We start from the raw sequence: 57,075 nt of genomic DNA on the forward strand, positions 1-57,075 counted from the left end.
GGTAGTGTGCGATTGATACACCAGAAACCCCCACTTCAACCAGAGTCTCAGCGATGGTAAGTGGCGGGAGTATTCATCAAAAACGACAAGAACAATCCCCTCCAAGGGAGGGGTTCGATGCTGCACTGCTCAGCTAACCTTTGCCGATTCCGTTATGGTACAATATAGGCAACCATTGATAGAAACAGCAAGGAGATTAGAAGACATGAAGCTGGTATCCTGGAATGTAAACGGCCTAAGGGCGTGTGTCAATAAAGGGTTTTACGACTACTTCAAGGAAACGAATGCAGATATATTCTGCATTCAGGAGACGAAACTTAAGGAAGGACAGATCAGCTTGGAGTTGGATGGTGAATATTTGCAGTTTTGGAATTACGCGGAGAAAAAGGGCTATTCCGGAACGGCAATTTTTACAAAGCTGAAGCCGCTTTCGGTCTGGTACGGGCTTGAAGAGGACTACGAGCCGGAGGGGCGGATGATTACGCTGGAGTTCGACTTCTTCTACCTCGTCACGGTATATACCCCGAATGCCAAGCGGGATCTGTCCAGACTGGATTACAGACTGGAATGGGAAGATCGCTTCCGGAACTATCTGCTGCAGTTGGACAGCCGCAAACCTGTTATTGTATGCGGAGATTTAAATGTGGCACACCGGGAGATTGACTTGAAGAACCCGAAATCGAATCAAAACAACTCAGGCTTCACCCCGGAGGAGCGGGAGAAGATGACCCGATTGCTGGATGCCGGGTTTATCGATTCGTTCAGGCATTTTTACCCCGACCAGACGGATGCCTATACCTGGTGGTCCTACATGCCCAAGGTGAGGGAGCGGAACATCGGCTGGCGAATTGATTACTTCCTGGTCTCTTCGAGGCTGGATTCGTCGCTCTTGGATGCCGGGATCGATTGCCATATTACCGGCAGCGATCATTGTCCTGTCTTTTTGAAGATCGCCGGGGGCAACGGCTAACTTGGCAATTCAATGTCGGAACTCGCTGCGATATTGCTCTGGCGTTATCCCGACAGTCTTGACGAAGGCACGGTAAAACTGGCTCGTGCTCGAAAAGCCAAGATGGAAACTGATCTCGGTCACCGTCTCAAAGGTTCGCCGCAGCCGCGTTTTGGCTTCCTCTATCCGCAGCGACAGCAGATACTGGTAAGGCGTTACGCCAACGATCGACTTGAACGAGCGGATAAAATGGAACCGGCTTTGCAGCGCGATCCCGGCCAGCGTATCAATGTTCAGTTTTTCGGTAAAATGTTCGTGCATATAGTCGAGAGCAAGCGCCATGTGCCGGTCGGATGCAGCTGTGCCGGCTAAGGCAGCATCGCGTTTGTGAAGCTGGTTGCCTTTCAGTACGCGGGATATGTAGTATAGCACTTGCATTTCTGTTTCCTGCACAGCCAGTGGTTCCAACTGATCCGGCAACAACAGCGCAGCAGTCCATTTGCGAAAGTGCCGGTGGATTTCCTCAGGGTCTATCCGTTGTCTCATCTCAAGTTCGAGCTCCTGATGCCCGTAAAACTGTGCCAGGCTGGTCCGGTCGACTTGAATAACGATAACACCGGCGCCCGGTCCGACCTGCAGCACGTGCGACTCCTCCGGATACTGGACAAACCCGTCTCCGACGGCCAGCTCATATGCTTCACTTTGCCGTGAAAAAAGGCATGAACCGTAAATGGGAACGGTAATCTGGTATTCCCGCTCATGTACATGCGGTACGGTATAATACTCCTCCCCGATTTTCCACAGCTTCATCTGCGGCGTATCCACTCTGATGTTCATCTATTTTCACCTGTAATCTAATTTTCAACAAAAGTATAGCAAAAGTTGCTCTCATTCGCCGCAATTTTCACGGCGAAATCTCCCATTTTATTCTTTAAGATGGTGGAAAAGACAAAAAAGGCGCGCTGCGCTTTGACCCAAGAATGATGAAGGTGGAAACGGAGTGAATGGGTATGAACTATGTCATTGAGATTGAAGGGGTGTCCTGGAGACGAGGAGAACTGCAGCTGCTCCGCGATGTGAACTGGCAGGTGCGGCAGGGCGAGCACTGGGCGCTGCTTGGCTTGAACGGCTCAGGCAAAACGACGCTGCTCAATATGATTAACGGCTACTATTGGCCGACGACAGGCAAGATAAGCGTGCTGAATCACCGGTTCGGCGAGGTCGATCTGCGAGAGCTGCGGCAGTCCATCGGCTGGGTCAGCTCGTCATTACAGGAAAAGCTATACGCAACCGACAAAACGCAACATGTGGTCATCAGTGGAAAATTTGCCACGATCGGGTTGTATGACAAACCGGCGGAAGAAGACTACTTTCGAGCACGTGCGTTTATGCGAACGCTCGGCTGTACCCACTTGTGGGACCGCGATTACCGGACGTGCTCGCAAGGAGAGAAACAGAAGCTTTTGATCGCCCGGGCGTTGATGGCGGATCCGCAAATATTGATCCTGGACGAGCCGTGCAACGGACTTGATCTCTTTTCCAGAGAAAGGCTGCTGGATAGCATTCATGACCTGACACTGCAGCCAAATACACCGACTTTGATCTATGTCACCCATCATACGGAAGAAATACTGACTGTATTCTCCCATACGCTGCTCTTAAGGCGTGGAGAGGTTTTCCGGCAGGGGGATACAGTACAGGTCATGAATTCTGCGACTTTAAGCTCCTTCTTTGAAGCGCCAGTCACGGTAGAGTGCCATGACCGACGCTACTACGTCCGTCTATCCGGAAAAGAGTGACAAAATTCCCGACCTGCTTGATGGACCGGAGGTAGTTGTCAGCAATATGAGCGCAACCTTTCAAAAGCTCTCCTGTGGTACAACTAGAGTAACCTAGGCAGGAGAGGAAAGAAGGAAAAGTTGCTCTCGTTACTGGTGCGAGCCGAGGTATTGGACGTGCTATTGCGGTACGCTTGGCACAAGAAGGTGCTTTAGATCAATGCTGTACAACCCGGGTTCGTTGCCGCAGACATGAATGCCAGGATGTTACAGGATCCTGCGGCACAAAAATTTGGCGCTGATTATTCAATCTTCGGAAGATGGGGAGAACCAATAGATATCGCAGATGTCGCAGCGTTTCTAGCCTCTTCGGATAGTCGTTGGATTACCGGCCAATGCATCGATACAAGTGGTGGGTCGCATCTTAAATATTCACATCGTAGAAGGGGCTGAACCGTCAGCAGAAATTTTTCTGCTGATGGGCAGCCCCCTTTTTTTCCATTTAGCCTCTTAGATTTACTCTTCTCCCGTCGCCACCGGATTTTCCGGATAAGAAGTCCAGTCACTCCAACTGCCGAGGTACAGCTTCGCGTCACTGCGCCCCGCTTCATTCAGCGCGAGGAGGTTGACACAAGCTGTCACGCCTGATCCGCAGTACACGATCAGCTCGTCAGACTCTGCCAGCGGAGCAAAGCGTTCCTGCAGTTCATGGGCCGGCCGCAGGGTGCCGTCGGCAGACAGGTTCTCCTTGTAAAAGTAGTGGAGCGCTCCGGGGATGTGTCCTGCTTTCGGATCAATCGTTTCCAGCTCGCCGCGGTAGCGTTCGCCTGCACGGGAGTCGAGCAGAGCCGTACGCTCGCTGCGGGAGGCCACCTCACGTGTGGTCACCAGCATGTGTGATTGGACATCGGGAACGAACGTGCGCCGGGAACGCTTGTCTACATCAGTGGTTACTGGCAGTCCTGCTTTTCGCCATGCCGCATATCCGCCGTTCAAGACGGCTGCCCGAGGGTGGCCCAGGTAGCGAAGCAGCCACCAGAGTCGGGAGGCCATTGCCATATCCTGATCGTCGTACGCCACGACGGTGACATCCCGGTCGATCCCGGCAGAAGAAAACAGCTCCACCAACGCGTCTGTGGCCGGCAGCGGGTGGCGTCCGCCGTGACCATTGGCCGCTTTCGGTGCCGACAAGTCCTGTTCCAGGTCAAAGTAAAGCGCACCGGGAATATGGTCCTGCAGATACTCGGCGAGTCCCGCCCCCGGCTTCCCCAGGGTAAAGCGGCAGTCGATGATCGCGACATTCGGGTCGTCTGTATGTTCGGCCAGCCAATCGATTGAGACAAGGTTTTCACTCACTGTCATCTCAGCTCCTGTTCTTTCTGAATATTCCCTTCCTCATCATAACAAACCATGTGTCCTCCCGTCTCGCGGAAATCGGACAAAACAGGCGTACATCACATGCTTGGGTGCCAACTTGGGACAAACGCCTTGAGTCTATCAACGAAAGCGGAGGTTTCTATGATAAGCGCGGATAAATAGAAGTCTATTTTTCTTTTACTAGGGAATTCGACTAGAGCGAAGGACTACTCCGCTCATATAGATGCAGTATAAATAAACCGTAAGGACGAAAGGGGATAGAAAGGATGGAGCATATTCAGGATATGAGTTTTCTTGATTCGATGGTGGGGAAAACACTACGCATCTACAAGGGAGGGCCGGAGGCAAAAGACGGGAGACTGCTCTCCGTTGCCGATGATTATCTGATGCTGGATACCCCCGAAGGAGATATCCTGTACTACAGCCTGGAACATATTAAAAGTATTTGCCGGGACCTCGGCAAACCTTCCATGCCGCTCAAGAACCGCCGGGAAATATTTGAAGAATACCTGGAGAACAGCGATCTGAAAGAAGTGCTGCATAGCTTTAAATACGGTATCATTCAGGTCGACCGCGGCGGTCCGGAATCCAGAATCGGCAAATTGATGGGCATTGGCGACGATTTTATCGCGCTGCAGACGAAAGAAGACGGAATGCTCTACTATCAAATTCGCCATATTAAGAGTATTAGCGAAGCTTCCGGCGAGTGCAAAAAAGGAGACTTCGAAGAGAAGTCCAGCTATGAACCGGTAAAGAACTTCCATTCCGTGTTAAAAGAGATGCTCCATTGCTGGGTGATGGTAAACCGCGGTGGTCCGGAGTCCGTCGAAGGTGTGCTAACCGAGGTAGACGATGATTACATCACAGTCGTCCACAATAAAGAAGTCTACAGGATTCTGGCATTCCACATCCGCAATATCAGCGAGGTTGACAAGAGCAAGGAAAACGACGGGGAAAATAAAAACGAGGGGGGCAATGAGAACAAACAGAACAAGAACAAGAACAAGAACAAGAGCAAGAATAAAAATAAGAATAAGAACGAGAATAAGAATAAGAGCGGTAAGAGCAAGAAGAGGAAATCGGTTCGGCAATGGTATCAGCGGCGTTCACGGAAATTCAAAAGAGTTTACTTCAGAAAAACCGTAACGCGATATCGTGAAAAAATGACAGCTCGCTTTCAAGCCGCAGTGCCCTATCGAAAAGCAGCTCAGGGCCGCAGAAGACGCAAGGGAGCATCCCGTCCCATAGTGGAGATCATCAAAGCGGTCTACAATTCGCGAGGAATGAAAGAAGTGAAGGTCAAGCAGCGGGCATAGGCAGCCAAAACGGTTGCCCCTTGCACCCGCAGCAGCGACATTTTATTGCAAAGGAGGGGAACAAATGTTTCCTTTCGATCAATATCTCACGAAACAGGTTGACGTCGAACTGTCGGGAAAAATCAAGCTGACAGGAATATTGATCGATTACGGGCTGGACATCTTCGTACTCTACAATGGCAGACAGTATTTGTACGTCCCCTTGGGGCAGCTTCATCACGTAAGGGAGAATAGGGACCCGGACTCCATGCTCGCCGATTCAGCCAGTGAAGCTCCGATGGCCGACGAGCCGAATGACAACATCTCCTATCGAAAGATTCTAAGCAATGCCAGAGGGAAGTTTATCGAGATATTTGTGACGGGAAACCAGACGCTGCACGGTTATGTCACCAGCATCCTGACTGATTATTTCGTCTTCTATTCACCCGTATACAAAACGATGTTCATCTCTCTCTACCATGTCAAATGGCTGTCGCCCTATCCAGCAAATGCTGCGCCGTACACGCTCGGCAGTCAACACCTGCCCGTTCAGCCAATCAGCCTGTCACTTCCCCGCACGTTTGCCGAGAATCTGAAAAAACTGGAAACCAATCTCGTTATCTTTGATATAGGCGACCATCCCCGCAAGATTGGCCTTCTGCAAAAGGTTGAAAACAACATGATTGAATTGGTGACCGGGGAAGGAGAAAAAAACTATTGGAACGAGAAACATTTAAAAACCGTTCATTTGCCTTGAACTCTGCCGTCTCCGGTTAACGGGGGCGGCAGAGCTCGCCTCGGCTGTCTCCTCCCAGTAGCGGCCGGGTTTCGAACCAGTTGATTTTCCCGCGCATACATTAGTTTGAGCCGATTGCGGTGCCGCATATAGAGCATAGAGACTGGAGGCTGATAACGAATGACATCCCCAGCACAAAACAGCGGGAGGCTGCCTTCCCATGTCTTCCGGGAGTACGACATACGAGGAAAAGCGGAAGCGGAGATCAGTCGAGACTTTGCCCGCCTGCTCGGCCTGGCGTTTGGCCGCAGGATACGATCGGCGGGAGAACAAAAGGCAATCGTCGGCAGAGATAACAGAACGTCTTCACCGCAGCTTCATGCTGCATTGATCACCGGGCTGATTCAATCGGGATGTCAGGTAGTCGATATCGGCGAGGTAACGACTCCGATGTTTTACTTTAGCCTGCACCATCTGGATATCTCCTCGGGGATCATGGTGACTGCCAGTCACAATCCCGGCGGGGACAATGGTTTTAAACTGGCGATGGACAAAACCACGCTTTACGGCGAAGCCATTTGCAGTCTGGGCGAACAGATGCAGCAGGTCCAGTATGAAAATGGAGATCGAGCGGAAGCCCAGTCAGGGGAGGCAAAGAAGATCGATATCGAACGGCCTTACCAGGAAGACCTGCAGGAAAAGATCAAGCTGGGGCAAAGGCGGCTGAAAGTGGTGGTTGACTGCGGCAACGGCACACCCTCTCCCTTTGTCCCGAAAGCGCTGAGCAGATGGGGCTGCGATGTCATCCCGATGTACTGCGAGTCTGACCCCAGTTTCCCCCACCACCACCCGGATCCCGCGGATCCGGAAAACCTCCGCGATCTGGTGGAGATGGTCAAACAAGAGAGAGCAGATGTCGGCCTTGCCTTTGACGGCGACGGAGACCGGCTGGGTGTCGTTGACGACCGCGGCCGCATCCTGTGGGGGGACCAGTTGATGATCCTCTTTTGGCGGGAAATCATGCCGAAGTACCCCGGGTGCCAGGCGCTCGTGGAAGTGAAGTGCTCCCAGGCGCTGGTGGAGGAGATCAAGCGTCTCGGCGGCAGGCCGGTTTTCCATCGTACGGGCCATTCGCACATCAAGGCGACGATGAAGAGATTAAATACCCCGTTCACCGGAGAAATGTCCGGGCACTTCTTCTTCAGGGATGAATTTTTGGGCTACGATGATGCGCTCTATGCAGCCGGCAGGCTGCTGCGGATCCTGTCACAGACCGATCAAAGACTGTCGGCCTTGTTTTCAGGCGTTCGGGAATACCCTTCGACCCCGGAGACCAGGGTGGCGTGTACGGAGGAGCAGAAGCAGACCATCATCGAGCAAGTCAGGAAGTACTTTCAGTCCAAATACGAGGTCATCGACGTGGACGGAGCGAGGGTGGTATTTCCGCACGGCTGGGGATTGATCAGAGCGTCCAATACGCAGCCCAGCTTGGTTTTGCGGGCGGAAGCCGACTCACAGAATGCTCTGGTTCAGATCAAGAACGAAATCGAAGAGGCTTTGGCAGGTATCTGTCCGGAATTGTCCATCCCTTGGTAACAGACAACTTTTCCTTGGACCGCAAAAAGTCAGCCCGTCGCACGACAGGTTGACTTTTTTTGGTTCATTCCTTGACCAGCGGCAAAAAATCCTTCAGCCGTCCGCTATTTGCCTTGTCACTGACCAGGATGCCGTTTTCGTTGACGACGACCACCGCATCGGGCAGCCCGACGACAATCACCGGAATATCCAGGTAGTTAAGAATCGACGTGTTCGTGGAATCGTCGCTCAGGATGCCTTTTCCGATGACGGGGGTCCCCATCTTCTCCGTCAGCGTATCCCAGGTGCCAAGATCGTTCCACATCCCGTTGTGAACCACGACCGCAGCAGACGTGATGCTCTCTGCCACTTCGTAATCAAAGCTGATCTTGGGCAGCTGCTCGAATGCATCCCGCAACGGCTCGTAGCGGACAGGCAGATCCCGTTCTGCCAGCAGCTGCAGCAAAAAGCGCAGGGGAAGGCAAAAGACACCGCTGTTCCACAGCGCCTGTCGGGCGATCAGCTGTTCAGCCTGTTCCCGTTTCGGCTTCTCTGTAAAACGCTTCACCCGGCGGTAGGCCTGTGTGCTGTCCGCCTCCATTTCCGGGACGATATAACCGTACTTCACCGCAGGGTAAGCGGGGGGGATCCCAACCATGGCCATGTCGCAGCCCGTCTCTTGCAAAGCCCGTTCTGCCTTCCGAATGGTCTGAAAAAACGCATCGTCTACATACAGATCGACCGGGCTGACGCAGATCACCTCGTCAGGGCTGACACCTGTGATGTCCCGAAGGTAGGCGCAAGCCAAGGCGACAGAAGGGAACGTATCTCTGCCCTCCGGTTCGACGATCAGCGGGATTCTGCCTTTCACCTGGGTGTTGATCAGTTCTGCCTGAGGCTGTACCGTCGCGATGAACGTGTGATCGAGCAAACCCGCCGCTTCGATCTGCCGTACCATCCGCTCCAGCAGGGACTCGTCTTCGCCCTGGCTGTTTTTCAGTACCCGCAAAAACTGCTTTGCCTGCACCCCGGTGGACAAGGGCCATAATCTGGTGCCGGAACCGCCGCACAACAGTACCAGTTTCATAATCCCAGACTTCCTTTGCGATTGTTTGCGACTTCACAGCTGACTCGCTTCATGTCCGCTTCCACCATCATCCCGATCAACTGCTCGAGGGTTGTTTTGGCTTCCCAACCCAGCTTTTCCTTTGCCTTGGCCGGGTTGCCCAGGAGGATGTCCACCTCTGCGGGACGGTATAACTGCGGATCGATGACGACATAATCTTCGTAGTTTAGCCCCGCGTAGCTAAACGCTATTTTGCACATCTCCCTGACAGTGGTTGAGCGTCCCGTGGCAATCACGTAATCGTCAGGCCTGGCTTGCTGCAGCATCAGCCAGATCGCTTCCACATAGTCGCCGGCGTACCCCCAATCCCGAGCGGCGTCGATGTTGCCCAAGCGTAGCTCATGCTTCTGTCCCGCTGCGATCCGGGCGACTCCATCGGTCACCTTGCGCGTGACAAATTCCAGCCCGCGCAGCGGGGATTCGTGGTTGTACAGAATGCCGCTGCAGGCGTACATCTGGTGGCTTTCCCGGTAATTCTTGGTCATCCAATGTCCAAACAGTTTGGAGACGCCGTATGGGCTCCGCGGGTAAAAGGGAGTCTCTTCCGTTTGAAAAGGCTGCTGCACCAGTCCGAACATTTCGCTTGAAGAAGCTTGGTAAAACTTGATCTCCGGATCCGTCGCCCGGATTGCTTCGAGCACGTGGAGGACGCCCATTCCAGTCACTTTCGCGGTGGTGACCGGCTGCTGCCACGACGTTCCGACAAAACTCTGCGCCGCCAGATTGTACACTTCGTCCGGCCGCGCTTGCTTGATCGTCCTGATGAGCGATGGAAGATCCAACAGGTCTCCGTCGATCAGCTCAATTTCATCTTCTATGCCCAGGTAAGCCAATCTCCATAGTGAGGCCGTACTGCGGCGCGGGAGCAGCCCGGTGACACGGTAGCCCTTCTCTAACAGAAATTTGGAAAGGTAGGCCCCGTCTTGTCCGGAGATGCCGGTGATGAATGCAGTTTTCACTTTCCAGATTCACTCCTTGTGTCATTCTCGACATAGTTTATGGCAGCGAATGGAAAGGAGTTCGCTTGCCCTGTTAGTTGGATGCGGATTTGTACGGGACAGCACCGCTTAAAAAAAACAAAACCGTCTGCGCGAGTAAGCCAAACGGTTCCCGGGTTATTTGTTTTTTGGTTTGTCTGCGGCTTTTTGCTGGGAATTCCCTTCGGCCCATGTGTTTTTCTGTTTCTTCAGGCTGCTGGCCCGAAGGAACATTTTTTGGTCAACGGATCGCAGGATTCGAATGTCCGGTTTCGTATCCAGCCCCATCAACCATAGTTTTTTATCCTGATCCAGTCCAAAATCGAACGCGTAGATCGGATTCCGGTATGTGGCGGCCAGCCCCTTGGCAGCGACCATGGAAAGAAAAGCGAGTTTTTTTCTGATTTCTTTTTGTTCCCGCATCTCCATGCCGATACCGCTCAGATACTCTTCGATCCGGACGGCTTTTCCTCCCCCCTTTGGATCAGTCACCATTGTGCCTCTTTGCGCCACTCTTGCGAACAACCCTGTTATCTCCCAATGTCCTTGCCAGTTGATCTGCAGGATCGTCCGCAGGTCGACCGGGCGTTCCTCCCATTCGATCCGGTCTATTGCCTGCTGAATGATGTACTGTTCTCCCTCGCGATAGAGATCGAGCCAAAAATCAAAACTGCGGATACTGGAAAAAGCAAGCTGCTGATCTTCATGCAGGACCAGCAAAGGCTTTATGGATTCATCAAGGTAGATGACTTTGCGCTCATCTGATTTTGTTACCCATTGCACCAGAAAAATCAGATGATTGGGGACTTTTTTTTCCGGTTTGATGAAAACGGAGTCGAATCGGTCGAGAAATTGGTGGAGCAGCAATGGCGAGTAAATACCGGTAAGTGGTTGATGTCCCCTTAATGCCTTGATTTTTCGGATGGCTTGCCACTGTCTCCATCTGTTCTGGCGTAAACGAGGTTTCTGCTGCACGACAACCACCCCCTGATCAAATTCCTCCGCATAACGTGTCCGAAAAAGTATGCAAGTGAATTCTACTCTATCCTATGTACCGCCGCCTTCCATTGTATGGACATCCATCATAGTCATCGGCGGACAAAGAGAAATCAAGGCTGGCGTTCGCGGGCAGCCGCCCGCTTTTCCCGGAAGAACTCCTTCTTTGTCTCACAAGATGAGGTCCCGCCATAAAATAAGGGAAATCCTCTATTTGCAAGGCTTTCAAGCTTCTATCATCCCGTGCAGTAGACCTTTCTACGAAAACAATGTTTAGAGGAAAGAAGGGGGGATTGCATGCCGGGCAGGAAGACCGTGTTTAAGATCGCCGCAAGGTTTGGCCTTCGTCCGCAGGAGATGGAGGAGATCAAATCAGGAGTGTACCGCCTCAAGTCTCCCAGCGGCACCGTGTACTGTTTGAAGCGAATGGCTTACCCGACAGATCAGATCCGCTGGATCGATTCCACATTGCTTGCGATTAAGCGCAAGGGCTTTGCATCCATCTGTTGGCGGGACCCGAACAGAAGCAAGGGAAAAGTGGCATTTGTCCGCCCGGGGGGCAAAGGACCAAAGTATATCCTGACTCCCTGGATATCGGGGAACAAACCTCGTGTTACTTCGAAAACAGACCTTTACCAATGCGGAAAAAGATTGGCCCAGTTTCACCGCTTTAGCCGTTTTGCGGGGAGGAAGAGCAAGGGAGCTCCTTATTATATCGGGCGCTGGCCAGAGATGTTAAGAAGCAAAAGGGATATAATGGAAAAAACGGTGGAGCGGGCAAAGGCGAAACAAGACCCCTCCAAATGGGAGGAGCTTATGCTCACATACGGCAGCGAGTGGAGCAAACGGGCCAAATCGGCACTCGAGCAGCTGAACAAAAGCAGCTACCGGGGCCTCTGTCAGAAGGCCAGAAAAACGGGAGCGCTTTGCCACGGGGACTCCGGTTATAAAAACTTTGTCCTGACCAAACAAGGGCCTGTCATCATCGATTTTGAAACCCTTCGTGTCGATTTGCCAGTGTACGATCTCTTTCGTTTCGTCCGTTCCATTGGCAAAAATTCAAGTTGGAATTTTTCTCTCACTCGCTCCATCCTCGATGGCTATCGCTCCGTCACGCCGCTGAAACCGGCCGATTATGAGCTTCTGGCCGTCTGGCTGCAATTCCCGTATAAGCCATGCAACCTGATCAGCCGGTATCGGCAAACCAGATCCAGCAGCGTCAGGAGAAAAATCGAGAAACAATTAGAAGAAGCAGCCAAAGACGAACAGCGCATTCCTTCCTTTCTCCAGCATCTTGCCGATTACGCGAAGGAAGTGGATTAGATGCGGATATGGGTGTTGACGAATGAATACGCGCCCTTCATCATCGGCGGGCTCGGGACAGTTGCGACTTATCTGAGCCAATCACTCGCCGCAGGGGGTGTAGATACGACCGTTTTCACGAGGGGGGGGCAGGAGACAAGGATTGTGCGTGGACAGTCGGTTCGGCATGTTCGGATTCCCCGAAAGTCTTATAAAGGGGACTTTCTTTGGGGATTGGCGAGGAGAAAGGGATGGAAAAAGCCGCATCTCATCCATATTCACAGTGTGCAAGGTAGCGAAGCAGCGTTGCACTGCAAGAAGAGGTGGGGGCTCCCTGTCGTGTATACCTGTCACTCGCTGGTCGTTCAGGAATCCCTTACTCCCCGTCGCCGGCAGATAGCCAAGCGGCAGGAGGCGCTGCTTCGCGCCGCCGATTGTGTCGTGGTGCCGAGCCATTGGCAAAAGGAGAGTCTGCACAAGTTCTACCCGTTCTGTCAGGGCAAGACAGTTGTGATCGAAAACGGCGTTCACATCAGAAAAAAACCGGGCAGTTCGCCAAATCATCGGCTGCTGTTCGTAGGGCGGTTTACGTATTCAAAGGGAATCGCGGAGCTGATCGAGGCCCTCGCCGCATTGGCCAGGGTTAATCCCAAAACACAACTTGGTGTCGTCGGCAAGGGGATCGGGAAGATTGAAGGAAAACTCAAGCAAAAAGCTGCCCGACTGAAGGTGGCGGCAAAAATACGCTGGCTGGGTTTTCGCCGGCCTGAAGAGGTGCAAAGGCTGTACGGCAGGTACGGAGCGGTCATCGTTCCAAGCCGTCGGGAATCGTTTGGACTGGTAGCGCTGGAGGCCCTTGCCAACGGTGTTCCGCTTGTCTCAACCACTTCCGGCGGTCTCGCCCAGTTCGTGAACAGCGAGGTGGCCGAAGTGATTCCTGCCGTGAACAAGGAGGCAATCGCCAAGGCGGTGCAAAATATGTGGGCGGAGAAAGAACGCACCAACGAGCGAGTCCAGGCCGGTCTGTCTGCCGCGGCATCATACAGTTGGAAGGCAATTGCCGCCCGTTATCGCAGTCTATTTGAATCCATCACCGCGGGAGAGGAGGAGGCTATCGATGTCTAGGCACAGATGGACGTTGAAGAAGGCCTGGAAAGCGAAGCGACAAGGGTCTGTCTGGATTGTGGAGGACCAAAAAGGCAGACGCGGATACTTCAAGTTTGCGACGAAGCGCCAATGGTTTTTCTCCGGGCCGATGATAGCCAATGAATTCATTGCTGCCGCCCTGGCTAGACGGCTCGGTTTTCCCGTCGCTTCCTTGGAAATAGCTGTCGTCCGGGGACCAGACGGAAAAAAAAGGAAGGGAATCGTATCCAAGGAGAAAAAGGCCGCGGAAGTGATTCAATGGAAGGATGCCGCTCCCGAAGTGAAAAGGGATCCGGAAAAGTACGTAAACCGTACCGGGCTGCTCAGCCAGTTGGTCGTCTTTGACGCCTGGATCGCCAATATTGACCGTTCAACAGGGAAAAACCTGATCCTCTACCGGGAGCATCCTGATGAAAAATACGATTGGTACCTGATCGATCACGGACTTGCCCTCTACGGTTCGCCCAACAAGTGGAGGTATTATGGGAAGTGGAACTCACCCGCCTGGAGACGGCTGTGGCGCCATTACCACGTTCCCAAAGGGCTGCTGCAGCTCCAGTCGTCTGCGCAAAAACTTGAACCGATGATTGCCAAAATCGAGTCCTTGTCGCGGCAGGAGATCGACGCTGCCATCCGCAGCGCCCCCAAGGAGTTTCTGCGGGAAAAGGAACGAAAGTTTATCCGCCGGCTGCTGGGATACCGGCAAAGGCAGTTGAGGAAGATCATCCAGAGATGGTTGAAATTCCAGGGAACAAAAGAGAACGCCGGCTGAGAAAAAACGAACTCCCCGTTGCCGCCAACAGGGAGTTTTGCGCCTTATCCTTTATGCAGAATACTTATGGCTCCGGTTCTGCCGCTCGTGGCCGCTCACGATGTCGCCGTTCTGCGTACTTCTGATAGACCTCTTCGTATCGGGCTGCAGCTATTCCCCAATCAAATTGGTTGTGAACGGTCAGTTGTGCCTCGGCAGCCAATGCATTGGCCAGGCTTGGGGCCAAGATCAGCTTTTCGATCGCCTTGGCAAATTCCAGGGGATTGGTATAATCCCGGACGAGGATGCCATTTTGCGGGTTGATAATTTCCGGGATGCCTCCCCGTTTGGACGCGACGACGGGCAGTCCGCTTGCCATCGCCTCCACATTGACCAGACCGAAAGCTTCCTTAAACTGAGTAGGACAGACAAAGCAATCTCCCAACCAGTAGATATGGTGCATGTCAGCAGGGCTTACCTTGCCCAGGAAGAGTATGTCGACTCCAGACTTTTGGGCTGTTTGCCTTAAAAATTCCTTGTAAGGTTTGCTGCATCGACCGGCGAGTATCAGCCGTACCGCAGGGACCTTCTGCTTTACAATCCCCGCCGCCTCAACCAGCACGTGAACTCCTTTTTTGGGAATGATCCTTCCCGTATAAAGGATGTTGCACGAATCAGTTAAAGAATAGCTGGCCAGCGCCATCTCCTTTTCATACAGGGTAGGCGCCCGAAAGCGGGATAAGTCAACCCCAAGGTGGATGCTGATGATCTTTTTGGCATAAAGGGGAAACGCTTTTGCGTAATGCTTTCGGATGAAGTCGCTGTTGCAGATCACGACCGTAGCCTTTTTGATCACGTCACGCCTCTCTTTTTTAGGCAGAGCCGTCATGAAGGTTAGAGAATGCAGCGCGAGAATAAGCGTCTGTCTGGGAAAAAAGCTGCGCAGAACAGGAATGTACTGGGGACGGTTTTCTACTTGGATACAATCAAATTTACGGGTTTTGATGTATTGTATGACACCCGACAGGTAGTCGGGCTCGCTCTCTATGCGTTTGATCGTCAGGTTCCCATCTTTGCTGCTCTTCGGGTAGTGTTTTGACTTTCGGCTGATGATGGTGACGTTATGCCGTTTGGCGACTCGTTTCGCCGTTTCGTAGATGCAAATCTCAACCGATCCGCCTGTTTTGGCAGAGACAGTATAAGCCGGCGGCGCAATAATCAAGATATTCATCAGATTTCCCCCCTTCATTCCCTGTGGGGTTTCTCATAAACATCTTATGTCTATTACGGATTCTCTGATTGTACGATAGTCACGCAAGCGAGCGGACACTAGAAAACCAAGGCTTTCTGCCATCGTCAGATGAGCAGCGCCTTGGTTTTGGGCTATGCCTTCAAGTATTTTTCATACGGGGCGTAATTGATCTGCTTCTCCTGCAGGTGAGCGATCAGCCACTTGTGATCCCGTTTCGGAGTGGCAACGATGTATCCCTTGATGACGTGATCGGGGCTGATGGTGGTCGCCTTCTCTTCCAGAGCGATTTGCCCGATTTTTGCGGCGATCGAGCGGCGGGCGACATCGCGAAACAACTGCGGCACCGGTTCTACCAATTCGTTTAGAAAGCGGCGGGTTTCGTCCGTCCACATCGAACGGGTCTGCTCAATGTAGTAATCCTGCCAATCCAGGTCAGACTTGCCGTCCATCTTTGGCATCGACTTGAGAAACTTGCGGAACATGAAGTAGCCGCCAATCGCAGCCAGGCTGACTAAAACAAATGTCCATCCAATGATAAAGATCGAAAATCCAGTGTTCATCTGACTCTCGTTCACACCTCAACTTTGCCGTATTTTCGTATGCTGGCCCTATCACGCAGCCGAAAGACTTCACTTTTCCAACGGCGCTGACAGGATATTGGTATAGTTGCCTTCCGCTTTTGAAAACACACGACGGATATACTTACTAATGTACCAAAAAAACAGCCGCTTTCATACAAAATCCATGAAAAAATATGGAACGAACGTTCTTCCGGCACAAGGCCCACCACGAAAAGACTTCCCGCTGGACTTAAGCGAGTGTTCAGATTTGCTTATTTCCCTCTTTCCAATACGGCTGACTACAGGTATCATATAAGAAAAGCGCTTGCGGCAGACAGACTGATTTACGGTCTTAGAGCGGGCGAGTAAAGGAGGTTGGCGCAAATGTTCAAGCTTGGACAACGCGTCATTATCGTTGCCGACTCCTTCGAGCAATCCCTGCCTATCGGAGAATACGCTTATATCATCGGGCGCGACCGGAACCCGGACAGCGCGTTTTCTTGGATTATCCGTATTCCTAAACTAGATAAACACGTTCCTGTCACGGAAGAAGACATCGCGTTGGAAGAACAGCTGTTGGAGCAGGAAGCGGAGAAGGTGCAGCGTGAGGCCTTGTTGGACTGGGCATTGGCTACACGAAATGAAACGCTGTTTCGACACCTGATGGGAATCTCCGATGAAGTCGAGGAAGAGAGCGAAAACTCGGTAAAAGAGTCCGCGGAGGAGTTTATACGAAAAGTGAATATAAAGGCCTGGATTTGACAGGGGGAAAGAGCGGTTCCGAATAGAGGAGAACCGCTTTTTTCTTTCAAAAAAAGGTGAAACGAGCAGCACATGTCACGGCCGCTCGTTTCGGGTGCTGCGATTTATTTGAACTGGGTGGTCAGCTTCCGTTCCAGATAGGCTACGGCTTGGTACATCAGCGTCGCGACGACGGCGACGACGACCAAACTGACCATGACCAGGGTAAAATTAAAGACTTGGAATCCGTAAACAATCAGGTAGCCCAAACCCTGTTTGGAGACGAGAAATTCTCCGACGATCACCCCGATCCAGGAGAGTCCGACATTCACCTTTAGCGTCGAAATGATCGTAGGCATGGTCGCCGGCAGGATCACCAGACTGAACATTTGCCGTTTGCTGGCTCCGAAGGTCCGGACGACCTTGATGTAGTTTTGATCCACTTCCTTAAAGCTCGTGTAGACGACGAGCGTCGTGATGATGATGGACACCGAGCAGGCCATTCCGATGATGGAGAGCAGCCCCGGGCCCAATCCGACGATGAACAGGGGACCCAGCGCTACCTTGGGCATGCTGTTGGCGATGACCAGGTACGGGTCCAATACCCGCGAGAGGAAAGGCGACCACCAGATCAATATCGCGATCAAGGTGCCCAAAATGGTTCCGAGAAGGAAGCCGACGATCGTCTCCAGGACAGTGGCGAAAACGTGGGGCAGCAGGCTGCCGTCCAAGAGCTTCTCCCAGAAAAGGTTCCAGACCTTCGAGGGGTAGCTGAAGATCAGAACGTTAATCCAGCCCATCCTTGCCGTCCATTCCCAGAGGGCTAAAAAAAGGGCGAAGAGACCTACCTGTGTGCCAAATACGTACCAGCGCTGGCGAGTTTGGGATCTGACATAGTCGCGATAAATTTGTTCGGTGTCAACTGTTTTCAACCGTGTCTCCCTCCATCTCTTTCCAGACTTCGCGGAACAGCTGGGTAAAACCGACTTCGTTGCGGGCGTGGAGAGGAAGTGCCTGACGGATCGGATCGGGGACGATCACTTCTTTGCGGACCCGGCCGGGATTGCGCTCCAGCACGAACAGGCGGTCTCCCATCGCCACGGCTTCCGACAGATCATGCGTCACCAGGATCGCCGTCTTCTTGTGTTTGCGCAGGGTGGCGATGATCAGGTCTTCCAACTTGAGTTTTGTCTGGTAGTCGAGGGCGGAAAAAGGTTCGTCAAGCAGCAGCACATCCGGCTGGCAGGCGAGAGTCCGCACCAGTGCGACCCGCTGCCGCATCCCGCCGGATAGCTGCCCCGGATAAGCCTTGCGAAATTCGCCGAGCCCCATTTCTTCCAGCAGATACAGCGCGTATTCCACGTTTTCTGCGTTTTTGATTCCTTGTATTTCCAGACCCAGCAGCACATTGTCTTCGATGTTGCGCCAGGAGAACAGATAGTCGTGCTGCAGCATGTAACCGACCTGGCGCGTGGTTCCCGACACTTCTTTTCCGTCGATGAGCACTTTCCCTGCGGTCGGACGCTCCAGTCCGGCAATCAGCGAGAGCAAAGTGGTTTTTCCGCAACCGCTCGGACCGACAAGACAGATAAATTCCCCTTCCTCTACTCGCAAGTCGATCCCTTTGACAGCCATAAAGGCGCTGGTTGGCGTAACATACAGGTGGGTCACGTGGCAAAGTTCGATCTTAGCAGGCGTAGAAGAAAGATGAATCATCTGTTACTTCCCCTCTTTCGCTGCCTGGGCGAAGGATGTGTCTACCAGCTTCGCGTAGTCGGCACGTTCTTGCAGGACGCCTGCTTCCTGCATGATATCCTGCAGGTTGTTCCATGCCTGTTCGCCCAGCGTCGGATCGGTCGCGTAGGAACCCTGCTCGAGGTAACGTTTTACCGAACTGGTTACAATCTCCGGTTTGACATCCTGGAAGTAGGGGGCGATCACTTGTGCCGTCTCTTCGGGAGAATGGGCAGCGACCCATTGCTGTGCCTTGTAGATGGCGCTGGTAAACCTCTGGATGACATCCTTGTGCTTGTCGATATAGCTCTTTTTTGCCATATAGGAGGTGTACGGCACTGTGCCGCTCTCTTTTCCAAACGACGCCACGACATGGCCGACGCCCTCCTGTTCGAACTGGGAGGCCTGCGGCTCGAACAGCTGGACGAAGTCTCCGGTGCCGGACGCGAACGCTCCCGGGATATTGGCGTAGTCAATGTTTTGCAGCATGTTTACGTCCTGTTTCGGATTGATGCCGTTTTTCTTCAAAACGAATTCGCCGACCATCTGCGGCATTCCGCCTGGACGCTGCCCCAGGTAGTCCTTGCCCTTTACCTGATCCCAGGTGAAGCCGTCGATCTGCTTGCGGGAGACCAGAAAGGTTCCGTCTGTCTGAGTCAATTGGGCAAAGTTGACAACCGGGTCGGTTGCCCCCTGCTGCTGTACGTAAATGCTGGTTTCGGAACCGACCAAAGCGATGTCCACCCCGTCAGACAAAAGCGCAGTCATCGTTTTGTCACCTCCCCAGAGGGTGGTCAGCTCCACCTCCAGTCCAGCATCTTTAAAGAATCCTTTTTCGATCGCAACATATTGCGGAGCATAAAATAGGGAGCGCGTTACTTCGCCGATTCGCACTTTTTCCGGACTGCCGCCAGAACAGCCGGAAAGGAAAGCCACAACCCCCAGGCTTATGGCAAATGCGAGTGAAAGCCATCGTTTCATGGGTATCCCTCCTAGGCGTATGTCTAGAATAGGGTATGCGGGCCGGAAAAAATGGTGAATGCCCAGCACCTTTCGTTCCGCGGCTGGGCATCCTTAGAGGAAAGAGGTTGTACGAAGGAGGCAGGGTGCCTGTGAACGTGACTTTTTTGGGAACCGGGTCGGGAGCTCCCACCACGAAACGGAATGTAAGTGCCATCGCGCTGTGGTTTATCCAGCGAGGCAAATGGTGGCTGTTTGACTGCGGCGAGGGGACCCAGCACCAGCTGCAGCATACACCGCTCAAACTGAGCGGACTGGAGAAAGTGTTTATTACCCATCTGCACGGAGACCACCTGTTTGGACTGATCGGACTTCTGGCCAGCAGGTCCCTTCGCGGCGGAGCGCTGCCGCCCATCCAGCTGTTCGGCCCGCCCGGGCTGGCTCAGTACGTCGAAGCGGTGATGTCGATCAGCCCGGTTCACTTGCAGTACCCCCTGTCCGTTCAGACGGTGGAAGCGGGCACCGTCTATCAGGATGATACGCTTGAAGTAAGCTGCGCCGCTGTTTCCCACCGCATTCCTGCATTTGCCTATGCGCTGACAGAGAAACCGGCAGCAGGCGTTTTTCGCAGTGCGTTGGCAAAGGAAGCGGGCATTCCGCCCGGGCCGCTCTACGGTCGCCTGAAGCGCGGCGAGACGATCCGGCTTGCCGATGGACGCGTATTTCGCGGTGAAGATTTTGTAGGTCCCGCCAGGCCGGGCCGAAAGATCGTCTACAGCGGCGATACGGAGCCGTGCGAAGCGCTCATCTCGCTGGCGCGGGGAGCGGATCTGCTCATCCATGAAGCTACCTACTCCCAGCAGCATCTGGAGCTGGCCAAACGGAGCGCCCACTCCACTGCCGCACAGGCCGCCGGCATCGCCCGCGAGGCACAGGTTGGACGGTTGATCCTGACCCATTTCAGCCCGCGCTATGACGATCCCGATGCAGAGGTTCGTTTGGAGACGCTGCTTGGCGAGGCCAGAGACGTATTTCCCAATACGTGGCTCGCAGCGGATTTTGCCCGCTTTGAGGTAAAGCGCCAGCGGCTTACAGAATCACCGGCAGATCAGGTATGGACGATATAGAACAGGTATGGTACAAGTAAAGGAGAAAGGGGGTGAGCATGGTGGAGTGGTCGTTTGATTTGACACCGCTTTTGCTGTTGACGGGAATTGTGAGCTGCCTGTTTGGTTTTGTCCTAACCAGACCGCTGGCACAGCCCCGCATGATCGCCGCGAGGAACCTGTTGACAACCGCAGTGCCAGTCCAACCGGAAATGTGGAAAGAGCTTCTTCCTGTACGCAGGTGGCTGACGAGGCGGCGACTTCCAGAGCGCCGTTCCAAATCTAGGGGAGAGGACGGTCTGCCATCCTTGGATTCGCGTTTAACCAAACCGATTACAAGGAGGAAGAAATCATATGTATGCTTGGCTGCAGCCCGTCGTATCCATCTTTTCACCCATGCTCACGCTTTGCTTCTGGCTCGTCCAGGACTGGGGTTTGGCGATCGTTTTATTTACGCTGATCGTTCGTTTTTTTCTGTCTCCGCTTAACCTGAAGATCGCCCGGCAGCAGATTTTGCAGCAGCGGATTCGACCCAAAATGCTGGAACTGCAAGAGCGGTACAAGAGCGATCCGCAGCAGCTTGCACAAGCGATGGTAAAGCTGTACCAACAGCACGGAATCAAACCGTTGATGACGTTTGCCGCCGTGTTTTTGCAAGCGCCGATTTTTATGGGAATGTATGCGCTGTTTCTCAGCCAGGGAGCGGCGATGTCGTCTATCTTGATTCCTTGGGTGAGCACGTTTGCCCAACCGGATGCATGGCATATCCTGCCCGCATTATCTATCAGCTTTACGTATCTAGTTCATTTGCTGCCGCTGACCGGTGACTTGCTGCCTGCCCTCCCGCTTGGCCAACGGGCGGGAACCGGGCTGCTGATGGTTCCTGTACTGCTGCTGTTCTTGTGGAAAGCACCTGTGGCAACGGCTTTATACTGGGTGGCCGGTTCGATCTTTGCACTCCTGGAGCGAGTCTTTTACCGGACCGCCTGGGGGAGACGAGTACTTAGCCGCGGCTTGATGGAAGCTGCCGAATGAATACCGCAAGCAGACATCCCTTCCAATGGGGCTGTCTGCTTGCTCTTTTTTTCCCCGGATGATTTTAGTGTATAGCCTATCCCACACAGCGTATTTTCACATACATTGGAATTACGAGGGAGGTGTTATGCCGTGGCTGAGAAGAGGAAAAAACGGAATCCGGCCGCTAAACCCGTCAATCTGAGAGATATTGCCCACTCAATTGCGACCATGGATTCGTCGCTGAAGCGGACTTCCGAGGTGCTGGGCCTGATCCAAAGCGATATTAATGATATCAAGCTGCATATGCAAAAGCGCAACAAGTCAGTCCTGTCGCTGTTTTCCAAAAACAGGAGGAGACGCGAAAGTCCCGAGAGACAGGATAGACCGGAAAGATCGGAAAAACCTGCGAACTCCAAAAGGCCCGTCATGGAAGCGCAAGTCCCTGCCCCGCCGCAAGTCAGGCCTGGAACTGGCGCCTCTCGCGCCCCGCAGAAACAACCGCGTGCCGATCATTCCAACCAACTTTCTGAACTGCTGCAAGGGGTTGATTTGACGCAGATCATGAAGAAACTGCAGGATCCAAAGACGAAGGCAGCGCTGAAAAAACACTCCAATCTGCTGAATGACAGTCAGCTAGATTTCTCGAAAATTATGAATATGATGAAGGATCCGGAAATACAAGATTTGTTAAAAAACATTTCTTGAGGGGACAAACATCCATTTTGATCAATTGGTGACAAGCATCTAAAGAACTTCGCTGCTCTCCTTCATACCTTGTATTGTCTATTGAATCTCTTTGAGAAGGGAGAGAGCGGGATATGGGTTTCTTCGACGATTTCCTCATCGTCTTGGTGCTGTTTATCCTTCTTGTCATTGTTGCAGAGTTCGAAAACTAAACTTGCTGACAGCGATGTCTCCTTCCGACGCTTAGACTGAGACGAAAAAAGAGCAGAAGCCGCTAAGTATGAGGCGACTGCTCTTTTTTATGAATCAATTTCTGCTCCCCGTTTAAACCAAGGGGACGATTGCTTTCAATTCTACCTAAATAGGCTCCCGCTTTGGTATGGATCATCGACCATTTTCCAATGCTTCCTGCCAAAGCCTGCTTAGGACGGGACATCCATATTCACTCCTTCCCCTTCTCTTTATGAAGCTTTTACTAGTATATGGGACAATTTCATTTCTGCTTCTGGTCGATCAACTATATTCGACTTCTAAACAATTTCAACTGCAGAAAGCGGATTCAGCCATTCAACCAATTTCGCAATGATGTGTGATTAACCCAAAGAACTCATCCTTCTTTCGTCATACGCTGTAACAGCAATGCTATCACCTATTGAAAAGAGGTGATCGATAGGCTGTTAAAAGTTCATCAGGCACCTCGTATTTGGCTCATGCTCAATTTTACAAATGGAGGGATTTAAGATGGGGCGTAAAAAGGATCTTCAAAATTTGGAAGTAGGAGAATTCAAAACGAGTAGTTTTAAAACTTCAGATACCAATAATGATGCTGATGAGGTTCTAGGATTCTGCCGAAGCTGCCGCCGTTGCAGAAGATGTCGCAGGTGCGGTGGCTGCTTCAGCTGCTTTGGCTGCTTTGGTTGTTTCTTCTGTTTCATTTAATTCTGGCAGACAGTGACCGTTTTATAGAAAAGTTATCATCCCTGCACAGCTCAGACTTGAGCTTTGCAGGTTTTTTTTCGGCGAAGAGACACCGGACAAATGGCTGTGCATAGGAATGCAGTGTAGTAACTGGTTTTGAAGGATGTACAGCTCACAGTAAAGGAGAAACAAAATGACAAATTTGAGCCCATCTTCACGCCTGAAAGTAAAGGGGGACACGTTTTTTCTCCCTGATCCCGACGGCGGTGTGTACTTTCGAAACAACACTGGTTCTGTTCGCATCGAAGGCAGAGCGATCGATCAGTGGATTGAAATACTGATGCCGATGTTCAACGGGGAGCACACGATGGAGGATCTGACAGACGGATTGTCGGATCAACACCGGGAGCGGGTGTATGAAATCGCAGAAATGTTATACGAAAACGGCTTTGCCCGGGATGTCAGCCAAGACCGCCCACATCAATTGGCGGCAGAAGTTCTAAGCAAGTATGCTTCTCAAATTGAGTTTTTGGACCACTTTGTCGGTTCCGGAGCATATCGGTTTCAAAACTACCGCCAAACAGAAGTTTTGGCAGTCGGCTCCGGGCCCTTTTTTACGTCATTGGTGGCGGCTCTGTTGGAATCCGGATTGCCCAAGCTCCACGTACTGATTACCGACTCGTTGCCAACCAATCGAGTGCGATTGGACGAATTGGCCGCCCACGCTCGCAAAACGGACCCTGAAGTATCGCTGGAGGAGGTCACCTTGTCAAATGGGGGAATGAGTGCCTGGCAGGAGGCTGTAGATCCGTTTGAGTCGATTTTGTATGTGTCCCAGCAGGGGGATGTCGAGGAACTGCGGATGCTTCAAGCTGTTTGCAGGGAGAAGGGGAAAGTGCTGCTCCCCGCCATGTTTCTAAAACAAGCGGGACTGGCGGGACCGCTGGTACATCCTGACTCTGAGAGGTGCTTTGAATCGGCATGGCGCCGGATACACCAGTCTGCGGTTTGCAAAGACCCGCAACTGCACGCCTATTCCCCCACAGCGGGAGCGATGCTGGCAAATGTCATCGTGTTTGAATTATTTAAAACGGTTGCGGGAGCAGCCGAATCGGAAGGGCAAAATCAATTCTTTCTGCTGGATCTGGAGACTTTGGAAGGAAGCTGGCATTCGTTCTTGCCGCATCCTCTTATAACCGGGCTCCCGACAGCAAAAAGGATAGAAAACCTTGAACAAAAGCTCAAAGAAGGTTGGGACAGCGAAGAGCCTGGCGAACTGCTTCCTTTTTTTAGCCGGTTGACATCGCCCATATCAGGGGTTTTCCATGTATGGGAACAAGGTGACTTGAAACAGCTTCCGCTGGCTCAGTGCCGTGTTCAGGCAGCCGACCCGCTGTCAGAAGGACCGGCTAAGCTGCTGCCGGACATGATCTGTACGGGTCTCACCCATGAGGAAGCGATGCGGGAAGCGGGACTGGCCGGCATTGAAATGTATTGGTCGCAAATGGCTGATCTGCTCGTTCCGGTACGGGGAGAATCGCGGGAATGTATCGGTATTGGAGCGGGGGAAACGATCGCGGAAGGCGTTTGCCGCGGGCTGCAATCTTGTTTGGCCGAGGAACTCAGAAAGCGAACGGCGGGGCAGAAGCCTTCTGTCTTTCGGGTGCACTTGGATGAAGTCGAAGATGAGCGCTGCCGTTTTTATTTACAGGCATTGAACACGCTGATAGGAGAGACGGCCATCTGCTTGGGTGAAGAAGTATCGGGCTTCCCCGTGGTGTGGGCCGGTGCAGGCGGCCGCTGGTGGGGCAGTGCAGGATTAAATGTAACAATCGCGCTGCGAAAGGCGTTGCAGCAGGGGCTGTTCTGGGGACAAAACCAGGTTGCGCCAGCGGAACTGCTCGAGGTCTCGGACGTGCTGCCGGACGAAAAGGGACCGCAATCCCTTGCGATCCCCGCGTATGATGCGGGGGACTATCGTGAGCTCCTGTACTCCTCCATGCAGGTGTTAAAACAAGTCCGCAGGCGGCTGGAAGTATTGGAACTGACACTCGAACCGTTTATGAAAGAGCAGCTTGCCGGCGTGTTTGGCGTGTTGCTGCGAGAGGAGGAGTCCCGGTGAGTGCTGTTGTGGCAATTGTCGGAGAAGGACTGTTGGCGGAATTTGCAGGTGGAGAGCTATCCGCCAAATACGAAGTCGTGCGTCAAATTGACCTAGAGGGGGGCGCGCCAGAAGGGGCGGATTTGGCGCTGGTGCTGCACGACGCTTGGCAGCCCTCCGCTCATCGCAAAGCGGAGGAGGTGTTTCAGTCTGCAGGCATCCCATGGCTGCGCGGCTTCGTTTCATTTGGCGATGGTGTAATCGGGCCTTTGGTTCGACCGGGAGTCCCTGGGTGTTCCCAATGTGCGGACGCAAGGCATCTCATGGAAGATAGCGAACGCCGGGAGAGGTGGGAGCTTCAACAGATGCTGGCGGAACAAGGAGGAAAGCCGAGTGATCCGTGGGTATCTCGCACGGGAATTTGGCAGGTCGGCCAACTGCTCATCGCAGAGGTAGACAGGATACTGGAAGGAAGCCGGGCTTTTACAGAAGGAGGAGTGATTTTTATCAATCTAAAAACGCTGAAGAGTTCACGTCACTCCTATTTGCCCAGCCCGCTGTGTCCGGTCTGCAGCCATTTGCCTGTTGATTCGGAGACAGCGGCCCGAATTTCACTGCGGCCGAGTCCGAAGGTCAGCGCAGGCAGTTTTCGCTGCCGTTCAATCGATGAACTGAAGCAATTTCTGTTTAGGGATTACCTGGATTACCGGATGGGCCTATTAAATGGGAAAATGCATGACCTGTTGTCGCCATTTGCCACTGCAAGCGTAAATCTGCCCTTGATGACGGAGAACGAAGCGACAGCCGGGCGGACTCACTCGTATGCGGAAAGCGAGTTGACTGCGATTTTGGAGGGCTTGGAGCGGTATTGCGGACTGCAGCCGCTGGGGAAATCGGCTGGGATTCGCGACAGCTTCCGCAATCTGAAAGACCAGGCTCTTGATCCTTTGAAAGTAGGCGTCCACACGAAGCAACAGTACGCGATGCCAGGCTTTCCTTTCAATCCGTTTCATCCCGATCACCCAATCGATTGGGTATGGGGCTATTCGTTTTTGCAGGAGCGTCCGATTTTGGTTCCGCAGCTGCTCGCATACTACAGCTTGGGCTGCGGCGATGGCTATGTCTTCGAAACATCCAACGGCTGCGCTTTGGGGGGGAGCCTGGAGGAAGCGATTTTCTACGGTATCATGGAAGTGGTGGAGCGTGATTCATTCCTGCTGACTTGGTACGCCAGGCTGCCGCTTCCCCGGCTTGATCTTAGTTCTGCCGACGATCGGGAACTGCAGCTGATGGTCGATCGCATACGAGCAGTAGCGGGATATGAACTGTATTTGTATAACGCGACGATGGAGAACGGTATTCCCAGCATTTGGGCGCTGGCGAAAAACAGAAAGCAAACGGGATTGAATCTCATCTGTGCCGCCGCAGCTCACCTGGACCCCATACGGGCGGCCAAGGGCGCCATACAAGAGTTGGCCGGTTTGATGCTGACGCTTGATGAGAAATGGGAGGAGAATCAGGAGGAGTATGAGCGAATGCTCCACGATCCGTACCTCGTACAAAGTATGGATGATCATGCCATGCTGTACGGTTTGCCGCAAGCCGAGGAACGCCTGCAATTTTTGCTGGATGAAAATCGGCCGCTGCGAACGTTTGCCGAAGAATTCAAGTGGAACACCAAACATGCGGACCTGACCGATGATCTGAAAGACATTCTTCAAGGATTCCGGAGATTAAATCTCGATGTGATCGTGGTTAACCAGACGTCTTCGGAATTGGAACGGAATGGACTTCATTGCGTGAAAGTGCTGATTCCGGGAATGCTGCCGATGACGTTCGGACATCACCTTACGCGTTTGGAAGGGTTGGAGAGGGTGCTGCGGGTGCCAGCCGAACTCGGATATGCGAGACAACAGCTGACACCGGAGCAGCTCAATCCACATCCGCATCCGTTTCCGTAAGCCAGGACGGGGAGAGAGAAGGATGAATCTGGAGGAATTTTTGTACAATCTGCAGTTTGACATTGAAAAGGTCAAACCGCCGGATGTAGACGTAGATTGGGATGATGCGCCGCTTCCGTATAAGATCTACCGGGGACTGCCGGTGTTTCCGCTGTCTTCCGAGGTACCGCTTTCGCTGGAAGGGGTAAGTGAACCGAAGGAACCTGATGTTCGCCAGATCGGCCATTTTCTCTGGTACGTATACGGGCTTACGCAATTGGCTCAATCGGCCGTTCCCTTGTATTCTCTGAAGCCGGCGTTGGGTATCATGCATACGCTTCGGCGTTTTGTTCCCTCCGGAGGGGCATTGTATCCCAGTGAATTGTACGTGTATCTGAAAGTGGAGGATTTGCCTTTTGGGATGTACCATTACGATGCTGCGCACCATCGCCTGGTTTTGGTGCGTGAAGGCAATTTCGATGCCTATCTGGCCCGGGCTCTGGGCAATCGCTGTGACGTGTCGGCTTGTTTTGGGGCTGTGTTTGTGTCGACCATGTTCTGGAAAAACTTCTTTAAGTACCATAACTTTGCCTATCGCCTGCAAGGACTGGATGCCGGGGTATTGATCGGACAGTTGTTGGAGGTGTCAAAGCGGTTTGGGTTTGAAACGGGCGTGTACTTCCGCTTTTTGGATCAGGCCGTCAACCATTTACTCGGGCTGTCCGAACAAGAGGAGAGCGTGTATGCAGTGATCCCGCTGTCGATAAAACCTCCCGCTGCCTGGTTTGCCAACCGTGATGGCGAAGCCGGGAAGCAGGTTGCTGCCGAGCAGTTGTGCCGGGAGCTGTCACCGATTGCTCCTCGTCACTACGTGCGGTCGCGAAGGGTCAAAGAGTATCCCATGCTCATCAAGCTAAACAAAGCCTCCTTTTTGGAGGCGATCGGGCCGGTTCAATGGACAGCAGAGAGAAGCGAGAATGACAGCGGCAGCCAGATGGCGCCTCTCCCTCGCGTAGATAGATTGACCTATGACCTTGCATCGGTCAGCCAAAAACGCTGTTCGCCAGGGGACGACTTCGTTTTCGGCCAGGTTGATCCATCTCAACTTGCCACACTGCTGCATGAAGCGACGGCCTCCTTCTCGTATCGAAGTGATTTGGATGAAGCCTCCAAGCAGCCTCGGCAGCGCGTTTCGCTTTATGGATGCCTATTTGGCGTTGAAGACATACCACATGGTGCCTACCAGTATGACAGTGCTGCTCACGCCTTGCGTCCATTGCTCCCCGGGGACCAGCGGGACCTGCTGCATGAGGGGATGTCGATGTTCGGTGTCAACCTGTTCCAGGTGCCTATGTGTCTGCATGTAGCGGGGAATCGGGATTTCCTGTTGCCGGCGCTGGGATACAGAGGGTACCGCATCCTGCAAATGGAAGCGGGGATGCTCGTGCAGCGCTTGCTGCTGGCAGCGTCTGCCATCGGGTTAGGAGGGCACCCGTTACTGGATTTTCATACCCAAACGTGCGATGAGATTTACAAGCTGGCTGCTTTTGAAAAAACAAGCCTGATCCAAATCCCGGTCGGTCACTACTGCCTTCGAACCCGGCTGCAGGGAGGCTTGCATAGTTAGCTCAAAAAAGGACACACGCAAGAAAACCACCTGTGGCGCTGTTTGGGCGCCGTCGGGTGGTCTTTTTGCTGGAGTGCACTTATTGGTGAGTCTGCCCGGGTTCAAAGTCCTGCTGAACCCGAAACCAGATGTTCAAATCGTTGATGACGCTGGCCAATTCCGCGATTTCTTTGATCAGCTCGCATGAACGCTGGAAATTTTCTTCGTCATGCAGCTGTTCCTGCTTCTGGTTGATGATTCTCTCCAACTGAAGAATCCGATCAGGAATTCGCGCGCGAATTTCTTCCCACTTCAGCAGCATGTCGGCCCGCTCCTGAGTGGAGTACATGTCCCACTCCCGATCCAGGGCGGGAAGGGGAATCCCCAGTCGATGATCCAAGACAAAATGGTCCAAAATCCTGCTTCACTCCTCTCTCGTCCTCTACATCATATCACAGAAGAGCGTGGTACAATGTAGAGAAAAAGCGAAGGGGTTGATTCCGTTGCCTCATCGGGTGCTCGTTGATGCCGATGCATGTCCCAGGTCGGCGCTTGCCATCGTCGAAACGGTCTGCAAAGAATACGGTTGGACATGCCTTACTTACGCCAGTTACAACCATCTGCGAACCGGTCCCAACCACACAGTCGTCGATGCCGAACCGCAAGCGGTCGACATCAAACTGACAAACGACACGCTGCCAGGCGATATCGTCGTCACACAGGATATCGGTCTGGCAGCGCTGATCCTGGCCAAACAGGCAAAGGCCCTCTCGCCCCACGGCGAAGTCTTTTCCCACGAGAATATCGCTTTTCAGCTGGAAAAGCGAAATGAACAGGCCAGGTACCGCCGCGGGGGAGGAAGGACTCGCGGACCCTCTGCCCGCACCGGCAAAGACGATCAGCGCTTTGCCGCCTCGCTGCGCCTCCTGCTCGCCGCAGCCGATGAGCGCGAGTGACCTAAACGGGGTAGCCGAATTCACGCATCAGGTTCAACCACTTTTCGACGCTTGACCGATGCTTTTTTTCCGGGGGCAGCACGATGTAGACGGAGCGCTTCGGCGGTGTGCTGCCGCTGATCGTAATTTGCCTGAGCGTCCCGTCAGCCAGCTCCGCTTTTACCGTCGAACGGGTGACGAGGCTGACACCCAGTCCTTCCTTGACGAAGTCGATGGCCAATTGCGGCTTGTCAAGCTGCAGCTTGGGCACGTAACTGGGCGGCAGGGACTGGTGAATCCATTCGTGAAAGGGCGGACCCCAGTTGACGTACAACAGCGGCAGCTGCGCCAGCTCCGATACATCGACAACCTGTTTTTGTGTCACCGGATGGGAAGGCGAGCCGACCAGCACAATCTCGTCCTCGTAGAACGGGATGACCTCGAAGTTGGGCAGGGACGGCGGAATGTAGACGATCCCCAGCTGGATGATGTGGTCGAGCAGATAACCGATGACGTCTGAGGAATGCCCGGTTTTGGTCCCGATGGCGATCTTTGGATAGCGCAGGTGGTATTCCTTCAAGATCGGTTCCAGCATGAAGGTCCAGATCGAGTCCAGGCTGCCGATCGTAAAGCGATCTTCGTACGGCTGCAGAGCGGCCACTTCGCTCAAACCTTCGTGGGCCAGCTTCAGGATCCGCTCGGCGTAAGGAAGGAGGGCGAGTCCCGCCTGTGTAATTTCCACACTCCTTTTGTCGCGGATAAACAGGGGTTTTCCCACCCGCTCTTCCAGCTGCTTGATCCGCATCGTAATGGTCGACTGTACGAGGTGGAGGCTTTCCGCCGCCTTGGTAAAATTTTTCGTTTGTGCCAGGGTATAAAAGGCCTTTAGCTGCTCGAAGTCCATCAAATGATTACCTCTTATGAAAAAGATTGATAACACTGAACGAAATTGTTCGTTTCTCAAATTATACAATTTTATGTAAGCTGGGGGTAGCTTCATTGAAATACGGTTGAAAGTGGGCAGGATTTACATGAATCGAGAAGTTTGGCGGCAAACTCCAGTTTCAGTCAAATGTTTGCTGGCCGTATCGTTTTTGATGAACATGGGCTTCTATGCGCTCATCCCCTATTTAACCCTGTATCTGACCGGAAGCTTTGCCTGGACGGTCGCGATGGCCGGACTGATGCTTGGCGTCCGGCAGTTTTCCCAACAGGGCTTTGCCTTTATCGGCGGGATGGCGGCCGACAAATTTGGCTACAAGGCCACAATGCTGCTGGGATTGATCGTGCGGGCCGCCGGTTTCACCATGTTTGCTTTTTGCACGGAGACCTGGCAGTTCTTTTTGGCGGCGTTTCTCTCCGGAATGGGCGGCTCCCTGTTTGATCCTGCCGTCTCCGCAGCGTACGTCATCCTGACACCCGGGTCCATTCGCCAGGAAGTCTTCGCCTTCAAGAACGTGCTGAACAACGTTGGCGTCGTCGGCTCGCAGCTGATCGGCACCGTGCTCGCAACAGTGGATTTTTTCTGGCTGTCGCTCTTTTCCGGAATGCTGTACGTCGGCTGTGCCACAGTCGCCTTTTTCTATTTGCCGCCAATCCAGGCTGGCAACAAAAAAGGGGGGATGGGCGCCGGCTTCCGGCATATTTTGCGGGACGGCTCGTTTCTCAGCTACACGGGGATCCTGATCGGATTCTACTATGTGAATATGCAGTTGTTCTTGTCTGTGCCGCAGATGGCGGAGCACGTGCTGGGCAGCAAGACTGGCGTCGGGGTTGTGCTTGCTACGGTTGCCGTATCCGTCATCCTGTTTCAAATGAAAATCTTGCATTGGGTTGAAGGCTTTCAGCAGCGTTTTACCCTGATCGGCATAGGAGCGCTGGTCATGGGAGCGGGGCTGTTTTTGCTTTCCTTCGCGGGCTCGCTTTGGGCGATGATGCTCGACGTATTTATTTTTGCGATCGGCACCATGATCTCTGCGCCTTTTCTGATCGACATGGTCCCGCGGTTTGCACCCAAAGAATACATCGGCGCCTACTACGGGTTCAACGGGTACTCGCTGGCGTTTGGCGGCTCCATCGGCACCTTTTTCGGCGGCTGGATGTACGATCTGGGAGTACAGCTCGATCTGCCGTGGCTCCCCTGGTCGATCTGCCTGGTCATCGGCATGCTGGTCGCTTGGGGATTGTATACATTGGAAGGGAAGCTGCACGTAAAAGTAAGAGGCCAGTCAGCCTAGATCAAGACAGATTTCTCCCATCGGCAAAAACAGCGAAGCTCTTCTGCAGGGGATACCGAAGCGGATTTTGGATACCCTGAGGGAAGAATTCATTCCAGTAACAAGCATGGGAGGATCGGAAACGATGATGCTGAAGTATGGGACTGTTGTACTATCGCTGCTCGCCACTCTGATTTTGCAACCGCTGCAGGTGACGGCGGAACAGCCGGCAGTCTCGGATGAAACGGCGCCACCCCTGCCGATGCGGGTCTCGCCTGTGACGATCCCGGCCCGCATTGCGCTTGTTTCCGGCAATGCGCTTTGGATCGTAGAGGGGAGCAAGCCGGAGGCCAAGCCCGTCAAGGTTCAGACCAAGGGATCTGTAGACGCCATCGGCTGGTCACACGATGGGGCGTGGCTGTTGTACCAGCAGCGAACCAAGGAATTTGGTCCAGCCTATCTGTGGGCAGCCAAGGCGGACGGCAGTGTCACCCGGCAGGTTGATTCCCAGCCGTTGTCTGATCAAGCCTCCTGGTCGCCCGTACAGAACATGATCGCTTACAGTACGCTGGATCCTGCTGGGCAGCTGCCCGAAGGAAATCTAAAGATCGCCACGGTGTACGCCGACGGTCAGATTTCTTCACGCGTGCTTTTGCCTGGCAAGAGCAGGGTCGGAGCGTTTGCCTGGGCACCTGACGGAAAGAGCCTCGCCGTCTCGCTGGAGCGGCTCAAAACTGAACCGCTGCTGATCGACCGGGTCACGCTTGCGGGAAAACGCACCCGTCTGATGGCCGAGGGAGGGCCGGTTGATCCGAATGTCGGAATCTACCCATACCTGGCTTCCGGCCTTACGTGGTCGCCGGATGGCAAGTATTTGGCCTTCCACGTTACGGTCAGTTCCGGATCGATGTCGGCGGACGGGGTGGCCATTCAATTGCTGGATACCACCAAACCCAACTGGATCGTGGAGTTGGGTGTCGGACTGAGATACCCGCAGTGGCTGGCCTGGTCGCCCGACAGCCGACAGTTGGCCTATATTCAAGGCGGGCGGCGGGAAGCGACGGACAACAAGCATTTGTTCATCGTCGATGTCAGCGCCGGATTTGCCATCGTGGACAGCGGAATGAAAGGCTACGTCGATACCCAGCCACGCTGGACAGCCAAGCAGCCTTACGCTGTTGTGTTTGCCCGGGGGAGGGAATCGTTCAAGATGGGCACGACAGAATCCGGCGGCGTTCTGGTGCCGGGACAGCGCATCTGGATACGCGGCCGGGACGGTCAGGAGCAGGCGATCACCGTAGGACCGGACAGCACGGCCGACTACGATCCGCAGGTGTCCCCGGACTGCAGGCAGCTGCTGTTTATGCGGCTGCATGAAGCTCACAAAGGCTCCCTTTACGTTCAGGAGTACCCCAATGGCCCTGCCGTTCCATGGCTGACGGGACTGTCGGGTGAGTTCGGATATTACGGCAACTACTATCCAAGCTGGATACAGGTCTTCTGGGAACGGCCGCGGCGCAGCGGATAAAAGCGAATCCCTCTTTTTTCTGCGAAAGATTTTCAGCGAAAGAACAGAGGAAAGGCGAGCGGAGAGAAACCTGACGTTTGATGGAGAAATTTGTTTCCTAAAAAATACCATAACGAATGTAACTTTTTCCGCCTTTATCTCGTATAATATAATAGAAACCTTTGGTTATAGATGAAAAGAGGGAGTGTTGCTATGGATGAGCGTAAAAAGTTAAGAAAAATGCTGTTTGTTACAGGATCGATCGGCTTCTTTGTGTTCGCAATGGTCGTCGTCACCGAGATCGTGCGTTTATCTGTTCATGTTATACGGTAATGAATAAACCGATTGTATAGAGGCAGTGCTTGCCAGAAAAAAGGAGCTTTTCCTCTGAGATTATGGGGAAAGCTCCTTTTTTTTCGACAAATATCGAGTTTCTGTGGATAAGAAGCAGAGTCAAATCCACATTGGTATTCTTCGTTTTGTAACAGTTTTACACAAGCTATTCACAGGTTACCAACAGTGATGTCCACAGAACCTGTGGATATCGGAACGGTTGTTCGAGCCTGGACGGACATGCTACAATGAAAAAAATGAGTGGAGGTGTAAGACGTGAAGTACCTAAGCGATGCTCTATTGCTGGAAGTGTATCAACGGGCTAAAGAACTCCAATTAGAGCAGGCGTTTATCGAGCTACTCTACTCTGAGATGCAAGACCGCAATTTAGTCCAATTTGAAGCTTCCACTCAAGACCAGGCAACAAGAACGGCGTAGCAATCGATCCGAACGTTGCCTCGAGCCTGTTGCCGCCCGCTTCTGCACGGGCGGCTTTTTCATAAAGTGGAGCTTACTCCGCCGCCAGTTCAAAGGCCGTTATGGAGTCAATCGGCTCCCCGTTTACCTGTTCCGGCAGATAGAACAGAACCGGTCCGCGTTCGCGAATCGGCTTCCCGTCCTTGGCGAACTGAAGAATTGCCCGCTTGGCCTGCTCCAACGTAAGGGTTATGGTTTCCATGTTTTCACGATGGATGCGCAGAAGAGTCGCCTCCGGCAGCGGTTCGGCGTTTTCCAGAAACGGCGCCAGCTTGATGGCGAAGTCGCCATCCAGTACTTTCCGCACTTGAAGCAGGCTGCGCTGTTCGGAAGGAGGAGTTGCTCCTTCCTCCAGTTCCTTGTCCCATTGTGCCCCCGTGCCTTGCAGGTAGGACTGCTCTTGGTCGGCATCTTCAACATCTGGCCGATACGTGCGAAGATCAAATTTCCGATCGTCAAAAATCCACACACTGGGGTCAAGCGTAATTCCAAAGCGTACGGCTCCTTTTATCACAATTACGTCAGCCATATCCATCTCTCCTTTGCTCACTTCTTTACATTACTTCATCACGGCGGATAAGTACAGACCCGCAGCGGTCCCTGTCCTTTGCCTGTCCGAAATCACTTCTTCGTTCCGTGTTCGAGAGGGTTAATTTTCCATGGAAACACAAACAGACCGCTTCTCCTCTTTTCAAATGGACGTAAATGGCGTACTATGTATGATAGATAGTGGCAAACGGAGGGATAGGTTTTGACACAGGTTAGGATTCCGGACATGGCAAATAAAGCACTCGCATTGCTGCGAGATGATGCGAACAAGATCTATAAATTGATTGACGTACAGATGGAAAACCTGACCATGCCGCAGTGCCCTCTCTATGAGGAAGTACTGGACACGCAAATGTTCGGGCTCTCCCGTGAAATCGAGTTTGCCGTTCGCCTGGGTCTGATCGAAGAAGAGGCCGGGCGAGAAATCATGGGGGATTTGGAACGCAAACTTGCACTGCTTCACGAAATGTTTAATAAAGACAAGTAAGCGAGGGATGAACTCATCCCTCGCTTTTTTTAGGTGATGTAGAAGGCGGTCCCGAGAATGAGGTAGACGGCGAGCAGCAGTACGCCTTCATACCAGTTTGTCGCCCCGTCTCGCGAAATGGAAATGGCAATGAATGCCCCTACGGCAATGGCGGTTAGTTCATAAGGGGTAAAGACGATATTCATCGGAGTGCCCAGCAAGAGACTGATGAGTATAAGCGTCGGGGCGACAAAGAGGGCGATCTGCAGACTGGAGCCGATAGCGATTTCCACCGCGCCGCCAATCCGGTTTTTCATCGCCAGCATGACAGCCGCACTGTGTTCAGCCGCATTGCCGATAATCGCGATGACAAAGGCGCCGACGAACAGCTCCGACCAGCCGAAGGTGACTACTACGGATTCGATGCTGTGGACCAGCCATTCCGAGACGACGGCGACAAAGAAGGTTGCGGCGATCATCATGATGATTGAGACGCCCTTCGACCAGAGCGGCTCGTGATCGTTTGGCTCGATGTCGGCAAGAATCTCTTTGTGCGTCACCATGGAGAACAACAGCCAGAGGATGTAGGCCACGATCAGGATGATCGCGATCACGACGCTAAGCAGGTTGATCTGATCCTGCGACAGACCGCTCATGAACACAGCCGGCACAAACAAGCCGATAACCGACAGAACCATTAAGGAGGAGTTGTGCCCGGCAAGCGTCCCATTGTACGCCTGCTCTTTGTATTTAAAGCCGCCAAACAGCACGCTCAGGCCCAATACGAGCAGCATATTGCCGATGATAGAGCCGGTGATGGAGGCCTTCACCATATCGAACAGGCCTTCTTTCAGCAAGAAAAAAGAGATGATCAGCTCAGCGGCATTGCCGAAAGTAGCGCTGAGAAATCCGCCGATTCGGTCCCCGGCGTAGTACGCTACACTCTCCGTGGCCTTTCCCAGCCAGGCGGCCAAGATGACGATAGCCAGCGAAGCTATGGCAAACTTGAGGATTTCATTTTGCAGCAGATAGTGAGAGCCTGCCGCGAGCACCAGGCTGGCTGCGATCAAGGTATAAAAACGTTTCAGGTTCACCCGTGTCACCTCGGTACATAGTCTGCCCTGCGGCTCCTCTATTTATATGACGAATGCATATCGTGCAGAAGACGTGAAAAAATAGGAAAGACAAAAACGGCTGGAGGAAAGGAGGAGTTTTGCTTGACACAACCGTATTTTTGTCCGACCTGCACATCCAATCGGATGCGCTTCAACATCATTCAGCAGGTTCCCCAAGCAGTTCGCATGGATCCGCAAACGGGCGAGATCGTAAAAAACTTGTCTACCGAAGAACTAGATGCGTTTCATCAGCCGTATCGCGGTGATGCTTTTCTGGTACAGTGCGGAGTGTGCGGGACCATTGAGCGGGAAGAGCGTTTCATCAAAATGGCACAAAAAGGATAAAAGAAAGCTGCTGATCATATGGTCAGCAGCTTCCTCTTTTTATTTTGTTTCCTGCTTGTCAATAGCAGAAGATGTGCTTGCCGATCTGCTTGATTTGCGGTCTGCTCCAGATCCACTTCGAGGTTGCCGTCTCCGGGTTGAAATAGTACAGCGCACCGTCAGTTGGGTCCCACCCGTTGATGGCATCCTGTACAGCTTTTCTCGCAGAGTCGTTCGGGGTCAGCCAAATTTGCCCGTCGGCTACGGCCGTAAAGGCGAGCGGTTCAAAGATGACACCGGACGGCGTATTGGGAAATTGCGGGCTCTTTACCCGGTTTAAGATGACGGCAGCCACGGCGACCTGCCCTTCGTAGGGTTCCCCGCGCGCTTCCCCGTACACACATTGGGCCATTATTTTCAACTCATTTTCCGGGAAGCGCTTCGAGTGCGTGGTTCCAGCCGGAGTTGATGGCGCAGTAGGCTGGGGTGCAGGTGCAGGTGCAGTTGTTCCGGCGCCCAATTCCTCGGCAGTCGGGCGGTAGTCCTTGGTCGCATTGTAGAGCATCAGCTTGCTTTTCGGACCCAGAACACCGTCTACCTCTTCCAGGCCGAATTCGTATTGAAAGTTCCGCAGTGCCCAGTACGTCTGCCAGCCGAACTGACCGTCGACAGCGCCATGGTAAAAACCTAAATGCTTCAAACGGTACTGCAATTCACGAACGTCCTTGCCCGTCGCGCCTACCTTGACCACCTGGTTGCTGAACGCCTCTGTCACAGTCTGGATCCCGGCTGTAACGGCAACCAGGGAGAGAAGAACGGTCAGAAGGATAAGTTTCATCCGCTTTGTCATCCGCATGTAAGTATCTCCTTCCTGATCTTGCTTCTGTGGTTATTTTGTCCCGACCTGTACTCTTTTAGGAGGAATCACAGTTGTAAAATACTGGTCATTTTTTACCGGCCGATCAAACGTTATTTTCTCTTTTACACCCAAGCTCTTGCCCGGTATAATAAGAAAAAGTTCGTATATGAACACGCTTTCACACGGCGTGTCGACATACATGGCGGCTGCAGACATGTACGGTTGGACCTACTTATATCCGAGAGAGGTGTGAAGCATGGAAGGTAGAATGAGGGGAGAAGTGCGCGTTGCTGATCACGTGGTGGCAGTGATTGCCAGTGTAGCAGCTCAGGATATTCCGGGAATTGTGTTCAAAGGGGGATTGTACGAAGAGTTCTCCAAACGCGTAGGAGGGAAAAATTCCGCCAAGGGCATTCAGGTGAAACTGGAGGAAGGGGAGACGAAGATTGACATGCGAGTCGTCGTGCGGTACGGACTGCAGATCCACCAGGTTTGCCGGGCCTTGCAAGCGCAGGTCAAACAGTTGGTCGAGCAGCTTACCGGGATCCCTGTCAGGGAGATCAACGTCCGCGTCGAGGGAATCGAAACCGCTTGAGCTGCAGAAAAAAGAGGCCTTCCTTCACGGGAAAGCCTCTTTCTTATTTGAAAACTGCAGCCGCGGGCTTTAGGTTTGGCCCCTGGCTTGTACCAGCTCCAAGGCCTTTTGCCGGTTTACTTCTCGCGACACGCTGAGCAAGAGGCCCGTTCCGAGCAAGCAGACCAACAGGGAGGAGCCGCCGTAGCTGATAAAGGGAAGCGGCACTCCGGTCAACGGAATAGAGGCGGTAACGCCGCCGATGTTGATCAGCGCCTGGATGCCGATCATCGCGACAACGCCAATCCCTGTGAGGCTGGCGAAGTTGTCCTTGCACTTGAGGCAGATGTACAGGCCCCGCAGCAAAAAAGCGAGGTAAACGAGCAGGAAGATGGACGCGCCGATAAATCCGAACTCTTCGCCGATGACGGAAAAGATAAAATCGGTATGGGCTTCCGGTAAATACAAATACTTCTGAATGCTTTTTCCGTACCCGGCTCCCGTAATCCCGCCGCGGGCGAAGGCAAAAAGCGATTGGCTGATCTGCCATCCGTCACCCTTGGGATCGGCCCATGGATTGGTATATGCAAGGATTCGCACAAGGGCGTGACTTTTGACCGAAACGTACCAGGTTAAAAAGAGAGAAACGGGGGGAACGGTCAGCAAGAACAGCTGCTTGATATTGGCGCCGCCGCAGACCATGATAATTCCGGCTGTCCCCAAAAGAATCGCGGCTGTTCCCAGATCGGGCTGCAGGGCGATCAAGAGGAAGAACACGCCAGTTACCACCAGTGCCGGCATCAGCCCCGTTTTAAAATCGCGAAAGCGCTCCCCCTTTTTGGAAATGATCGCGGCCAAGTAGAGAATCAAACCTAGCTTGGCAAATTCGGCCGTTTGCAAACTGGCTGGTCCTATTTTTATCCATGACTGCGCTCCTTTGATCGGATCCGCAATACCTGGCACATACACCAGGATAAGCGAGATAAAACTCAAGACGGCGATTAGCAGAAAGTTTTTTTTGTAGAACGAAAATGGGATATTCATGGTGATAAACATCCCGATTATGCCTGCGCATACCCACATGATCTGTTTCTTAATAAAGTAGAGGGAGTCTCCTTTACAAGACCCGCACCCAAGAATGCTAAAATCGACGTATGCGTAAATCGAACTGGCGCTGATCACCATGGTTATTCCAAATCCTACCAGTAAAGCTGTCAAAAACAGGAGTAGAAAGTCCGGTACACCGCGCGTTTTCAACAGATGATACCCCCTTGACGGAAAACAGAGAGGATCCCTGCTCCCTCTCTGCCAAATGTGGAGTATATGTTAGTAACTTGACAACTTTTCTTTTAGTTGGCTCAATTTGCGATTAGCGGAGTCGAGAATGGCTTTTGGCACTTCTGCATCGTAGTCCAAACCATGAGGGAAGAGGTGCTTGCCGATAAATGGCTCATCAGTCTTGAGCAGCGTGTGCGGATCTTCCAATCCGCCTTCAACAACATCCGCCGGAACGCGCAGATAGTATGTGTTGGAGCGATCGTCCATTTTATAATCATATGTAGCGTGGTTATAATCCCATGCCCAGCGAATAAAGCCAAGCCCGTTCATGATTTCGTCTAATTCAGCAAGAATCAGCTCTTTATTGCCAATCCCTGTGTCCTTCAACAGCATATGTTTTTCCTCCTTAACGTACCTTCCTGTTTGTAGGGAATCATTCACTCTCTTATGATAGTAGGTTTTCCGCATTAACGCAATGTGTAAACGGGATTCTTACGGAACTTGTCACAGTGCATGAGATCGCAGGGGGCGGGAAAAACTACAAACTGTTCATGAAAAAAGGAGGAAACAGGGATGGCAAAAGTGGAAAATCGCACCTTGCGTGAAATTATGACGAAAGATGTTGAAACCGTAAGCCTGAAGGACAATGTCTACGAAGTGGCCTGCAAAATGCGCGATTGGAACGTAGGATCCATTCCTGTCGTAGACGAAAAGCACGATGTGATCGGGATCATCACCGACCGGGATATCGTCATCCGCGGCCTTGCCGAGAAACGGGAAGGATCGGCTGCGATCGAGCAGGTCATGTCCCGTGACATCGTGCTCGGCCGGCCTGATATGACGGTAGACGAAGCGGCAAAGATGATGGCCGAACACCAGGTACGCCGCCTGCCTGTAGTCGACAATGGAAAACTGGTGGGCATCGTCGCCCTGGCCGACATGGCTGTGCGCCAAGTTCATCAAGATGAAGCCAGCGAAGCGCTTAACCAGATTTCCGAACCGGCTTCCCGCCACTAATCGCCGGGTGAAGGGCCTTTTCTCAACGCATGGGGAAAAGGCCTTTTGCATTTTTCGTAAAATGGGCTTGATCGACCATGGCATCCTCCCATCCGCCCGCATAGGCTGGTAACGTGAAGAAAGGAGGATCCATATGGGCTTTTTTGATTTTGGCGAGAATGAAGAGATTCTCTGGATCATTATTGTAGTGGTGATTCTTCTGTTCTTTTTTAACGACCGGAACTGAGCAGTCCTGTCTGGCTTTTTCGCGAAACGACCTTGCAAGGGGTCGTTTTTGTCATACTATGAAGCTTTACCTTGCGTTTCGAAAAATTTATACTTGTAAATAAACTTCCTTTAAAGGAGGGTATCCAGTGACAAAGCAAGCGTCAAAACCCAACGTCATTTCAAAAACGTTAGAAGTGATTCGGGCTTTTACGGATCATCAAAAGGAATGGGGCGTCAATGAGCTGGCCCGTTTTTTGGACGTGCCAGTCAGCACACTTCATCGCATTCTAAAAATACTGAGAGGGGAAAATATCCTGGAAGTTTCCTCCGAAACGGGAAAATATAAAATAGGTGCAGAGATGATTCGGATGTCCTCGATCATCTCTTCCAAGGTTGACATTAAAAATGTGGCGAGACCTTTTATGAAAAAACTTTCGAATATGGTGAATGAATCTGTCTACCTGGCTCTTTACCATCCCCAGCACAAAAAAATGTCCCTTATTGACAGCGTCCACAGCTCGAATAATGCCCTGCAATATGTGCTGGAACTTGGAGTCTTGCAGCCGATCTATTTCGCCGCCAGCGGCAAAGTGATTCTCGCCTTTCTCGGTCAGGAGGAAATTGACAGTGTTTTTCAAGCGGAGGGAGTCAGCGAAGAGGATCAAGTCAAAATCAGAAAAGAGATCGCGATGATTCGCGAGCAGGCGTACGCCTTTACGATAAACGAAAGGAAGATCGGGGCCTTGGGGATTAGTGCGCCAATTTTCGATGCTTCGCAGAAGGTGATTGGCAGTTTGTTCTGTGTAGTCCCCGTCAAGAATTTCGATGAGAGCAAAAAAGACTTTTTCGTCAGACACGTCAAGGAGGAAGCTAAAAATATCTCCAATTTACTTGGCTTTCGATAAATCACAGTGCAATCACAGTGTAACCATCCATCCTGACGAAAAATAAACTAGAATATTCATAAAAATCGTGATAATATTCTACTATTAGAATTGTACTTACTCTTAAAAGAGGGGAAGCAGCCAGCGAAAGAATAATAGCATATTGGCATACTCAAAAAATGGAATGGTATTCTATTATATGGTATGCTTTATTATTTTCTTATTATTTTTTCGCCAATTAACGGAATGGCATTCAACTATGTGGAATGAACTGATAGTTAAGAGAGGAGGAGATGTTTGCGTTTGGGAGATACATCATTTTGAAAGCGCTTTTCCATGAAAGGGGAAGGGAATGATTATCGTGAGAATTCTAAAAAGAGCTGGTTTAACCGTTGCCATGATAAGTCTGCTGATCACGACGGCCTGTGGCGGTACAAAAGCGGGCGAACCTGGCAAGCAGCAGGATTCGTCAAGCTCTTCGGAGGTGATAACCCTGAAGGCGGCGGACTCCCTCCCGACGAGCAACGACTTGTCATCAGAAGGCATCGTGTATTGGATGAGGCAAGTGGAGGAGTTGACCAATGGGAAAGTGAAGTTTGAACATTTCCCTGCGGAACAGTTGGGAAAAGCAAAAAACATGCTGGATATCACGAAAAATAAAGTAACAGATGTCTCGTATATCGGAGTCGGGTATGTTCCGGATAAACTCCCTTTGAGCGGCGTTGGAGAGCTTCCCGGTGCAGCCTCCAGCTCTGTGGAAGCGACCAAGGCGTACTGGAAGGTTGTCCAAGATCTGTTACTGGAAAAAGAATTTTTGAAAAATGGCGTTCGCCCCATGTTTGCGGTTGTACTGCCTCCCTACAAGGTCATGACGAAGGGAAAGCCGGTTCAAACCATTGAAGATCTCTCGGGACTAAAGCTGCGCTCTGGAGGCGGAGCGCAAAGCTTTACGCTCACTTCTCTCGGGGCAACTCCCGTTTCGATGCCGGCGCCCGATACATACACGGCACTGGAGCGGAAAACCATTGACGGGGTCATCTTCCCGTTGACGAGCATCAAACCGTATCAATTGGAAAAAATTGTGGAATACGTAACGGATAACAGCAACTACGGAGGCTTTGTAGCCACTTATTGCATTAATGAAAAAGTCTGGCAATCTTTGCCGGAGGACATCCAGCAAGCCATGCTGAAAGCGGGCGAGAATTCGATGAATCACCTCGCTTCCCATCTGGATGACATGAATCAAAAGCTCCAAGCGGAATTTAAAGCCAACGGCGTTCAATTCATTGAGATGGACGAACAAAACTTTGGAAAATTTGACCAAATCGTGAAAGGCATATGGGACAATTGGGCGAAAGAATTGGACAATCGGGGCTTGCCGGGCACGGAAGTAAAAGACGCTTTCAAAGCGGCGCTGAAAGGGCAGTAAACGCTGCAGAGGGAAGGGGATTGTATGAACAGGTTCAAACGCGTTTTTGCGAAACTGGAGTCCATTCTTCACGCCTTGAGCTCCGCAGCCATCTTTTTCATGATGCTGCTCATCGCTTTCGATACGGCAGGCCGTTACTTTCTTAACAAGCCGATACAGGGAACGTACGAAATAACGGAAATGTACTTGATGGTGATGGTCGTATTTCTCACCCTCAGTTACACATTTAAAAGCGGGGATCACATCAGGATCGACATCTGTTATCGCCGATTCCGCCCCAAAACCAAAGCTCTCATTGACGTGTTTGGCATGCTGATCTCTGCTGCACTGTTCGCTGTGATTGCCTATCAAGGCGGGATGTCAACCCTTGAGGCCTGGAGTCAAAATGAGTATACCTTTGGCGTTATCACCTTGCCTATGTATCTGTCGTATATCTGGGTTCCACTGGGAAGCGGCGCGCTGACCTTGCGTTTGATCATCGATGCTTGCAAGGAAGTCCAAAAACTGATGAAAATGAGTAACGAGGCCAAAACCGCATCCCGGCTGTAAATTTAGCTTCATTTCTGAAGCCGCATCAAAAGAGAGGTGCCAAAATGACTGTAGCAATACCGATTTTAGGTCTGTTTGCGTTCTTGCTGCTAGGCATTCCTGTCGGATTTTCTTTGGCGATTGCAGGGGGACTCGGACTTCTGATCAACGGAGGTTGGGATCTGATGACAGGGATTCTGCAAACGACCCCCTATGCAAGTGCAGCCAGTTTTGTCCTGACCTCTATTCCCATGTTCATTCTGATGGCAGAATTTGCAACAAACAGCGGTATGACAGAAAAAACATTCAAAGCTTGCAATCGATGGCTGGGCCATTTTCCCGGCGGTCTGGCAATCGCGACCGTCATCGCCAGCACAGGTTTGGCCGCTATTGCAGGGTCAAGTACGGCAGCGGCTGCGTCAATGGCCAAAACGGCTGTCGGCGAAATGCGAAAATACCGCTACAAGACGAGTTTTGCCGCGGGGGTTGTCAGTGTGGCCGGAACCTTGGCGATCATGATTCCGCCCAGCATTACCCTCATCATCTACGGAATTCTGACAGAAGTGCCGATTGGTCCCCTGTTAATCGCGGGGATCGTACCTGGGATCATCACAGCGATTGGATACATCCTCTCTATCGTATTCTGGTCGAAAAAATGGCCGGAGGATGCGCCGCGAATGGAGAAGTACGCCATGAAAGACAGGATCAGTTCTCTTCGGGGCATCTGGCCGATGCTGCTGGTGATTGTTTTTATGATTGCCGCTATTTACTCAGGCGCGGTTACTCCGACAGAAGCAGGAGCGGCGGGCGCTTTCGTCACGATGTTGATCGGGATGTTTTTGGTGGGGCTGAATGTACCTGGAATAAAAGGAGCGCTTAGCCGGACAGCGCAAAGTACCTGCATGATCTTTATGATTGTCATCGGGGCGATGATCTTTGGGTACTTTATTACGAATATTCAATTGACACAGACAATTCTGCAATATATTTCCGGGCTGCCGCTGTCCCCATACGTCATCATGGGGCTGATCGTTCTCATTTATCTGATCCTGGGAACGTTCATGGATCAATTGGCCATCTTGTTCTTGACGATTCCACTAACCTTTCCGATTTCCCAATCGTTAGGGTTCGATCCGATATGGTTCGGGATTATCGTCACCAAGACAGCGGAAATCGGACTGATTACGCCGCCTCTCGGAATGAACGTTTTCATAACGGCGAATGTTGCAAAGATACCGGTTTCGGAGGCGTTTCAGGGGGTTTTTCGCCTGTTGGTGGTAGAGGTGTTCATTTTGATTCTCCTGTTCTTTTTTCCGGCGCTGTCAACCTGGCTGCCGCAGATGATGGGAAAATAGCATCCCGTCCGACACCAAAAACAAAAATGTCGGTACTGGAAGTCAAGGGGCTTTCCCTTGGCTCCGGCAGGTTATAAAAATGGAATACTATTCAACTATTCGGAATAGTTCGAAAGTAGGTGATTAGGCATGCTAACGCTGAAGGGAATTCGCGTATTGGAATGGTCAGAAGGAATCGCAGGTCCGCTTGCCTGTCAGATGTTAGGCGATCTGGGAGCGGATGTGATTAAAGTAGAACGACCCGCCGGAGACTGGGGGCGGGGAATGGGACCGGGTCAAAAAGAAGGGAGCATGCACTTTATTTCTCTTAACCGAAATAAGAGAAATATCTGCCTAGATGTAAAAAAGCCGGGGGGACTGGAAGTGGCCCGTTCCCTGGTCAAATCGGCCGACGTACTGATCTGCAACTACCGGCCTGGAGCGATGGAGCGGCTGGGGCTGGGATTTGATCAGGTTCACGCCTGCAATCCGCGGATGATCTACGGACGGGTATCGGCGTACGGCTACGAAGGCCCGCTGTCCGAACTTCCGGGGAGTGACACCGTCATGCAGGCGATCTCTGGGATCATGAACCAGGTAGGGGACAGTGAGGGGGTACCCTACCGGGTTGGCGTTCAGGTGATTGACCATACAGCCGCGAGAGATTTGGTCATCGGGGTCATGGCCGGCTTGCTTTCCAGAATGAGAGGGGAGGAGCTGCAACATCCGATCGACGTCAATCTCATCGCTACAGGGGCCGCCCTGCAGGCCCAGCAGTGGCAGGAATTTTTCACTACCAGAGCAGCCCCGAAGCGAATGGGAAACCGCAATGCCGTTTTGGCGCCAGCCGGCCTGTATGAGACAAAGGACGGCAAATACATCACCATCGCCGTATTGCGGGAAGAACATTGGGTGAAATTTTGCCGTGTGCTGGGACAAGAGCATTTGCTGGAAGATCCGGCCTTTGCGTCAAATGCCTTGCGGCTGACGAACAGAGAGCGGCTGGAAGCGGTGCTCGTTCCTCTCTTTCAATCACGAACACAGGAAGAGTGGGTTCCATTTTTAACGGAACAAGATATCCTCGTAGCCGCTGTCAACGACCTCGAGCAAATTTACCGCAACAAGGATCTGATGAACTGCATCCCGGTGACCCGGTTGCCGGAAGGAGCCCTGACTTCGGGAGGCGATTCATCTCAAAATATTTCCATTGGACTTCCCGTGATGTACAACGGCAATCTCACGCCGCAAGCAAGGTACGGGCCGCCTGTTATTGGGGAACATACCTATGAAATCTTGCAAGAGCTGCATTTCGATGATCAGAAGATTCAACAGTTGGTGTCGGCCGGCACGGTGTTTCAGAGAAGAGTCGCAATCTAACAAAAAGTGGGAAAAGGAGAATGGGAGATGTACAATCTAAATGCGGAGGAACGTGCGATCGTTGAGATGGTTCGTCAATTTGCCGAGAAGGAAATTCGCCCCCTCGTCAAGGAGTATGAGGAGGCAGACCAATTTCCCCAAGAGATTATCGAAAAAATGAAGGCGCTGGGATTCTTTGGCCTGAAAGTTCCTGTCGAGTACGGCGGATCAGGCATATCCTCGCTGGCCTACGCGAGTGTGTTCGAGGAGCTTTCAGCTGTTTGGATGACTTCTGCCGGCGTCATTGGCACTCATTCTCTCTTTGCCCATGTACTTGCCACATATGGTACCACAGAGCAAAAGGAGCGATTTTTGCCCCGCATGGCCACTGGGGAACTGTGGGGAGCGCTGGGGCTGACGGAACCTGATGCCGGTTCTGATGTGCAAAGCCTGAAAACGACGGCGGTGCGAAGAGGCGATAACTACGTGCTTAATGGAGCAAAGACATTTATCACCAATGCCAGCTATGGAAATCTGCTGCTCGTGCTGGCCAAGACAGATCCGCAAGCGGTGCCTGGCGCCAAAGGCATCAGCGCATTTATCGTGGAAAAAGGGACACCGGGATATACCATCACCAGGAAGATGGAGAAACTTGGGTACCGCGGTCTGGATACGTCTGAATTAGTCTTCGAGAATTGCGAAATCCCGGCAGATCGGCTTATCGGTCTGGAAGAAGGGCAGGGCTTTACGCAAGTGATGGCGGGATTGGAGGTTGGGCGAATTAATGTGGCTTCCAGGGCGGTAGGTGTTGCCCGAGCGGCATTTGAAGCGGCCATCCGTTACGCCCAGCAGCGGCAGACGTTTGGAAAACCGATCGCCAACCATCAGGCAATTCAGCTGATGCTGGCTGATATGTACACAGGGATTCAGGCGGCCAGACATTTGGTGATAGCGGCCGCCGAAAAGAAGGACCGGGGGGAGCGCTGCGATCTGGAAGCGGGCATGGCGAAGCTCTTTGCCAGCGAAATGTGCTGCAAGGTAACCATGGATGCGATGCGGATTCACGGCGGATACGGCTATTCCAAAGAGTTTCCGGTAGAACGCTTCTACCGTGATGCCCCGCTGATGATCATTGGCGAGGGTACCAGCGAGATTCAGCGGCTCGTGATTGCCAAAAATCTGCTGAAAAAATACCAATTGTAAACGGCGGGAAAAGCCGGCCGGGAGGGTGACAAATGCACGATCCATATGCAAGGATTACCGAACTGGACGCCGATAGCCAGTTGAAACTAAGCGAAAGCCTGGAATTGAGAGCTTCCGATCAGGAAATGAGGGAAATCATTTGCTCCTATTTGTCCGAAATGAAGTGGCTGGAAGGCATGAGGATCTTGGAAGTTGGCTGCGGGACAGGCGCAATTACGCGGATGCTGGCGGAAGGCAGGGGCGTACAGAGTGTGACGGGGATAGATCCCTCGCCCATCTTTATTAAAAAGGCCGAGTCACTCAATCAACACCGGCACGTGTCCTTTCTGGTCGCGGATGGAAATGCTCTGCCGTTTGAAGATTGTGTCTTTGATGCCGTGGTGTTTCACACTGTGCTCTGCCACGTCCCGTCTCCGGCGAATTTTTTGCGAGAAGCCAAGCGCGTCTTAAAACCAGGCGGGCAGCTGGCCATCTTTGACGGCGACTACACTTTGCGATCCGTATCGATCGGGGAACACGACCCGCTGCAGGCCTGCGTCGAAATGATGAAACAATACAATTGCCACAACCCGTGGCTCGTTCGGCAGCTTCCTTCCCTACTCTCATCTGTAGGCTTTGCACATACAAAGGTGCAAAGTCACGGGTATCTGGCCAGAAACCCCGATTACATGCTGAACTATCTGGAGCGGGGGGCGAATCGCTTGGCTGAAGCAGGACTGATTCGCAAACAAACGGCAGACATTCTGATGAAAGAAGCCAGGCAGCGGGTGGAAGCGGGTACGTTTTTTGGCTTCATTCCTTATTTGAGCTTTATCGCAGAAGCAGTCTGAATGGATGGAGGGAACCAGATGGGATTTCAACCTCTTATCGGGCTGAGGGTGCTGGATTGGACAGAAGGTGTAGCCGGTCCCTATGCTTGTCAGATCCTCGGTGACCTGGGAGCAGATGTGATAAAGGTCGAGCGGCCGGCAGGGGATTGGGGTCGTGCATTGGGCACTCAGATCAACGAGATGGGGACGCAGTATATTGCGTTGAACCGCAATAAAAGAAACATCTGTTTGGATGTTCGAAAACTGGATGGCCTGCAAATTGCCAAGCCGTTGATAAAAAGTGCGGACATCATGATAACCAGTTTCCGCCCAGGTGCGATGGAAAGGTTAGGGCTGGGGTATGAACAAGTGAGGGAGTATCATCCGCAGATCATCTATGGGCGGGTGTCCGGCTACGGATACGAGGGAGCGTTAGCCCAGCTTCCCGGAGTGGATACGGTCGTTCAGGCTGTGTCGGGATTCATGAGCCAAATCGGGGAAAGTGAGCGCGTTCCATTCCGAGTGGGATTTCCCATCCTTGATCATGGTGCTGCGCGAGATTTGCTCGTCGGGATTATGGCAGCACTCGTTGCGAAGATGAAAGGCGAGGAGATCTTGCAACCGATCGATGTCGATTTGATGTCCACTTCTGCCGCGCTTCAAGCGCAGCAATGGCAAGAATTCCTGATGACAGGCAAAGAGCCGATGCGCTCAGGGAACCGCAATCCTTCTTTGGCTCCAGCGGGCGTGTATGAAACGAATGACGGAAAGCACCTCTCCCTGGCCGTTCTGCGTGAAGAGCATTGGCAGAAGTTTTGCTCTGCATTGGGGCTTGAGGGCCTGGTGTCAGATCCCGAATTTTGCACGAACGCTTTGCGTGTTTCTAACAGGGAAAAATTGGAATCGATCATCGAACCCTTAATCAAAAGCAGAACGGCAGGGGAGTGGCTTCGCCTTTTTCGGCAGCATGATCTGCTTGTGGCCCCGGTGAATACAGTCGGTCAAGTTTACGAACACAAGGAGTTATTCGATACGGTGCCGAAAGTGTCGGTTCCGGTGGGGGATTCCGGCGGGCAGACAATCTCGATCGGTGTGCCGGTGAAGTTCGGCAAGCCAGTTGACACGCGGGCGAGATACGGAGCTGCCGCAAAAGGAGAGCATACCCGTCAAATCCTCCGGGAATTGGGCATGGATGAGGCAGCGATCGAAAAATCTATCGCAAGCGGTGCAGTAACGAGCCATGTGGCCAGTTAATGGGGTCCATGGCTTTTTCGATGGACATTCACCTCAACAGAATGTCCGATTTTTACAATCCACAACAATCTTCACCAACTACAATAGATGCATGCAGTTTCAGACAACACACGAGAGAAGGGATTGATGAGATGAACGGTGTCATGGAAATTCGCGATCATCTGTTGGACGAGCTGGAGCTGTCAGTCCGCACAAGCCAAGCGCTCATCATGCGCATCAAGCCGGAGGAGTGGGACTGGCGCCCGGCGGAAAACATGCGCTCGCTGCTCGAGCTGGTGCATCATCTAGTAGCGATACCTGCATCCGATTTGGCGATCCTGCAGGAGAAGACACAACCTGAAGTAGAAGCGGTCGAGAACGGCGCGAGGGACATTACTGACCCGCACGCATTATCCCAACGACTCCGTGCGAATTGCGATGCTCTGCGGCAGTACATCCTGTCGCTTGATGAAGACGAGCTTTTGCACAAAGCGACGAAGGCGTTCTACCTGGACCACGGAACCGTGCAGATCAGGTGGTTGATTGAAATCGTCACGCATTCCTTCCACCACCGCTCGCAGCTGTACAACTACTTGAAGCAGTTGGGACACGAGCTGAGCTTTTTCATGCTGTACGGTTAGGAAAGAACGTAATACCGTCACCTTCCCTGTTCGAAAAATACCTCCGGATATCAGTTGCGGTTCATGACCAAGACTGGATGCGGAGGTATTTGCTTTATGAAAAGAAAACGTACGGACATCCCCGGCGCAAGCGTCCGTTCACCTATCCTATGAAACGTGCATGTTCAGGCGTGTCCGAAATCACAGCATATTTTATTTTTTAAAAGTTCTTGAAAACTTATACGGACATATATAAAATGTAAATACGGAAAAGTGATTTAATTTCGAAGCGGCCGTTTATTCTGGAGATTGACTGTATAGGTCACAGCGAAATGAAAGCGCTTTTACCGGTACGTCCGTACAAATACAATCGTTCAAACATGGAATGCGCATCGATGGCGGCGTATAAAAATCACTTTTGTGATCTTTTATAAAACCATTTTTTATCCACCAAAGGGGGCAATTACATGAAAAGAATGATGTCTTACCTGTTGATTGCGCTGCTGACATTCGCGGCAGTAGGATGCAGCAGCCAACAGCAAGCCGGCGGTTCGTCGGGGGCGGAAAGCGGTCCGGCCCAGAGCAGTCCGGCGAAAACCAAGTCTGACGGTCAAAAGGTTTTTGGCTACACCTCCATGACGCAAAACAATCCCTTCTTCCAAGTGCTGGAACAGTCGATACGCAAGGAGGTTGAGGCAAAAGGGGACAAGCTGATCACCACCAACCCAGCGATGGATGTCTCACTGCAAATCAACCAGATTGAGGACATGATTGCGCAGGGGATCGATGCCATCTTCTTGAATCCGGTTGACTGGGAAGGGATCAGACCAGCCTTGGTCAAGCTGAAGGAAGCCGGCATTCCCATCATCAACTACGATACAGAAGTGAAGGACTTTGATTATGTTACCGCTTATGTCGGTTCCGACAACAAGAATGCCGGCAGGGTAGACGGTGAAGACCTCGTCAAAAGATTTCCCAACGGCGGAAAGATCGTAGTTCTGGACAGTCCGACGATGAATTCGGTCAACGACAGAATCGCCGGATTCATGGAAGCGATCGAAGGCAAAAATTTTGAAATCGTTGCGCAGCAGGATGCCAAAGGGGATCTGGAGACGGCACTCGGTCTGACTGAAGACATCCTTCAAGCCCATCCCGACATCATTGCGATCATGGGCGGAAATGATCCGACTGCCCTGGGTGCGCTGGCAGCGCTAAAGGCCGCCAACAAAACGGATATCGTCATTTACGGAGTCGATGGCTCTCCAGATGCGAAGGCTGCGATTGCCGAGGGCGGCCCATTTGTGGGGACGGGCGCGCAGTCACCCATTCAAATTGGCGTAAAGTCGGTCGAGGTGGCCTACAAGGTCCTGAATGGCGAGTCGTTTGAAAAAAGAACCCCGGTAGAGACGTTCCTGATCAATAAAGAAAATGTTCAGCAATACGGTACGGATGGCTGGCAATAACCGATAGAACGACGGGATTACATAGTGGGTGACTCGGCTGCCTTGTTTGTTCACAAACGGTTAGCAGACAGGGACGGGTCACCCATTATCACGTATCGAGGTGGAAGAGATGAGTGACAAACTGTTGGAGATGTCCGGTGTCAGCAAGCGGTTTCCCGGGGTGTATGCGTTGAAGGGCGCCAACTTCGAACTGAAAAGCGGAGAAGTCCACGCGCTTCTCGGCGAAAATGGCGCAGGCAAGTCAACGCTGATGAAGATTTTGGGCGGCATCTACAGCATCGATGAAGGAAAGATCTTCATCGAGGGCCGGGAGTGCCAGATCCAAGGCGTAAAAGATGCGCAGAAATACGGAATCAGCCTGATTCATCAAGAAATCTCATTAGTCCCTTACCTGTCGATTGCAGAGAACATTTACCTCGGCCGGGAGCCGCTGGCCAAAACAGGCTTTATCGATAAAAAAACGATGTTTGGGCAGGCGCAGCAATTTCTGGATGAGTTCGATTTGGGCCTGTCCGCAAACACGCTGATCCATCAATTAAACGTCGCCCAGCAGCAAATGGTGGAAATCATCAAAGCCGTTTCTTTTCAGGCGAAAATCATCGTCATGGATGAACCAACCTCTTCCTTGACAGACAAAGAAGTCGAATTCCTGTTCCAAACAATTCGCAGCCTAAAGGCGCAGGGAGTCGGGATTATCTACATCTCCCATCGCATGAATGAATTATTTGAGATCACAGACAGGATCACGATCATGAGAGACGGCACGTATATCGGAACCGTTCAGACCAAAGAGACGACCCAGGAAGAACTGATCGGCATGATGGTTGGCCGGGAACTGACCAATTACTACGTCAGAGAGTTTCTGCCTCCGGGCGAATGCGTTCTGCAAGTCCGCAATCTGTCGCGGAAAGGTGTATTGGAAAACGCCAGCTTCGAACTGATGAAGGGTGAAATCCTCGGTTTTTCCGGATTAGTCGGCGCGGGAAGATCAGAGTTGATGAAGTGCATCTTTGGACTGGATTCATTTGAGCAGGGCGAAGTGCTTATCAACGGGGAAAAAGTCCAGATCAAAAATCCGAATGATGCGATCAAGCACGGAATTGCTTACGTAACAGAAAATCGAAAAGAAGAAGGATTATTTTTGATCCAGTCCGTTCAATACAATATCACCATTAAGATTTTGCATGAGTTTATCAAGTTCTTTCGGGTTCGTTCCAAATATGAAAATACACAAACCAATCATTACATACATGAATTGTCGATCAAGACACCTGGTCCCGATCAGGAAGTCAGGAATTTAAGCGGAGGCAATCAACAAAAGGTCTTGATTTCGCGCTGGCTGGCAACGAAACCGAAAGTCTTGATTCTCGATGAGCCGACAAGAGGAGTCGATGTCGGCGCAAAGGCGGAAATCTATTCCATCATGAACAGACTGGTAAAAGAAGGAGTCTCGATTATCATGGTTTCCTCAGACCTGCCGGAAGTGATCAACATGAGCAATCGGGTTGCGGTTATGTACAAGGGAAGGATCCAAACCATCCTGCCCAAAGACCGATTCAGTCAAGAAGCGATCATGCACTTTGCTACGGGAGGTAATTGACATGTCTCAACTTTCTTTGCAAGAGAAACAAAAGGATCATGCCCTGCTGCAAATTGGTGCCGGCATCAAACAATTTGTTCGGGATAACATGGGCATCCTGATCGGGTTTTTGGTGTTGTGCATCATCATTTCCATCGTCAATTCCAGCTTTTTGACAGCGAATAATCTGTTGAATGTGCTGCGGCAAACTTCTACCAATTTATACCTGGCCTTGGCGATGACAATGATCATTATTCTCGGGGGGATTGACCTTTCGGTGGGTTCCGTCATGGCCGTAGTAGGCGTTGTAACGAGCAGCCTGGTCGCCTTGTTTGGAGCGCCGGTCCTCGTGGCAGTTGCTGCCGGGCTGGCAGTGGGGGTCTTGTTTGGCGCGTTAAACGGCTATGTGGTAGCCACCACCGTGATTCCTCCGTTTATCGTCACCCTGGCGACGATGAATATCGCGAGGGGAGCGGCATATGTCTTAACCGATGGGAAACCGATTCGCGTCATGTCAGACTCCTTTAACTTCATTGGTTCCGGCTATATCGGCGGGGTATTGCCGACGCCGGTGCTGTATTTAGTGATTCTTTTGATCATCTGTTATCTCATTATGAACAAGACGAAGCTGGGCCGCTACATGTACGCAGTCGGCGGGAATGCCGAAGCAGCCAAATTTTCCGGAATCAATATCAAAAGGATCAAGCTGTTCGCCTACACCTTTAGCGGATTGATGGCTGGAGTGGCGGGGATCGTCCTTGCGTCGCGGATGTTCTCCGGGCAGCCGACCGCCGGAAATGGCGCGGAGCTGGACGCGATCGCAGCGGTTGTGCTGGGCGGAACGAGCATGACAGGCGGGTACGGGAGGATCGGCGGGACAGTAATCGGCGCTCTTATCATCGGGGTGCTCAGCAACGGATTAAACCTGATGGGAGTCAGTTCATTTTGGCAGTACATCGTAAAAGGGATCGTCATTTTGGTGGCCGTATACGCGGATGTGATCAAAAGAAAAAGAGGATGAGCCCCTGGGGGGGTGCTTCCTATTGCGGCATGATCGTGAACGAGGCAGGTGATTCATGTGAGAAAGGGAATTGCAGTAGCGGGGACGATTGCCGTCGATGAAATTAAAAAAATCGACCGGTACCCCGGCAAATCTGAGCTTACCGTCATCCAAAGCATAAAAAGGTCGACCGGCGGGGCCGTTTCGAATTGTTCTGTCTCCCTGGCCAAAATCGACCCCAACTTGCCAATTGAAGTCATCGCCTTGCTTGGCGAAGATGAAAAAGGCCGTTTTTTGCGAGAGCAATTAGGCCAGTATCGAAATATTGACTTGAGGCAGGTAAAAGTGGTGGGGGATACGCCGTTTACCGATGTGATCGACGACAGTTCCGATCACAGCCGCACCTTTTTTACCTACAAGGGAAATTCGGTTCTCTTTGACGAGGATACGATCGATGTTGCAAACCTGCAGGCGAAGATCCTGCACGTCGCATATTTGCTGTTGTTGGATGCTTTGGATCAACCAGACAGTGAATACGGAACGAAGATGGCAAAAGTCTTAAAACGGGCGCAAGATGCAGGCATCAAGACCTCGATCGATATCGTCAGCGAGAACAGCGACCGGTATGCCCGTGTCGTGCCTCCCAGCTTGAAGTATGCCAACTACTGTATCGTCAACGAACTGGAGGCGGGCAAAAGCACAGGTATCAGCTTGAGGGATTCCGCGGGCGCTTTGCTCACGCAGGATATCAAACGGGTGCTCAGCCGATTGAAGGAATGGGGAGTCAAGGACTGGGTGGTGATCCATGCTCCCGAAGGCGGTTTTGGATATGATGGCCGAGAGTTTACCAGCATCCCTTCGCTGCATCTTGAGAAGCAGTGCATCAAGGGCTCGGTTGGGGCGGGTGATGCTTATGCTTCCGGGGTTTTATACGGCGCCCTGCAGGGGTACGACCTTCCCGAAGCGATGAAGCTGGGTACTGCCGCCGCCGCGTCATCGCTGTTAGAAGAGGACAGCACGTCAGGAATCAAAAGCTATGCAGAATTATGCCAGATGTATGAAGCATATCCGAAAAAAGATCAAATAAGCATCTAAAGGAGAGGATCAGATGCTAGTCACGTTGCGTGAATTGTTGACCAAGGCTGATGCGGGAAACTATGCCGTCGGAGCTTTTAATTCACCTACCCTGGAGTCCGCGCGGGCGGCCATAGAAGCGGCGGAGGAACTGGGAGCGCCCGTGATCCTGTCGCATGCAGAGGTACATAACGAAATTGTCCCGCTGGAGGTAATGGGCCCTATATTGGTCGAGTTTGCCAAAAGGGCCAGCGTTCCTGTAGCGGTCCATCTCGATCACGGATCCCATCTGGATATCGTCAAGCAAGCGATCGACATCGGCTTCAGTTCTGTCATGATCGATGCTTCGCACATGGATTACGAGGATAATGTCAGAACAGTAAAAGAAGTCGTAGCGTACGCCCATCAACGCGGCGTTTCAGTGGAAGCCGAACTGGGCGTATTGACCTCTTCCGGCATCGGAGGGGAGGAAACGAAGGGAGGGCATGAGATATCCCCGAGTGAACCTGAGGATTACTACACGGACCCGGCATTGGCGAAAGACTTTGTCGAACAGACGGGGATCGATGCGCTGGCAGCCTCATTTGGCACGGTACACGGCATTTACGTAACGGAACCCAATCTCGATTTTGAACGGCTTGCGGCCATTTACGAAAACATTCAAAGGCCGGTTGTCATGCACGGCGGTTCCGGTTTAAGCAGAGAAGAATACGTCCAGGCGATCCGCCGCGGAGTGAGGAAGATCAATTATTACAGCTACGCGGCGAAGGCGGGCGCCCACGCGGTCAAAGACTACATCGATCGCACGGCCAATCTGTTCTACCACGACTTTACCGCCGTGGCCAAAGAGGCGATCAAAAACGACGTGAAAAAGGCAGTGGAAATGTTCACTTTGCAAGGAGGCGGGAACAGTGAAGCGGGAAGAATATGAAAACATCAGGGAGCGGGCGCTCACTTTGTTCGAGCGGGCCAATATCGTCCTGACGGAAGCTGAGAAACAGGCGGTAGAGGTTGCCGATTTTGGACTGGGCAAAATAGAAGACACCGGATTGCAATTGGTGACGTACGTCAATACCGATCTGGTCTGCGCCAAAGAACTTGCCTTGCTCCCCTACCAAACCTGCCCTGAACACAAACATCCGAAACGGGATTTTGACGAGGGGAAAGAGGAGACTTTTCGCTGCCGATACGGAACCGTGTATCTGTATGTAGAAGGCGAAGCGACGGAAAATCGCACGGCCCATCCGCCCCAGGGGGACGAGTCATATTATACCGTTTTCAAAGAAATCATCCTGAAGCCGGGAGAGCAGTACACGATTTACCCGAATACGCTTCATTGGTTTCAGGCAGGAAGTGAAGGAGCGGTCGTCTCAGAATTTTCGACGAAAAGCACAGATGAGAGCGATAGATTCACAGACCCGAGAATCAGACGAATACCTGAGATTGATTAAATTGTACGTACAAGAAAGATAGAATCGGGAGAAGGCTGAACTGGCTGGTAGGAGAAGAGTGCCGCTTCAAGCTGGGCGCGTCTTCTCTTCCCGTCCACGGATGCCTATTTTTTTGCTCGTGAGGAGCTGTTTTTCACCTCTCTGTTGAATGTACGTACAAATTATAATAAAATATAGAAAAATTCATACGTACAATCAAATGGGAAAAATCAAGCTGTTTGGAAAGGTGTTGATGTTCGGTGCTGGAGGATTTGAAAGAGCAGGTTTGGGAGGCGAACCGGCTGCTTCCCAAGTACGGGTTGGTCACTTTTACCTGGGGGAATGTAAGCGGTATCAGCAGAGAAGCCGGACTTCTCGTCATTAAACCAAGCGGGGTATCCTATGATGAATTGAAGCGGGATGACCTCGTTGTGCTCGATTTGGACGGAAACATCGTGGAAGGCCGCTTGCGGCCGTCCTCTGATACGGCTACCCATATCGTCCTGTACAAGAACTTTCCGGATATCGGGGGAATCGTACATACCCATTCTCCCTGGGCGACGTCCTGGGCCCAGGCAGGCAAAGCCATACCCGCATTAGGGACTACCCATGCAGACTACTTTCATGGAACGATTCCCTGTACGCGTCC

General features: G+C 52.2%; 56 protein-coding genes and 1 pseudogene (1 of these 57 only partly in view). 40 read left to right on the forward strand and 17 right to left on the reverse strand.

Annotated elements, in window-relative coordinates; genetic code table 11:
• Positions 1-205 precede the first annotated feature (205 nt).
• Positions 206-970 carry an exodeoxyribonuclease III gene (locus ACI7RC_RS12800; protein ID WP_408108639.1) on the forward strand — a complete coding sequence of 255 codons (765 nt, stop codon included), beginning with the start codon at positions 206-208 and terminating at the stop codon, positions 968-970.
• A gap of 9 nt (positions 971-979) precedes the next feature.
• Here the strand turns inward: ACI7RC_RS12800 and ACI7RC_RS12805 are convergent, their stop codons facing one another.
• Positions 980-1,786 (reverse strand): helix-turn-helix domain-containing protein, encoded by an 807-nt coding sequence (locus ACI7RC_RS12805; protein WP_408108640.1) that lies wholly within the window; start codon positions 1,784-1,786, stop codon positions 980-982.
• Positions 1,787-1,959: 173 nt separating this feature from the next.
• On the opposite strand from ACI7RC_RS12805, the gene ACI7RC_RS12810 reads away from it, so the two are divergent.
• A complete protein-coding gene (locus ACI7RC_RS12810; RefSeq protein WP_408108641.1) occupies positions 1,960-2,748 on the forward strand; it encodes an ABC transporter ATP-binding protein in 789 nt (262 codons plus the stop codon).
• A 195-nt stretch (positions 2,749-2,943) separates the two neighbouring features.
• Positions 2,944-3,180: pseudogene (locus ACI7RC_RS12815) on the forward strand (SDR family oxidoreductase); the annotation flags it as partial.
• 63 nt (positions 3,181-3,243) lie between these two features.
• Here the strand turns inward: ACI7RC_RS12815 and ACI7RC_RS12820 are convergent.
• Complete coding sequence (locus ACI7RC_RS12820) at positions 3,244-4,089, reverse strand: sulfurtransferase (protein ID WP_408108642.1); 846 nt, start codon at positions 4,087-4,089, stop codon at positions 3,244-3,246.
• Positions 4,090-4,370: 281 nt separating this feature from the next.
• Between ACI7RC_RS12820 and ACI7RC_RS12825 the strand changes: the two genes are divergently transcribed.
• From ACI7RC_RS12825 to ACI7RC_RS12835, 3 genes are all read left to right on the forward strand, one after another.
• Positions 4,371-5,420, forward strand: coding sequence for a hypothetical protein (locus tag ACI7RC_RS12825; protein ID WP_408108643.1), 1,050 nt, complete (start codon positions 4,371-4,373; stop codon positions 5,418-5,420).
• 64 nt (positions 5,421-5,484) lie between these two features.
• Positions 5,485-6,156, forward strand: a complete 672-nt coding sequence (locus ACI7RC_RS12830) for a DUF2642 domain-containing protein (RefSeq protein ID WP_408108644.1) — start codon at positions 5,485-5,487, stop codon at positions 6,154-6,156.
• Positions 6,157-6,315: 159 nt separating this feature from the next.
• Positions 6,316-7,731, forward strand: a complete 1,416-nt coding sequence (locus ACI7RC_RS12835) for a phosphomannomutase/phosphoglucomutase (RefSeq protein ID WP_408108645.1) — start codon at positions 6,316-6,318, stop codon at positions 7,729-7,731.
• Positions 7,732-7,795: 64 nt separating this feature from the next.
• Here ACI7RC_RS12835 and ACI7RC_RS12840 read toward each other — a convergent pair whose 3' ends face one another.
• From ACI7RC_RS12840 to ACI7RC_RS12850, 3 genes are all read right to left on the reverse strand, one after another.
• Positions 7,796-8,797 (reverse strand): sugar phosphate nucleotidyltransferase, encoded by a 1,002-nt coding sequence (locus ACI7RC_RS12840; protein ID WP_408108646.1) that lies wholly within the window; start codon positions 8,795-8,797, stop codon positions 7,796-7,798.
• Complete coding sequence (locus tag ACI7RC_RS12845) at positions 8,794-9,795, reverse strand: GDP-mannose 4,6-dehydratase (RefSeq protein ID WP_408108647.1); 1,002 nt, start codon at positions 9,793-9,795, stop codon at positions 8,794-8,796. Before ACI7RC_RS12845 ends, ACI7RC_RS12840 begins: the two co-directional genes overlap by 4 nt.
• A gap of 156 nt (positions 9,796-9,951) precedes the next feature.
• Positions 9,952-10,788: a YheC/YheD family protein gene (locus ACI7RC_RS12850; protein WP_408108648.1), complete on the reverse strand. Its 837-nt coding sequence runs from the start codon at positions 10,786-10,788 to the stop codon at positions 9,952-9,954.
• A 318-nt stretch (positions 10,789-11,106) separates the two neighbouring features.
• Between ACI7RC_RS12850 and ACI7RC_RS12855 the strand changes: the two genes are divergently transcribed.
• The 3 genes from ACI7RC_RS12855 to ACI7RC_RS12865 are packed head-to-tail and all read left to right on the forward strand — an operon-like array spanning position 11,107 to position 14,029.
• Complete coding sequence (locus ACI7RC_RS12855) at positions 11,107-12,132, forward strand: CotS family spore coat protein (protein WP_408108649.1); 1,026 nt, start codon at positions 11,107-11,109, stop codon at positions 12,130-12,132.
• Positions 12,133-13,236 carry a glycosyltransferase family 4 protein gene (locus ACI7RC_RS12860; RefSeq protein ID WP_408108650.1) on the forward strand — a complete coding sequence of 368 codons (1,104 nt, stop codon included), beginning with the start codon at positions 12,133-12,135 and terminating at the stop codon, positions 13,234-13,236.
• Positions 13,229-14,029: a HipA family kinase gene (locus ACI7RC_RS12865; RefSeq protein WP_408108651.1), complete on the forward strand. Its 801-nt coding sequence runs from the start codon at positions 13,229-13,231 to the stop codon at positions 14,027-14,029. The genes ACI7RC_RS12860 and ACI7RC_RS12865 overlap by 8 nt, the downstream gene beginning before the upstream one ends.
• 64 nt (positions 14,030-14,093) lie before the next feature.
• On the opposite strand, the gene ACI7RC_RS12870 is transcribed toward ACI7RC_RS12865, so the two are convergent.
• Both ACI7RC_RS12870 and ACI7RC_RS12875 read right to left on the reverse strand, forming a co-directional pair.
• Entirely contained in the window at positions 14,094-15,239 is a 1,146-nt protein-coding gene (locus tag ACI7RC_RS12870) for a glycosyltransferase family 4 protein (RefSeq protein ID WP_408108652.1), read from the reverse strand.
• Between the two features lie 152 nt (positions 15,240-15,391).
• Positions 15,392-15,820: a DUF2621 domain-containing protein gene (locus ACI7RC_RS12875; protein ID WP_408108653.1), complete on the reverse strand. Its 429-nt coding sequence runs from the start codon at positions 15,818-15,820 to the stop codon at positions 15,392-15,394.
• Between the two features lie 384 nt (positions 15,821-16,204).
• Between ACI7RC_RS12875 and ACI7RC_RS12880 the strand changes: the two genes are divergently transcribed.
• Positions 16,205-16,582 carry an ATPase gene (locus ACI7RC_RS12880; protein WP_408108654.1) on the forward strand — a complete coding sequence of 126 codons (378 nt, stop codon included), beginning with the start codon at positions 16,205-16,207 and terminating at the stop codon, positions 16,580-16,582.
• Positions 16,583-16,686: 104 nt separating this feature from the next.
• On the opposite strand, the gene ACI7RC_RS12885 is transcribed toward ACI7RC_RS12880, so the two are convergent.
• From ACI7RC_RS12885 to ACI7RC_RS12895, 3 genes are read right to left on the reverse strand one after another with little or no spacing between them, the layout of a single operon-like run.
• Positions 16,687-17,493, reverse strand: coding sequence for an ABC transporter permease (locus tag ACI7RC_RS12885; protein ID WP_408108655.1), 807 nt, complete (start codon positions 17,491-17,493; stop codon positions 16,687-16,689).
• Entirely contained in the window at positions 17,480-18,277 is a 798-nt protein-coding gene (locus tag ACI7RC_RS12890; protein WP_408108656.1) for an ABC transporter ATP-binding protein, read from the reverse strand. Before ACI7RC_RS12890 ends, ACI7RC_RS12885 begins: the two co-directional genes overlap by 14 nt.
• 3 nt (positions 18,278-18,280) lie before the next feature.
• On the reverse strand, positions 18,281-19,276 hold the full coding sequence (locus ACI7RC_RS12895) for an ABC transporter substrate-binding protein (RefSeq protein WP_408108657.1): 996 nt from the start codon (positions 19,274-19,276) through the stop codon (positions 18,281-18,283).
• A 131-nt stretch (positions 19,277-19,407) separates the two neighbouring features.
• Here ACI7RC_RS12895 and rnz point away from each other — a divergent pair, with 131 nt between their 5' ends.
• The 6 genes from rnz to ACI7RC_RS12925 all read left to right on the forward strand — a co-directional run bounded on the left by rnz (position 19,408) and on the right by ACI7RC_RS12925 (position 28,648).
• Positions 19,408-20,382, forward strand: a complete 975-nt coding sequence (rnz, locus tag ACI7RC_RS12900; RefSeq protein ID WP_408108658.1) for a ribonuclease Z — start codon at positions 19,408-19,410, stop codon at positions 20,380-20,382.
• Between the two features lie 333 nt (positions 20,383-20,715).
• Positions 20,716-21,396 carry a YidC/Oxa1 family membrane protein insertase gene (locus tag ACI7RC_RS12905; protein ID WP_408108659.1) on the forward strand — a complete coding sequence of 227 codons (681 nt, stop codon included), beginning with the start codon at positions 20,716-20,718 and terminating at the stop codon, positions 21,394-21,396.
• A 132-nt stretch (positions 21,397-21,528) separates the two neighbouring features.
• Positions 21,529-22,083: a hypothetical protein gene (locus tag ACI7RC_RS12910; RefSeq protein WP_408108660.1), complete on the forward strand. Its 555-nt coding sequence runs from the start codon at positions 21,529-21,531 to the stop codon at positions 22,081-22,083.
• Between the two features lie 1,090 nt (positions 22,084-23,173).
• A complete protein-coding gene (locus tag ACI7RC_RS12915; protein WP_408108661.1) occupies positions 23,174-25,102 on the forward strand; it encodes a putative thiazole-containing bacteriocin maturation protein in 1,929 nt (642 codons plus the stop codon).
• On the forward strand, positions 25,099-27,042 hold the full coding sequence (locus ACI7RC_RS12920) for a TOMM precursor leader peptide-binding protein (RefSeq protein WP_408108662.1): 1,944 nt from the start codon (positions 25,099-25,101) through the stop codon (positions 27,040-27,042). The genes ACI7RC_RS12915 and ACI7RC_RS12920 overlap by 4 nt, the downstream gene beginning before the upstream one ends.
• Before the next feature lie 22 nt (positions 27,043-27,064).
• Positions 27,065-28,648 carry a SagB family peptide dehydrogenase gene (locus ACI7RC_RS12925; RefSeq protein ID WP_408108663.1) on the forward strand — a complete coding sequence of 528 codons (1,584 nt, stop codon included), beginning with the start codon at positions 27,065-27,067 and terminating at the stop codon, positions 28,646-28,648.
• 79 nt (positions 28,649-28,727) lie between these two features.
• Here ACI7RC_RS12925 and ACI7RC_RS12930 read toward each other — a convergent pair whose 3' ends face one another.
• Positions 28,728-29,042 (reverse strand): hypothetical protein, encoded by a 315-nt coding sequence (locus tag ACI7RC_RS12930; RefSeq protein WP_019122749.1) that lies wholly within the window; start codon positions 29,040-29,042, stop codon positions 28,728-28,730.
• Between the two features lie 88 nt (positions 29,043-29,130).
• Here ACI7RC_RS12930 and ACI7RC_RS12935 point away from each other — a divergent pair, with 88 nt between their 5' ends.
• Positions 29,131-29,583, forward strand: a complete 453-nt coding sequence (locus ACI7RC_RS12935; protein ID WP_019122750.1) for a DUF188 domain-containing protein — start codon at positions 29,131-29,133, stop codon at positions 29,581-29,583.
• Between the two features lies 1 nt (position 29,584).
• Here ACI7RC_RS12935 and ACI7RC_RS12940 read toward each other — a convergent pair whose 3' ends face one another.
• Positions 29,585-30,466, reverse strand: coding sequence for a LysR family transcriptional regulator (locus ACI7RC_RS12940; RefSeq protein WP_019122751.1), 882 nt, complete (start codon positions 30,464-30,466; stop codon positions 29,585-29,587).
• 127 nt (positions 30,467-30,593) lie between these two features.
• Between ACI7RC_RS12940 and ACI7RC_RS12945 the strand changes: the two genes are divergently transcribed.
• The 3 genes from ACI7RC_RS12945 (at position 30,594) to sda (ending at position 34,056) form a co-directional block, all read left to right on the forward strand.
• Complete coding sequence (locus tag ACI7RC_RS12945) at positions 30,594-31,799, forward strand: MDR family MFS transporter (RefSeq protein ID WP_019122752.1); 1,206 nt, start codon at positions 30,594-30,596, stop codon at positions 31,797-31,799.
• A gap of 124 nt (positions 31,800-31,923) precedes the next feature.
• The gene (locus ACI7RC_RS12950; protein ID WP_019122753.1) at positions 31,924-33,306 is read left to right on the forward strand and encodes a TolB-like translocation protein; all 1,383 of its coding nucleotides are present in this window, start codon (positions 31,924-31,926) and stop codon (positions 33,304-33,306) included.
• Positions 33,307-33,894: 588 nt separating this feature from the next.
• On the forward strand, positions 33,895-34,056 hold the full coding sequence (sda, locus tag ACI7RC_RS12955; protein ID WP_019122755.1) for a sporulation histidine kinase inhibitor Sda: 162 nt from the start codon (positions 33,895-33,897) through the stop codon (positions 34,054-34,056).
• A gap of 73 nt (positions 34,057-34,129) precedes the next feature.
• Here the strand turns inward: sda and ACI7RC_RS12960 are convergent, their stop codons facing one another.
• Positions 34,130-34,624: a hypothetical protein gene (locus ACI7RC_RS12960; protein WP_408108664.1), complete on the reverse strand. Its 495-nt coding sequence runs from the start codon at positions 34,622-34,624 to the stop codon at positions 34,130-34,132.
• 246 nt (positions 34,625-34,870) lie between these two features.
• Here ACI7RC_RS12960 and ACI7RC_RS12965 point away from each other — a divergent pair, with 246 nt between their 5' ends.
• Positions 34,871-35,131: an Fpa/YlaN family protein gene (locus tag ACI7RC_RS12965; RefSeq protein WP_390620996.1), complete on the forward strand. Its 261-nt coding sequence runs from the start codon at positions 34,871-34,873 to the stop codon at positions 35,129-35,131.
• A gap of 29 nt (positions 35,132-35,160) precedes the next feature.
• Here the strand turns inward: ACI7RC_RS12965 and cax are convergent, their stop codons facing one another.
• Entirely contained in the window at positions 35,161-36,204 is a 1,044-nt protein-coding gene (gene cax / locus ACI7RC_RS12970; RefSeq protein ID WP_408108665.1) for a calcium/proton exchanger, read from the reverse strand.
• 123 nt (positions 36,205-36,327) lie between these two features.
• Between cax and ACI7RC_RS12975 the strand changes: the two genes are divergently transcribed.
• A complete protein-coding gene (locus ACI7RC_RS12975) occupies positions 36,328-36,570 on the forward strand; it encodes a hypothetical protein (protein ID WP_408108666.1) in 243 nt (80 codons plus the stop codon).
• A 58-nt stretch (positions 36,571-36,628) separates the two neighbouring features.
• Here the strand turns inward: ACI7RC_RS12975 and sleB are convergent, their stop codons facing one another.
• Positions 36,629-37,405: a spore cortex-lytic enzyme gene (sleB, locus tag ACI7RC_RS12980; RefSeq protein ID WP_408108667.1), complete on the reverse strand. Its 777-nt coding sequence runs from the start codon at positions 37,403-37,405 to the stop codon at positions 36,629-36,631.
• A gap of 259 nt (positions 37,406-37,664) precedes the next feature.
• Between sleB and ACI7RC_RS12985 the strand changes: the two genes are divergently transcribed.
• Positions 37,665-38,003, forward strand: coding sequence for an Asp23/Gls24 family envelope stress response protein (locus tag ACI7RC_RS12985; RefSeq protein ID WP_408108668.1), 339 nt, complete (start codon positions 37,665-37,667; stop codon positions 38,001-38,003).
• A gap of 69 nt (positions 38,004-38,072) precedes the next feature.
• Here ACI7RC_RS12985 and ftsW read toward each other — a convergent pair whose 3' ends face one another.
• Entirely contained in the window at positions 38,073-39,239 is a 1,167-nt protein-coding gene (ftsW, locus tag ACI7RC_RS12990; RefSeq protein WP_408108669.1) for a putative lipid II flippase FtsW, read from the reverse strand.
• A 69-nt stretch (positions 39,240-39,308) separates the two neighbouring features.
• Positions 39,309-39,653 carry a YugN family protein gene (locus tag ACI7RC_RS12995; protein WP_408108670.1) on the reverse strand — a complete coding sequence of 115 codons (345 nt, stop codon included), beginning with the start codon at positions 39,651-39,653 and terminating at the stop codon, positions 39,309-39,311.
• Between the two features lie 180 nt (positions 39,654-39,833).
• Between ACI7RC_RS12995 and ACI7RC_RS13000 the strand changes: the two genes are divergently transcribed.
• The 17 genes from ACI7RC_RS13000 to araD all read left to right on the forward strand — a co-directional run.
• Complete coding sequence (locus ACI7RC_RS13000) at positions 39,834-40,277, forward strand: CBS domain-containing protein (RefSeq protein ID WP_408108671.1); 444 nt, start codon at positions 39,834-39,836, stop codon at positions 40,275-40,277.
• A 353-nt stretch (positions 40,278-40,630) separates the two neighbouring features.
• Entirely contained in the window at positions 40,631-41,389 is a 759-nt protein-coding gene (locus ACI7RC_RS13005) for an IclR family transcriptional regulator (protein WP_408108672.1), read from the forward strand.
• Between the two features lie 331 nt (positions 41,390-41,720).
• A complete protein-coding gene (locus tag ACI7RC_RS13010; RefSeq protein WP_408108673.1) occupies positions 41,721-42,797 on the forward strand; it encodes a TRAP transporter substrate-binding protein in 1,077 nt (358 codons plus the stop codon).
• 24 nt (positions 42,798-42,821) lie between these two features.
• Positions 42,822-43,346 carry a TRAP transporter small permease subunit gene (locus ACI7RC_RS13015; RefSeq protein ID WP_408108674.1) on the forward strand — a complete coding sequence of 175 codons (525 nt, stop codon included), beginning with the start codon at positions 42,822-42,824 and terminating at the stop codon, positions 43,344-43,346.
• Between the two features lie 44 nt (positions 43,347-43,390).
• The gene (locus ACI7RC_RS13020) at positions 43,391-44,680 is read left to right on the forward strand and encodes a TRAP transporter large permease (RefSeq protein ID WP_408108675.1); all 1,290 of its coding nucleotides are present in this window, start codon (positions 43,391-43,393) and stop codon (positions 44,678-44,680) included.
• 129 nt (positions 44,681-44,809) lie between these two features.
• On the forward strand, positions 44,810-46,036 hold the full coding sequence (locus ACI7RC_RS13025; RefSeq protein WP_408108676.1) for a CaiB/BaiF CoA transferase family protein: 1,227 nt from the start codon (positions 44,810-44,812) through the stop codon (positions 46,034-46,036).
• A 27-nt stretch (positions 46,037-46,063) separates the two neighbouring features.
• Positions 46,064-47,218, forward strand: a complete 1,155-nt coding sequence (locus tag ACI7RC_RS13030; protein ID WP_408108677.1) for an acyl-CoA dehydrogenase family protein — start codon at positions 46,064-46,066, stop codon at positions 47,216-47,218.
• 32 nt (positions 47,219-47,250) lie between these two features.
• The gene (locus tag ACI7RC_RS13035) at positions 47,251-48,048 is read left to right on the forward strand and encodes a methyltransferase domain-containing protein (protein WP_408108678.1); all 798 of its coding nucleotides are present in this window, start codon (positions 47,251-47,253) and stop codon (positions 48,046-48,048) included.
• A gap of 18 nt (positions 48,049-48,066) precedes the next feature.
• Entirely contained in the window at positions 48,067-49,281 is a 1,215-nt protein-coding gene (locus ACI7RC_RS13040; protein WP_408108679.1) for a CaiB/BaiF CoA transferase family protein, read from the forward strand.
• Positions 49,282-49,412: 131 nt separating this feature from the next.
• Complete coding sequence (locus tag ACI7RC_RS13045; protein ID WP_408108680.1) at positions 49,413-49,901, forward strand: DinB family protein; 489 nt, start codon at positions 49,413-49,415, stop codon at positions 49,899-49,901.
• 446 nt (positions 49,902-50,347) lie between these two features.
• A complete protein-coding gene (locus tag ACI7RC_RS13050) occupies positions 50,348-51,343 on the forward strand; it encodes a sugar ABC transporter substrate-binding protein (RefSeq protein ID WP_408108681.1) in 996 nt (331 codons plus the stop codon).
• Between the two features lie 109 nt (positions 51,344-51,452).
• A complete protein-coding gene (locus ACI7RC_RS13055; RefSeq protein ID WP_408108682.1) occupies positions 51,453-52,943 on the forward strand; it encodes a sugar ABC transporter ATP-binding protein in 1,491 nt (496 codons plus the stop codon).
• Between the two features lies 1 nt (position 52,944).
• Positions 52,945-53,943 carry an ABC transporter permease gene (locus ACI7RC_RS13060; protein ID WP_408108683.1) on the forward strand — a complete coding sequence of 333 codons (999 nt, stop codon included), beginning with the start codon at positions 52,945-52,947 and terminating at the stop codon, positions 53,941-53,943.
• Between the two features lie 57 nt (positions 53,944-54,000).
• The gene (locus ACI7RC_RS13065; protein ID WP_408108684.1) at positions 54,001-55,017 is read left to right on the forward strand and encodes a carbohydrate kinase family protein; all 1,017 of its coding nucleotides are present in this window, start codon (positions 54,001-54,003) and stop codon (positions 55,015-55,017) included.
• A gap of 13 nt (positions 55,018-55,030) precedes the next feature.
• The gene (locus tag ACI7RC_RS13070; RefSeq protein WP_408108685.1) at positions 55,031-55,927 is read left to right on the forward strand and encodes a class II fructose-bisphosphate aldolase; all 897 of its coding nucleotides are present in this window, start codon (positions 55,031-55,033) and stop codon (positions 55,925-55,927) included.
• Positions 55,908-56,447 carry a D-lyxose/D-mannose family sugar isomerase gene (locus ACI7RC_RS13075; protein ID WP_408108686.1) on the forward strand — a complete coding sequence of 180 codons (540 nt, stop codon included), beginning with the start codon at positions 55,908-55,910 and terminating at the stop codon, positions 56,445-56,447. The genes ACI7RC_RS13070 and ACI7RC_RS13075 overlap by 20 nt, the downstream gene beginning before the upstream one ends.
• A 239-nt stretch (positions 56,448-56,686) precedes the next feature.
• Positions 56,687-57,075: the 5' portion of an L-ribulose-5-phosphate 4-epimerase gene (araD, locus tag ACI7RC_RS13080; protein WP_408108687.1), read on the forward strand. Its footprint extends 319 nt past the window's final position; the window shows 389 of its 708 coding nt (coding positions 1-389); its start codon is at positions 56,687-56,689; its stop codon lies off the right edge, out of view.

The sequence above is a fragment of the Brevibacillus sp. B_LB10_24 genome (assembly GCF_046036945.1).
GTDB lineage: Bacteria > Bacillota > Bacilli > Brevibacillales > Brevibacillaceae > Brevibacillus_C.

What these genes read in the sequence shown, in the direction of transcription:
- ACI7RC_RS12800 (WP_408108639.1), top strand. Translation starts at nt 206, where the DNA reads ATGAAGCTGGTATCCTGGAATGTAAACGGCCTAAGGGCGTGTGTCAAT.
- ACI7RC_RS12805 (WP_408108640.1), bottom strand. Translation starts at nt 1,786, where the DNA reads ATGAACATCAGAGTGGATACGCCGCAGATGAAGCTGTGGAAAATCGGG.
- ACI7RC_RS12810 (WP_408108641.1), top strand. Translation starts at nt 1,960, where the DNA reads ATGAACTATGTCATTGAGATTGAAGGGGTGTCCTGGAGACGAGGAGAA.
- ACI7RC_RS12820 (WP_408108642.1), bottom strand. Translation starts at nt 4,089, where the DNA reads ATGACAGTGAGTGAAAACCTTGTCTCAATCGATTGGCTGGCCGAACAT.
- ACI7RC_RS12825 (WP_408108643.1), top strand. Translation starts at nt 4,371, where the DNA reads ATGGAGCATATTCAGGATATGAGTTTTCTTGATTCGATGGTGGGGAAA.
- ACI7RC_RS12830 (WP_408108644.1), top strand. Translation starts at nt 5,485, where the DNA reads ATGTTTCCTTTCGATCAATATCTCACGAAACAGGTTGACGTCGAACTG.
- ACI7RC_RS12835 (WP_408108645.1), top strand. Translation starts at nt 6,316, where the DNA reads ATGACATCCCCAGCACAAAACAGCGGGAGGCTGCCTTCCCATGTCTTC.
- ACI7RC_RS12840 (WP_408108646.1), bottom strand. Translation starts at nt 8,797, where the DNA reads ATGAAACTGGTACTGTTGTGCGGCGGTTCCGGCACCAGATTATGGCCC.
- ACI7RC_RS12855 (WP_408108649.1), top strand. Translation starts at nt 11,107, where the DNA reads ATGCCGGGCAGGAAGACCGTGTTTAAGATCGCCGCAAGGTTTGGCCTT.
- ACI7RC_RS12860 (WP_408108650.1), top strand. Translation starts at nt 12,133, where the DNA reads ATGCGGATATGGGTGTTGACGAATGAATACGCGCCCTTCATCATCGGC.
- ACI7RC_RS12865 (WP_408108651.1), top strand. Translation starts at nt 13,229, where the DNA reads ATGTCTAGGCACAGATGGACGTTGAAGAAGGCCTGGAAAGCGAAGCGA.
- ACI7RC_RS12870 (WP_408108652.1), bottom strand. Translation starts at nt 15,239, where the DNA reads ATGAATATCTTGATTATTGCGCCGCCGGCTTATACTGTCTCTGCCAAA.
- ACI7RC_RS12875 (WP_408108653.1), bottom strand. Translation starts at nt 15,820, where the DNA reads ATGAACACTGGATTTTCGATCTTTATCATTGGATGGACATTTGTTTTA.
- ACI7RC_RS12880 (WP_408108654.1), top strand. Translation starts at nt 16,205, where the DNA reads ATGTTCAAGCTTGGACAACGCGTCATTATCGTTGCCGACTCCTTCGAG.
- ACI7RC_RS12890 (WP_408108656.1), bottom strand. Translation starts at nt 18,277, where the DNA reads ATGATTCATCTTTCTTCTACGCCTGCTAAGATCGAACTTTGCCACGTG.
- ACI7RC_RS12895 (WP_408108657.1), bottom strand. Translation starts at nt 19,276, where the DNA reads ATGAAACGATGGCTTTCACTCGCATTTGCCATAAGCCTGGGGGTTGTG.
- ACI7RC_RS12905 (WP_408108659.1), top strand. Translation starts at nt 20,716, where the DNA reads ATGTATGCTTGGCTGCAGCCCGTCGTATCCATCTTTTCACCCATGCTC.
- ACI7RC_RS12915 (WP_408108661.1), top strand. Translation starts at nt 23,174, where the DNA reads ATGACAAATTTGAGCCCATCTTCACGCCTGAAAGTAAAGGGGGACACG.
- ACI7RC_RS12925 (WP_408108663.1), top strand. Translation starts at nt 27,065, where the DNA reads ATGAATCTGGAGGAATTTTTGTACAATCTGCAGTTTGACATTGAAAAG.
- ACI7RC_RS12940 (WP_019122751.1), bottom strand. Translation starts at nt 30,466, where the DNA reads ATGGACTTCGAGCAGCTAAAGGCCTTTTATACCCTGGCACAAACGAAA.
- ACI7RC_RS12945 (WP_019122752.1), top strand. Translation starts at nt 30,594, where the DNA reads ATGAATCGAGAAGTTTGGCGGCAAACTCCAGTTTCAGTCAAATGTTTG.
- ACI7RC_RS12950 (WP_019122753.1), top strand. Translation starts at nt 31,924, where the DNA reads ATGATGCTGAAGTATGGGACTGTTGTACTATCGCTGCTCGCCACTCTG.
- ACI7RC_RS12960 (WP_408108664.1), bottom strand. Translation starts at nt 34,624, where the DNA reads ATGGCTGACGTAATTGTGATAAAAGGAGCCGTACGCTTTGGAATTACG.
- ACI7RC_RS12965 (WP_390620996.1), top strand. Translation starts at nt 34,871, where the DNA reads ATGGCAAATAAAGCACTCGCATTGCTGCGAGATGATGCGAACAAGATC.
- sleB (WP_408108667.1), bottom strand. Translation starts at nt 37,405, where the DNA reads ATGCGGATGACAAAGCGGATGAAACTTATCCTTCTGACCGTTCTTCTC.
- ACI7RC_RS12985 (WP_408108668.1), top strand. Translation starts at nt 37,665, where the DNA reads ATGGAAGGTAGAATGAGGGGAGAAGTGCGCGTTGCTGATCACGTGGTG.
- ACI7RC_RS12995 (WP_408108670.1), bottom strand. Translation starts at nt 39,653, where the DNA reads ATGCTGTTGAAGGACACAGGGATTGGCAATAAAGAGCTGATTCTTGCT.
- ACI7RC_RS13000 (WP_408108671.1), top strand. Translation starts at nt 39,834, where the DNA reads ATGGCAAAAGTGGAAAATCGCACCTTGCGTGAAATTATGACGAAAGAT.
- ACI7RC_RS13010 (WP_408108673.1), top strand. Translation starts at nt 41,721, where the DNA reads ATGATTATCGTGAGAATTCTAAAAAGAGCTGGTTTAACCGTTGCCATG.
- ACI7RC_RS13015 (WP_408108674.1), top strand. Translation starts at nt 42,822, where the DNA reads ATGAACAGGTTCAAACGCGTTTTTGCGAAACTGGAGTCCATTCTTCAC.
- ACI7RC_RS13020 (WP_408108675.1), top strand. Translation starts at nt 43,391, where the DNA reads ATGACTGTAGCAATACCGATTTTAGGTCTGTTTGCGTTCTTGCTGCTA.
- ACI7RC_RS13025 (WP_408108676.1), top strand. Translation starts at nt 44,810, where the DNA reads ATGCTAACGCTGAAGGGAATTCGCGTATTGGAATGGTCAGAAGGAATC.
- ACI7RC_RS13030 (WP_408108677.1), top strand. Translation starts at nt 46,064, where the DNA reads ATGTACAATCTAAATGCGGAGGAACGTGCGATCGTTGAGATGGTTCGT.
- ACI7RC_RS13035 (WP_408108678.1), top strand. Translation starts at nt 47,251, where the DNA reads ATGCACGATCCATATGCAAGGATTACCGAACTGGACGCCGATAGCCAG.
- ACI7RC_RS13040 (WP_408108679.1), top strand. Translation starts at nt 48,067, where the DNA reads ATGGGATTTCAACCTCTTATCGGGCTGAGGGTGCTGGATTGGACAGAA.
- ACI7RC_RS13045 (WP_408108680.1), top strand. Translation starts at nt 49,413, where the DNA reads ATGAACGGTGTCATGGAAATTCGCGATCATCTGTTGGACGAGCTGGAG.
- ACI7RC_RS13050 (WP_408108681.1), top strand. Translation starts at nt 50,348, where the DNA reads ATGAAAAGAATGATGTCTTACCTGTTGATTGCGCTGCTGACATTCGCG.
- ACI7RC_RS13055 (WP_408108682.1), top strand. Translation starts at nt 51,453, where the DNA reads ATGAGTGACAAACTGTTGGAGATGTCCGGTGTCAGCAAGCGGTTTCCC.
- ACI7RC_RS13060 (WP_408108683.1), top strand. Translation starts at nt 52,945, where the DNA reads ATGTCTCAACTTTCTTTGCAAGAGAAACAAAAGGATCATGCCCTGCTG.
- ACI7RC_RS13070 (WP_408108685.1), top strand. Translation starts at nt 55,031, where the DNA reads ATGCTAGTCACGTTGCGTGAATTGTTGACCAAGGCTGATGCGGGAAAC.